Source organism: Kitasatospora sp. NPDC088861 (assembly GCF_044750105.1).
Lineage (GTDB): Bacteria > Actinomycetota > Actinomycetes > Streptomycetales > Streptomycetaceae > Kitasatospora.
Window position 1 is genome coordinate 227,522 of record NZ_JBIVJF010000004.1, and the last position, 56,211, is coordinate 283,732.

The 56,211-nt window shown below is 73.8% G+C and carries 50 protein-coding genes (2 of these 50 only partly in view); 19 read left to right on the forward strand and 31 right to left on the reverse strand.

Features of this window, described 5'->3' with window-relative positions; translation table 11 throughout:
* The 5 genes from ACIP37_RS10220 to ACIP37_RS10240 form a co-directional block, all read right to left on the reverse strand.
* A protein-coding gene (locus tag ACIP37_RS10220) for an ABC transporter substrate-binding protein (RefSeq protein ID WP_400804992.1) crosses the window boundary here: on the reverse strand, nt 1–157 show its 5' portion. The gene continues 749 nt to the left of window position 1, outside the view; 157 of the gene's 906 nt are visible here — the first part of the coding sequence; it begins with the start codon at nt 155–157; its stop codon lies beyond the left edge, outside the window.
* A 63-nt stretch (nt 158–220) separates the two neighbouring features.
* The gene (locus ACIP37_RS10225; protein ID WP_400804990.1) at nt 221–979 is read right to left on the reverse strand and encodes an ABC transporter ATP-binding protein; all 759 of its coding nucleotides are present in this window, start codon (nt 977–979) and stop codon (nt 221–223) included.
* Nucleotides 976–1,842: an ABC transporter permease gene (locus tag ACIP37_RS10230; RefSeq protein ID WP_363579298.1), complete on the reverse strand. Its 867-nt coding sequence runs from the start codon at nt 1,840–1,842 to the stop codon at nt 976–978. Before ACIP37_RS10230 ends, ACIP37_RS10225 begins: the two co-directional genes overlap by 4 nt.
* Entirely contained in the window at nt 1,839–2,867 is a 1,029-nt protein-coding gene (locus tag ACIP37_RS10235) for an NrtA/SsuA/CpmA family ABC transporter substrate-binding protein (protein WP_363579300.1), read from the reverse strand. The genes ACIP37_RS10230 and ACIP37_RS10235 overlap by 4 nt, the downstream gene beginning before the upstream one ends.
* 112 nt (nt 2,868–2,979) lie before the next feature.
* Nucleotides 2,980–4,002, reverse strand: a complete 1,023-nt coding sequence (locus ACIP37_RS10240) for an ABC transporter substrate-binding protein (RefSeq protein ID WP_400804988.1) — start codon at nt 4,000–4,002, stop codon at nt 2,980–2,982.
* 477 nt (nt 4,003–4,479) lie between these two features.
* On the opposite strand from ACIP37_RS10240, the gene ACIP37_RS10245 reads away from it, so the two are divergent.
* Nucleotides 4,480–5,262: an IclR family transcriptional regulator gene (locus ACIP37_RS10245; protein ID WP_363579304.1), complete on the forward strand. Its 783-nt coding sequence runs from the start codon at nt 4,480–4,482 to the stop codon at nt 5,260–5,262.
* Nucleotides 5,263–5,343: 81 nt separating this feature from the next.
* Here ACIP37_RS10245 and ACIP37_RS10250 read toward each other — a convergent pair whose 3' ends face one another.
* The 5 genes from ACIP37_RS10250 to ACIP37_RS10270 form a co-directional block, all read right to left on the reverse strand.
* The gene (locus ACIP37_RS10250) at nt 5,344–6,174 is read right to left on the reverse strand and encodes a winged helix-turn-helix domain-containing protein (RefSeq protein ID WP_400804987.1); all 831 of its coding nucleotides are present in this window, start codon (nt 6,172–6,174) and stop codon (nt 5,344–5,346) included.
* 887 nt (nt 6,175–7,061) lie between these two features.
* Complete coding sequence (locus ACIP37_RS10255; RefSeq protein WP_350875683.1) at nt 7,062–7,610, reverse strand: ATP/GTP-binding protein; 549 nt, start codon at nt 7,608–7,610, stop codon at nt 7,062–7,064.
* A gap of 139 nt (nt 7,611–7,749) precedes the next feature.
* Complete coding sequence (locus ACIP37_RS10260) at nt 7,750–8,325, reverse strand: DUF742 domain-containing protein (RefSeq protein WP_400804985.1); 576 nt, start codon at nt 8,323–8,325, stop codon at nt 7,750–7,752.
* Nucleotides 8,326–8,333: 8 nt separating this feature from the next.
* Nucleotides 8,334–8,753, reverse strand: coding sequence for a roadblock/LC7 domain-containing protein (locus tag ACIP37_RS10265; RefSeq protein WP_063349983.1), 420 nt, complete (start codon nt 8,751–8,753; stop codon nt 8,334–8,336).
* Complete coding sequence (locus ACIP37_RS10270) at nt 8,750–11,629, reverse strand: nitrate- and nitrite sensing domain-containing protein (RefSeq protein WP_400804984.1); 2,880 nt, start codon at nt 11,627–11,629, stop codon at nt 8,750–8,752. Before ACIP37_RS10270 ends, ACIP37_RS10265 begins: the two co-directional genes overlap by 4 nt.
* Before the next feature lie 548 nt (nt 11,630–12,177).
* On the opposite strand from ACIP37_RS10270, the gene ACIP37_RS10275 reads away from it, so the two are divergent.
* Together ACIP37_RS10275 and ACIP37_RS10280 are read left to right on the forward strand one after the other, a co-directional pair.
* Nucleotides 12,178–14,079: an AMP-dependent synthetase/ligase gene (locus tag ACIP37_RS10275; protein ID WP_400804982.1), complete on the forward strand. Its 1,902-nt coding sequence runs from the start codon at nt 12,178–12,180 to the stop codon at nt 14,077–14,079.
* Between the two features lie 258 nt (nt 14,080–14,337).
* Nucleotides 14,338–15,564 carry a polysaccharide deacetylase family protein gene (locus ACIP37_RS10280; RefSeq protein WP_400805284.1) on the forward strand — a complete coding sequence of 409 codons (1,227 nt, stop codon included), beginning with the start codon at nt 14,338–14,340 and terminating at the stop codon, nt 15,562–15,564.
* Between the two features lie 82 nt (nt 15,565–15,646).
* Here the strand turns inward: ACIP37_RS10280 and ACIP37_RS10285 are convergent, their stop codons facing one another.
* Nucleotides 15,647–16,021, reverse strand: a complete 375-nt coding sequence (locus tag ACIP37_RS10285; protein WP_400804980.1) for a hypothetical protein — start codon at nt 16,019–16,021, stop codon at nt 15,647–15,649.
* A gap of 312 nt (nt 16,022–16,333) precedes the next feature.
* Between ACIP37_RS10285 and ACIP37_RS10290 the strand changes: the two genes are divergently transcribed.
* Nucleotides 16,334–17,224 carry a nitroreductase/quinone reductase family protein gene (locus ACIP37_RS10290; RefSeq protein ID WP_400804978.1) on the forward strand — a complete coding sequence of 297 codons (891 nt, stop codon included), beginning with the start codon at nt 16,334–16,336 and terminating at the stop codon, nt 17,222–17,224.
* Nucleotides 17,225–17,332: 108 nt separating this feature from the next.
* Here ACIP37_RS10290 and ACIP37_RS10295 read toward each other — a convergent pair whose 3' ends face one another.
* The 3 genes from ACIP37_RS10295 to ACIP37_RS10305 all read right to left on the reverse strand — a co-directional run bounded on the left by ACIP37_RS10295 (nt 17,333) and on the right by ACIP37_RS10305 (nt 20,404).
* A complete protein-coding gene (locus ACIP37_RS10295; protein WP_400804976.1) occupies nt 17,333–18,130 on the reverse strand; it encodes an SGNH/GDSL hydrolase family protein in 798 nt (265 codons plus the stop codon).
* A 485-nt stretch (nt 18,131–18,615) separates the two neighbouring features.
* The gene (locus ACIP37_RS10300; RefSeq protein WP_400804974.1) at nt 18,616–19,314 is read right to left on the reverse strand and encodes a hypothetical protein; all 699 of its coding nucleotides are present in this window, start codon (nt 19,312–19,314) and stop codon (nt 18,616–18,618) included.
* Nucleotides 19,315–19,519: 205 nt separating this feature from the next.
* Nucleotides 19,520–20,404: a hypothetical protein gene (locus tag ACIP37_RS10305; RefSeq protein WP_400804972.1), complete on the reverse strand. Its 885-nt coding sequence runs from the start codon at nt 20,402–20,404 to the stop codon at nt 19,520–19,522.
* 485 nt (nt 20,405–20,889) lie between these two features.
* Between ACIP37_RS10305 and ACIP37_RS10310 the strand changes: the two genes are divergently transcribed.
* Nucleotides 20,890–22,059, forward strand: a complete 1,170-nt coding sequence (locus ACIP37_RS10310) for an exonuclease SbcCD subunit D (RefSeq protein ID WP_400804970.1) — start codon at nt 20,890–20,892, stop codon at nt 22,057–22,059.
* Entirely contained in the window at nt 22,056–25,109 is a 3,054-nt protein-coding gene (locus ACIP37_RS10315; protein ID WP_400804968.1) for an AAA family ATPase, read from the forward strand. Before ACIP37_RS10310 ends, ACIP37_RS10315 begins: the two co-directional genes overlap by 4 nt.
* A 133-nt stretch (nt 25,110–25,242) precedes the next feature.
* On the opposite strand, the gene ACIP37_RS10320 is transcribed toward ACIP37_RS10315, so the two are convergent.
* Nucleotides 25,243–25,470 carry a hypothetical protein gene (locus ACIP37_RS10320; protein ID WP_363627559.1) on the reverse strand — a complete coding sequence of 76 codons (228 nt, stop codon included), beginning with the start codon at nt 25,468–25,470 and terminating at the stop codon, nt 25,243–25,245.
* A 153-nt stretch (nt 25,471–25,623) separates the two neighbouring features.
* Here ACIP37_RS10320 and ACIP37_RS10325 point away from each other — a divergent pair, with 153 nt between their 5' ends.
* Entirely contained in the window at nt 25,624–26,217 is a 594-nt protein-coding gene (locus tag ACIP37_RS10325; RefSeq protein ID WP_400804965.1) for a DUF1990 family protein, read from the forward strand.
* 72 nt (nt 26,218–26,289) lie between these two features.
* Here the strand turns inward: ACIP37_RS10325 and ACIP37_RS10330 are convergent, their stop codons facing one another.
* Both ACIP37_RS10330 and ACIP37_RS10335 read right to left on the reverse strand, forming a co-directional pair.
* The gene (locus tag ACIP37_RS10330; protein ID WP_350875241.1) at nt 26,290–26,736 is read right to left on the reverse strand and encodes a YjbQ family protein; all 447 of its coding nucleotides are present in this window, start codon (nt 26,734–26,736) and stop codon (nt 26,290–26,292) included.
* Between the two features lie 241 nt (nt 26,737–26,977).
* Nucleotides 26,978–27,244 (reverse strand): hypothetical protein, encoded by a 267-nt coding sequence (locus ACIP37_RS10335; protein WP_063349971.1) that lies wholly within the window; start codon nt 27,242–27,244, stop codon nt 26,978–26,980.
* A gap of 799 nt (nt 27,245–28,043) precedes the next feature.
* Between ACIP37_RS10335 and ACIP37_RS10340 the strand changes: the two genes are divergently transcribed.
* Nucleotides 28,044–30,254 carry a CDP-glycerol glycerophosphotransferase family protein gene (locus ACIP37_RS10340; protein WP_400804961.1) on the forward strand — a complete coding sequence of 737 codons (2,211 nt, stop codon included), beginning with the start codon at nt 28,044–28,046 and terminating at the stop codon, nt 30,252–30,254.
* Between the two features lie 88 nt (nt 30,255–30,342).
* Here ACIP37_RS10340 and ACIP37_RS10345 read toward each other — a convergent pair whose 3' ends face one another.
* Nucleotides 30,343–30,555, reverse strand: a complete 213-nt coding sequence (locus tag ACIP37_RS10345) for an EF-hand domain-containing protein (protein WP_363579329.1) — start codon at nt 30,553–30,555, stop codon at nt 30,343–30,345.
* A 174-nt stretch (nt 30,556–30,729) separates the two neighbouring features.
* Here ACIP37_RS10345 and ACIP37_RS10350 point away from each other — a divergent pair, with 174 nt between their 5' ends.
* The gene (locus tag ACIP37_RS10350) at nt 30,730–31,398 is read left to right on the forward strand and encodes a lysophospholipid acyltransferase family protein (RefSeq protein ID WP_363579331.1); all 669 of its coding nucleotides are present in this window, start codon (nt 30,730–30,732) and stop codon (nt 31,396–31,398) included.
* Between the two features lie 92 nt (nt 31,399–31,490).
* Here ACIP37_RS10350 and ACIP37_RS10355 read toward each other — a convergent pair whose 3' ends face one another.
* Complete coding sequence (locus tag ACIP37_RS10355; protein WP_400804956.1) at nt 31,491–33,332, reverse strand: ABC transporter ATP-binding protein; 1,842 nt, start codon at nt 33,330–33,332, stop codon at nt 31,491–31,493.
* 160 nt (nt 33,333–33,492) lie between these two features.
* Nucleotides 33,493–34,266: an SDR family oxidoreductase gene (locus ACIP37_RS10360; RefSeq protein ID WP_363579335.1), complete on the reverse strand. Its 774-nt coding sequence runs from the start codon at nt 34,264–34,266 to the stop codon at nt 33,493–33,495.
* Nucleotides 34,267–34,421: 155 nt separating this feature from the next.
* On the opposite strand from ACIP37_RS10360, the gene ACIP37_RS10365 reads away from it, so the two are divergent.
* The 4 genes from ACIP37_RS10365 (at nt 34,422) to ACIP37_RS10380 (ending at nt 37,587) form a co-directional block, all read left to right on the forward strand.
* Nucleotides 34,422–34,631 carry a hypothetical protein gene (locus ACIP37_RS10365; RefSeq protein WP_400804953.1) on the forward strand — a complete coding sequence of 70 codons (210 nt, stop codon included), beginning with the start codon at nt 34,422–34,424 and terminating at the stop codon, nt 34,629–34,631.
* Between the two features lie 273 nt (nt 34,632–34,904).
* Nucleotides 34,905–35,648: a hypothetical protein gene (locus ACIP37_RS10370; protein WP_400804950.1), complete on the forward strand. Its 744-nt coding sequence runs from the start codon at nt 34,905–34,907 to the stop codon at nt 35,646–35,648.
* Nucleotides 35,645–36,577 (forward strand): DUF6895 family protein, encoded by a 933-nt coding sequence (locus ACIP37_RS10375; protein ID WP_400804947.1) that lies wholly within the window; start codon nt 35,645–35,647, stop codon nt 36,575–36,577. Before ACIP37_RS10370 ends, ACIP37_RS10375 begins: the two co-directional genes overlap by 4 nt.
* Nucleotides 36,574–37,587 carry a serine hydrolase domain-containing protein gene (locus ACIP37_RS10380; RefSeq protein WP_363579343.1) on the forward strand — a complete coding sequence of 338 codons (1,014 nt, stop codon included), beginning with the start codon at nt 36,574–36,576 and terminating at the stop codon, nt 37,585–37,587. Before ACIP37_RS10375 ends, ACIP37_RS10380 begins: the two co-directional genes overlap by 4 nt.
* Nucleotides 37,588–37,651: 64 nt before the next feature.
* Here the strand turns inward: ACIP37_RS10380 and ACIP37_RS10385 are convergent, their stop codons facing one another.
* Nucleotides 37,652–38,248, reverse strand: coding sequence for a LysE family translocator (locus ACIP37_RS10385; protein ID WP_363579657.1), 597 nt, complete (start codon nt 38,246–38,248; stop codon nt 37,652–37,654).
* A gap of 204 nt (nt 38,249–38,452) precedes the next feature.
* On the opposite strand from ACIP37_RS10385, the gene ACIP37_RS10390 reads away from it, so the two are divergent.
* Nucleotides 38,453–39,877, forward strand: coding sequence for a PLP-dependent aminotransferase family protein (locus ACIP37_RS10390; RefSeq protein WP_363579345.1), 1,425 nt, complete (start codon nt 38,453–38,455; stop codon nt 39,875–39,877).
* A 121-nt stretch (nt 39,878–39,998) separates the two neighbouring features.
* On the opposite strand, the gene ACIP37_RS10395 is transcribed toward ACIP37_RS10390, so the two are convergent.
* Genes ACIP37_RS10395 through ACIP37_RS10405 form a run of 3 tightly spaced genes read right to left on the reverse strand, consistent with a single transcriptional unit; the run spans nt 39,999 to nt 43,464 of the window.
* Nucleotides 39,999–40,904: an SDR family oxidoreductase gene (locus ACIP37_RS10395; protein WP_400804944.1), complete on the reverse strand. Its 906-nt coding sequence runs from the start codon at nt 40,902–40,904 to the stop codon at nt 39,999–40,001.
* Nucleotides 40,901–41,905 (reverse strand): alpha/beta fold hydrolase, encoded by a 1,005-nt coding sequence (locus ACIP37_RS10400; RefSeq protein WP_400804942.1) that lies wholly within the window; start codon nt 41,903–41,905, stop codon nt 40,901–40,903. The genes ACIP37_RS10395 and ACIP37_RS10400 overlap by 4 nt, the downstream gene beginning before the upstream one ends.
* Nucleotides 41,902–43,464, reverse strand: coding sequence for a flavin-containing monooxygenase (locus tag ACIP37_RS10405; RefSeq protein ID WP_400804939.1), 1,563 nt, complete (start codon nt 43,462–43,464; stop codon nt 41,902–41,904). Before ACIP37_RS10405 ends, ACIP37_RS10400 begins: the two co-directional genes overlap by 4 nt.
* 357 nt (nt 43,465–43,821) lie before the next feature.
* Between ACIP37_RS10405 and ACIP37_RS10410 the strand changes: the two genes are divergently transcribed.
* The 3 genes from ACIP37_RS10410 to ACIP37_RS10420 are packed head-to-tail and all read left to right on the forward strand — an operon-like array spanning nt 43,822 to nt 46,170.
* On the forward strand, nt 43,822–44,610 hold the full coding sequence (locus tag ACIP37_RS10410; protein ID WP_363579352.1) for a MerR family transcriptional regulator: 789 nt from the start codon (nt 43,822–43,824) through the stop codon (nt 44,608–44,610).
* 59 nt (nt 44,611–44,669) lie between these two features.
* Complete coding sequence (locus ACIP37_RS10415) at nt 44,670–45,683, forward strand: ABC transporter substrate-binding protein (RefSeq protein WP_400804935.1); 1,014 nt, start codon at nt 44,670–44,672, stop codon at nt 45,681–45,683.
* Nucleotides 45,684–45,696: 13 nt separating this feature from the next.
* Nucleotides 45,697–46,170, forward strand: a complete 474-nt coding sequence (locus ACIP37_RS10420) for an MFS transporter (protein WP_400804932.1) — start codon at nt 45,697–45,699, stop codon at nt 46,168–46,170.
* Between the two features lie 94 nt (nt 46,171–46,264).
* Here ACIP37_RS10420 and ACIP37_RS10425 read toward each other — a convergent pair whose 3' ends face one another.
* The 5 genes from ACIP37_RS10425 to ACIP37_RS10445 all read right to left on the reverse strand — a co-directional run bounded on the left by ACIP37_RS10425 (nt 46,265) and on the right by ACIP37_RS10445 (nt 53,295).
* Nucleotides 46,265–47,902, reverse strand: a complete 1,638-nt coding sequence (locus ACIP37_RS10425) for a M4 family metallopeptidase (RefSeq protein ID WP_363579358.1) — start codon at nt 47,900–47,902, stop codon at nt 46,265–46,267.
* A gap of 829 nt (nt 47,903–48,731) precedes the next feature.
* Entirely contained in the window at nt 48,732–49,034 is a 303-nt protein-coding gene (locus ACIP37_RS10430; protein ID WP_363616659.1) for a glutaredoxin domain-containing protein, read from the reverse strand.
* Complete coding sequence (locus ACIP37_RS10435) at nt 49,031–51,124, reverse strand: protein kinase (RefSeq protein WP_400804928.1); 2,094 nt, start codon at nt 51,122–51,124, stop codon at nt 49,031–49,033. Before ACIP37_RS10435 ends, ACIP37_RS10430 begins: the two co-directional genes overlap by 4 nt.
* A 115-nt stretch (nt 51,125–51,239) precedes the next feature.
* A complete protein-coding gene (locus ACIP37_RS10440) occupies nt 51,240–52,118 on the reverse strand; it encodes an alpha/beta fold hydrolase (protein ID WP_400804925.1) in 879 nt (292 codons plus the stop codon).
* 418 nt (nt 52,119–52,536) lie between these two features.
* Entirely contained in the window at nt 52,537–53,295 is a 759-nt protein-coding gene (locus tag ACIP37_RS10445; RefSeq protein WP_363579366.1) for a dienelactone hydrolase family protein, read from the reverse strand.
* Between the two features lie 105 nt (nt 53,296–53,400).
* Between ACIP37_RS10445 and ACIP37_RS10450 the strand changes: the two genes are divergently transcribed.
* Nucleotides 53,401–53,775 carry a DUF6191 domain-containing protein gene (locus tag ACIP37_RS10450; protein WP_400804922.1) on the forward strand — a complete coding sequence of 125 codons (375 nt, stop codon included), beginning with the start codon at nt 53,401–53,403 and terminating at the stop codon, nt 53,773–53,775.
* On the opposite strand, the gene ACIP37_RS10455 is transcribed toward ACIP37_RS10450, so the two are convergent.
* Both ACIP37_RS10455 and ACIP37_RS10460 read right to left on the reverse strand, forming a co-directional pair.
* Entirely contained in the window at nt 53,736–54,137 is a 402-nt protein-coding gene (locus ACIP37_RS10455) for a VOC family protein (RefSeq protein WP_363579370.1), read from the reverse strand. The genes ACIP37_RS10450 and ACIP37_RS10455 overlap by 40 nt on opposite strands.
* 102 nt (nt 54,138–54,239) lie before the next feature.
* The gene (locus ACIP37_RS10460; RefSeq protein WP_363579372.1) at nt 54,240–55,040 is read right to left on the reverse strand and encodes a (2Fe-2S)-binding protein; all 801 of its coding nucleotides are present in this window, start codon (nt 55,038–55,040) and stop codon (nt 54,240–54,242) included.
* A 274-nt stretch (nt 55,041–55,314) separates the two neighbouring features.
* Here ACIP37_RS10460 and ACIP37_RS10465 point away from each other — a divergent pair, with 274 nt between their 5' ends.
* Nucleotides 55,315–56,211, forward strand: partial view of a FecCD family ABC transporter permease gene (locus tag ACIP37_RS10465; protein WP_400805282.1) — the 5' portion only. The gene runs 69 nt beyond the window's last position; the window shows 897 of its 966 coding nt (coding positions 1–897); it begins with the start codon at nt 55,315–55,317; its stop codon lies beyond the right edge, outside the window.

Below are 56,211 nucleotides of genomic sequence, written 5' to 3' on the forward strand. Positions count from 1 at the left end.
TGCCGTCGGCGAGCAGCGCACCGGTGCGGGTGCCGTCGGCGTAGTGGTGGAAGGCGCCGGTCTCGCCGAGCGGGGCCAGTTCCTCGTCCAGGTAGGGCAGTCGGGCGAGGTAGTAGAGCGAGGGGTTGCTGGCGTGGACGCCGAGGGTCACGGTCATCTGTTCAACTCCGGTGGTGCGGGCTGGCGTTATCGAGGACGGTTCGGTGGGGCCGATTACGGGTCAGTGGACGCCGAGGTCGGCCAGCAGTCGGCGGCGCAGGTCGGCGAAGGCCGGGTCTGCGGGGTCGCGGGGGTGGTCGACGGCGACCGGCTCGTCGCGCACGAGCAGGCCGTCGCGCAGGACGGCGACGCGGTCGGCGAGCCGGACGGCCTCCTCCACGTCGTGGGTGACCAGCAGCACGGCGGGGCGGTGGCGGCGGACGAGGTCACCGACCAGGTCCTGCATGCGCAGTCGGGTGAGCGCGTCCAGTGCGGCGAACGGCTCGTCGAGCAGCAGCAGTTGGGGTTCGCGGACGAGGGCCCTGGCGAGGGCGACGCGCTGCGCCTCGCCGCCCGAGAGGGTGGCCGGCCAGGCGTCGGCGTGCTTGTCGAGGCCGACCTCGGCGAGCGCCTTGAGTCCGGTCTCCCGGGTGGCGGCGCCGCGCGGCAGGCCGACCGTGACGTTGGCCAACACCCGCTTGGACGGCACGAGTCGGGGCTCCTGGAAGACCACCGTTCGCACCGGCGGGACGAGTACGGTGCCCTCGTCGGCCCGGTCGAGCGCGCCGAGGATGCGCAGCAGGGTGGTCTTGCCGGTGCCGCTGGCGCCCAGCAGCGCGACGAACTCGCCCCGGGCGATGGAGAGATCGACGCCGTCGAGGACGGCCCGGGTGCCGAACACCCGTCGCAGGCCCCGCAGGTGGACGGCCGGAGCCGCGGTCGCGGGCGCGGAGGTCGCAGGCGCGGAGGTGGCGGAGGTCGTGGAGGTAGCGGTGCTCATCGGGCTGCCCCCTGGACGGCCTGGCGCCACGGCATCAGGAGGCGTTCCAGGACCCGGACGACCGCGTCGGCGGTGAGGCCGAGCAACCCGTAGATCAGGATGCAGACGGCGAGGATGTCGGTGCGCGAGTAGTTCTGCGCCTGGGCCATCAAGTATCCGATCCCCTCGGTGGAGTTGATCTCCTCGGCGGCGATCAGGGCGATCACGCTGAGCGTCATCGACAGCCGCAGGCCGGACAGCAGGGCGGGCAGCGCGCCGGGCAGGACGACGGTGCGCACGATGGCCCAGCGGCCGAGCCCGAAGCTGCGCATCGCCTCGACCAGCTTGCGGTCGGTGTTGCGGACGCCGCCGGAAGCGGACACGTACATCGGGAAGCTGGTGGCGACGCCGATCAGGGCGACCTTCGCGGTCTCGGTGATGCCGAACCACACCATGAACAGCGGGACCAGCGCCAGGAACGGGACGGTGCGCAGCACCTGGATCGCGGAGTCGAGCAGTTCCTCGCCGAGCCGGGTGAAGCCGGTGACCACGCCGAGCACCAGACCGGTGGTCGCGCCGAAGAACAGGCCGAGGCCGGCCCGGGTGAGGGAGACCCCGAGGGCATCGGCGAGCTGGCCGTTGCCCCACAACTCGCCGACGGCTTCGGCGACCTGGGCGGGTGAGGCGAGGACGTCCTGGGTGAGGGCGCCGGTGGCGGAGGCGAGCGCCCAGCCGCCGAGCAGGGCGAGCGGGCCCAGGGTGCGCAGGATCACGGCGAGGGCGCGCGGGCGGGGTCGCTGCCGCCTGGTGTGCGGGGTGACGAGTCCGGCGTCGAGGGCGGTTCGGGTCTCGTCGGTGGCGCGTTCGGGGGCGGCGGTGGTCACTTGGCACCGTCCCCGAGCTTGTTGATGTCGATCAGGTACGGCTTGACGTCCACGAGTTGCTTGGTGACCTTCTGGTCGGCGAAGAACCGGGCGACGGTGCCGAAGCGGGCGGTGTCGGCGTCGGAGATGGCCTCCGCGGCGGCGCCCTGCCCGCTGACGTTCACCGCGATGTCCTTCTCGGCGGGGGTGACGGCGGTCGGGCCGGAGTCGGTGAAGACGTTGAGGTAGGCGGCCGGGTCCGCCTTCTCCTTGAGGCCGTTCTCGCGCAGGTAGGTGTAGAAGGTCTTGACCACCTCGGGGTGCTTGTCGGCGAAGCCGTTGCGGACGGCCCAGACGGCGTAGTTGTCGGAGCCGACCTCCTTGCCGTTGGCCAGGAAGTGCGCCCCGGCGTTGGCGATGGTGGGCGTGGAGAAGGTGTTCCAGGTCGCCCAGGCGTCCACCTGGCCGGAGTTGAAGACGCCTGCCGTCTGGTCGGCGCGCAGGTAGACCCGTTCGACCTTGTCGGCCGGGACGCCGTTCTTCTCCAGCGCCTTGAGCAGCAGGTACTCACTGGTGCCGCCCTGGGAGACGGCGACCTTGCGGCCGACCAGGTCCTGGACGGACTTGATGGGCGAGTCGTTCTTCACCAGGATCCCTTCGCCGACGCCGTCGGGCGCGGTCTGGGCGAACAGCTTGAAGCCGGGCTTCTGGGCGAGCGCGGCGACGGCCGAGGTGATCGAGCCCTGGGCGACGTCCAGTTGGTCGGCGGACAGGGCCTGTGCGGCCGGGGCGAACGGGCCCGCGCTGCCGGTCCAGGCGACCTTCGCGTGGACGGCGGCCAGAGCCTTGTCCAGCGAGCCGTCCTTCTTGCCGCGGGCGAGGAACCCGTTGTTTCCGGGGTCGGGCAGGCGGAGCACCACGTCGGCCTTGCCGCCGGCCCCGCCGTCGGCGGAGGCCTTGGCCCCGTCGGCGGACGAGCCGCAGGCGGCCAGTGCGGTGGAGGCGAGCAGCGCGGTGGCGGCGAGGGCGAAGCGGGGGGTCTTCACGGGGTCTCCAAACGAAGGACAGCTGACAAGTGACAACTTTTGAAATCTGTTATCTGAAATCTGTCTGCTGAAATCTGTTAGTTGTGATCTGTCAGCCGGCGGTCGACGGCGCTCAGCCGCCCACCGCGGCGCGGCGCCGTTCACGCAGCAGCTCGCGGGCGGCGCGCAGTGGTTCCGGGTCGGCCCAGCCGGGGATGTCGACCGGGGCGGCGAGGAATCCCCGCTCCCCGAGGAATCGTTCCTGCTGCGCCAGCAGCTCCAGGCGCTCCGCCGAGAGGTCCAGGTGCAGGGTGCGGTGGCTACCCGGCGCGTACGCCCCGGCCACGCCCTCGGCGCCCGCGCCGGTCTCGGCCCGCAGGATCCGCACCACCTCCGCCGGGTGCTCGGCCGCCCAGTCGGCGGCCTCCAGCAGAACGGCGAGGAAACGGGCGACCAGCTCCGGCTGCTCGTCCAGCAGTTGCTGGTGGACGGTGACCGGCCGGGGCGTCCCGTTGTTGACCCGGGCCCGGCGGTCCGGCACCGCGTCCAGCTCCACAGCCACCTCCGCCCCGACCCGGCGGGCCGCCTCGACGGCGAGCGCCCCCTTCACGTACACGGCGTCCACCACCCCGTCCCGCAGCGCGGCCAGCTCGCCGGCCCACTGCCCGCCGCCGGGTAGGCCCGGGACGTCGACCAGCTCGGCGTCGTCCAGCGTGAGCCCGGCGAGGCCGAGGGCGCCACGGAAGCCGGCCAGGGCCATCGCCCGCCAGAAGTCGATGCCGATGTCATGATGTGGGACCGCCAGCCGCAACCCGCGCAGGTCGCCGGGGCCGGTGATGCCGCTGCCGGCCCGGACCAGGACCACCTGGCGCTCCTCGATCCAGGTGAGGCCGACCAGCCGGGTCCGCTCGCCGTGCGAACGGGCCCACAGCGCCGGGACGTTGCCGCCCTCGCGGAACAGTCCGGTGAGCGCGTGGGTGTAGTGGTGGTCTGCGGCCACCTCCGGCGGGGCGTCCTGGAGCGAGCGGACGGCGATACCGTCGGCTGCGAACTCCCGGGCGAGCCAACCCTGGTCGGCGGCGATCCCGGTGGCGGTGGGCACCGGGCAGCGGGTGAACCAGAGGGTGTCGGGGGCACTGGGGGAAGGGCTGGGCACGGGGTGTGGTCCTCTGCGGAGGGGGCGGGTTCGGCGGGCGCCGGAAGGCTACGGGTCTGGGCACGCCGCGCGGGTCACGGGGCCCACGGCGTCGGGGAGTTGCACGAGATGGCGAGGCGGGCGGGTCGGGCGAGGCCGTGAGTCGCGCGAGGCGGGGAACGCCGGACGGTGCGGCGCGAGGGGAGCGTCAGCGACAACACGCGCAGGAGGCGGGGCACCGGTGGATCGTCACGGCGTCGCTCCTTCCTGCGGGTCGGGGTTGCGGGTGGTGCGCCGGGCGGCCGGCGTCCGGCGCGATGTGAGGAGCGTTCCACGACGATCGAGCCGGAGGCAAGGTTTTGCCACATGGTGGGATCACTTGTTCATCAACGCCATTCCATTGCAACGTCGTCGACACAATCCCGCAGCACTCGCTGCCCTACGCTGAGACTCCTCCCGGTGATCCAGCCGGATTCCCGAACCGAAACGCGAGGTGCCATGGCCGAGGCCGCCACCGCCGTCCAGGGCCCGCCGGCCGGTGCGCAGGCCGTCCAGCGTGCGCTGGGGCTGCTGCACTGCTTCCACGACAACGGCCCCGACCTGAGCGCCTCCGACCTGGCCCGCCGGATGGACCTCTCGGTCTCCACCGCGCACCGGCTGGCCCGGACGCTGGTGAGCGCCGGCTTCCTGGAGCAGGACGAGCAGACCGCGCGCTACCGGCTCGGCCCGGCGGTCGCCGAACTCGGCCAACTCACCTTCCACCAGCGCGGACTACACCTGGCCGCACCCGAGTTGGACAGGCTGTCCCGACGCACCGGTGCGACCGCGGACCTCGCGATCCGCAGCGGTCCGCACGCGGTCATCCTGGTGGGGGCCTCCGTCCGCCCGGACACCGGCCTCGGGCTGCGCCGGCCACTGCACTCCACGGCGCTCGGCAAGGTGCTGCTGGCCTGGCCGCGCCCGGGTGAGCCGGCGGTGTCGGCGCTCGGCCCGCTGCCGTCGTTCACCGACCGGACGATCACCGAACCGGCGCTGCTCGACGAGGAGTTGGCGAAGGTCCGGAGCTCCGGGTACGCACTCAACGACGGCGAGTCGGCTGCCGGAGTGCGGACGGTGGCCGTGCCCGTCCTGGACGGCACCGGGCAGGCCCGGTTCGCGCTGGCCGTCCGCTCGACCCCGGCGCACCTGACCGACGACCGCCTGGACTGGTTCCTGGGCCACGCCCGCACCTGCGCCGACGCACTCGCCGTCCTGCTGCTGCCGCCCGACCAGCGCGCCTGACGTCACGTCACAATGCCGCAGCGGGCTGCCCGTTCCACGAGGTCACGGGCAACCCGCCGCGGCAGGAGGTTCAGTGGCCGATCAGCCGGCCGGGGTGTACTTGTAGCCGACCCGACGGACCGTCACGATCGTGTCGCGGTAGACCGGTCCGAGCTTGCGGCGCAACCGGGCGACGTGCACGTCGACCGTGCGGCCATCGCCGACGTGGCCGTAACCCCAGACCGCCGAGACCAGGTGGTCCCGGGTGTGCACCCGCTGCGGGTGCTCGGTGAGGTGGGCGAGCAGCTCGAACTCCAGGTAGGTGAGGTCGAGCAGCCGCCCGTCGACGTAGGCGTTGCGCCGCTCCGCATCGACGGCGATGCCGCGCCCGGCCGGTCGGACCGGACGGACACCGCCCTGTGCGGGCACACTCACGGGCGCACCGGCGTGCGCACCGACGTGCTGCGCAGCCGAGGGCCCGCCGAGGGACGCGCCGGGAACCGCCGCCACCGGGCTGTCGGCCGGCACGAGCACCAGGTACCCGACCATCGGGTTCCCGGTACCGGCGCCGAACTGTGTGCCGTACTGGGCGAGCAGACCCTGCGGCAGTGCGCCCTGCGGCAGGGCGGCGACGACGGTCGCGCCCTCGGGCAGCGCGGCGAGCAGGGCAGCCGGCGCGGCCGGGAGGACCGCACCCGGCTGGGGTGCGACGCCCGCGCCCGCCGGACGGGACGGGGCCGCATGGGAGGACCGGACCGCTCCCCCGGGCCATCGCTCGGCGGCCGGCGAGCCGTGCGACAGCGGGGAGGCGGAGGAGCCCGGCGCGCCGGAGAGGCCGGACCCGGCCGGGAGGACGCCGGGGACGGAACGGACCGCGCGCAGGTGCGGGGTCGGGGAAGGCAGGGGCAGGGTGGCCGTGGATGAAGAAGACATGGTGTGCCGCTCATTTCGCGCGTGACGGACGGGGTGGAGTCGTCTGCGCGTCGACCGGGCGTACTGCCGGGCTGATCCGAAATCAGCCTGCGGAGGGCCGGGACGCGCTGGGCGAGCCCGGACACGTCTGATCGAACAGGTGCGGCTGCCGGGACGGCCAGAACGGCTCAAGGTCGAGGTGACCCTGGTGGCTGTCCCCGGCGCGGTTCGCGCGCCCGTTCCACCGCCTGGCCGGTCCACCGTCGCACAGCGCGGAGGCCGCCCCGGTCGAGCGGGGACGGCCGGCGATGCCGGGGGCGGGGCTGGTGCAGGCGATGTTCACTGGTGGTCTCTCCGCGAGGCGGGTCCGGATCGGCGGTCGCGGGCACGCCGGATGGGGCGGGTCCGCTACGGCCTGGTCGACGGGATTGGCGGTGCGTCAGACGGCGGCCGGGTGGGCCGGGATCGTCGGGGACGTACCGGGAAGGGGCCGGCCGGTCACCGACAACAGGCGCTGCAGATCAGCGCCTGGTCGATGTAGCGGCGGACGGTGAGCACCGGCGTGACGGGGGCGGGATCGGTCGTGGCACGTTGCTGGCCGACGGTCATCCTGCTGCCCTCCCCCTTGCTCTGCACAATGGCGCGTCGTCGTCGATGCGCGCCTTCGTGAACGGAACGTTTCCGGCCCTCCCGACGGCATGGCCGGGCGGCTTTCGTGCCCAGAGCCTTCCACGCCGGGCCGGTCTAGGCAACCTTCGGCACACCGAACGTCCGGGATGCGGACAACCGAATGAGACGTCGGGTGGCTCGGAGGCTCTGTGAAGCCTCTGTGCGGGTGCAGTGCCGAACCGGGGGCGCGGTGTCGTCAGACCGGGTCGCGGCGGCGCCAGGACCGGGGTGCGGCGGCGTCAGGTCCGGGCCGGGGCGCGGTGGCGACGGGCGGCGGCGTGCTCGACGAGCGCGACCAGGAGTTCCTTCCCGTCCTCCCGCAGGCGTGCGTCACACAGCAGCACGGGAATGTCCGGGTCGAGGTCGAGCGCGTCGCGGACCTCGTCCGGGGAGAACCGCTCGGTGCCGTCGAAGCAGTTCACCGCGACCACGAACGGGATGCCGCGCTGCTCGAAGAAGTCGACCGAGGGGAAGCAGTCGGCCAGCCGCCGGGTGTCCGCGAGCACCAGTGCGCCGAGCGCGCCGCGGGCCAACTCGTCCCAGACGAACCAGAACCGGTCCTGCCCGGGCGTGCCGAACAGGTACAGCGCGAGTCCGGGCCGCAGGTCGATCCGGCCGAAGTCCATCGCCACGGTGGTGGTGCGCTTCGCCTCCACGCCCGAGGTGTCGTCCACCGGGCGGCCCAGCTCGCTGAGCTCCTCCTCGGTGCGCAGCGGTCGGATCTCGCTCACCGAGCCGACCAGCGTGGTCTTGCCCGCGCCGAAGCCGCCCGCGACGAGGATCTTCACCGCGACGGCCGGGCCGCCGCGCCAGCGCGGGTCGTTGGCGCGACCGCCGGAGCTGTGGCCGACGGGGGTGCCGGGAGTGCCGGGAGTGCCGGGAGTGCCGCCACCAGAGGTACCGCCGGCGGCGGCGCGGCCGTCGTGGTCAGAGCGCACGGAGTCCATTGATCACGTCTCGCAGCAGGCGCTCGTCCGGCAGCTCGGCGAGCGGAACGGGTCGGGTGACGCTGATCAGCTCGGCGTCGTAGAGGTCGCCGAGCAGCACCCGGACGACGCTGACCGGCAGGTCGGTGTAGGAGCCGAGTTCGGCGACGGACAGCGGCTCGCGGCGGCACCAGGCCAGGAGGGTCTGGTGCTCCGGGTCGAGGACGTGCGCCGGCACGGCCCCCGCGTTCGGCCCGGGCTCGGCGGCGGTGATCAGCGAGATCAGGTCGAACAGGCCGTCCTCGACCGGCCGGGTGCGGCCGCGGGTCATCGAGTAGAGCCGCACGACCGGGCCGGCCTCGTCGTCGAACCAGCGGTCGTCGGCAGGGGCACGCGGGTGGAGCAGGTCGGACTCGGCCCCGTCCTGGCCCATCTGCTCCGCCACCTCCCCTGCCGTACCTGCCGTCCCGGCCGACGCGGCCGACGCGGCCGACGCGGCCGACGCGGCCGACGCGGCCGAGCCGCCCGAGCCGCCCGGCTCGGGCCACCCCGCCGCCTCAGCCTTCGGATCCGCCATCGGACCACTCATCTCCCCGGCGGCGCGGCTTCGGTGCGCGGCTCGGCGGCCAGGTGCTCGCCGACCCGCTTGACCAGCAGCGCCATCTCGTAGGCGATCTGGCCGATGTCGGCCTCGGCCTCGCTCAGCACGGCCAGGCAGCTGCCGTCACCGGCCGCCGTGATGAACAGGAACGCCTCGTCCAGTTCCACCATCGTCTGGCGGACCCCGCCGACCTTGAAGTGCCCGCCGGCGCCCTTGGCCAGGCTGTGGAACCCGGCCGCGACGGCCGCCAGGTGCTCGGCGTCCTCGCGGTCGAGGTCGCGGGAGGCGCCGGTGGCCAGGCCGTCGCTGGAGAGGATCACGGCGTGCCGCAGGGCCGCGACGCGCCCCACCAGGTCGTCCAGGAGCCAGTTGAGGTCCCCGGACGGCTGCGTCGAAGTGGTCATGAATCAGTTCCTTCCGATGGAGCGGGTGGTGCAGGTGGTGCTGTTGGTACAGGTGCTGCCGATGGTGCAGGTGTTGCCCATGGTTCAGGTATTGCCCTTGATGCAGGTGGCACGGGTCGTGCCGTGGGTGCGGGCGCCGGGTTCCGCCGGACGGGCGGGCCGGGCGGCACCCGACGGGCGAGCGGCGCCCGGGCACCGTCCGACGGCGCGGACAGCGCCGCCGGGGCGGGTGCCGGACTGATCGCCCGCCGGGCGGGGTCCGGCGGCTGCCAGACGGGTACGGCGACGGGCCGGGCACTCGCCGGGGCCGACCCGGACGTGGCGGCGCCGCGCCCCCGGGTGAAGCCGCGCTGGAACGAGGCGAAGGTGGCCCGCGCCTCCTCGGGCGAGCGCTCACGCGCCCGCTCGGCCTCCTGGGCCTCCCGGGCCCGGCGGGCGGCGAGCACGGCCTCGTCCTCGGGCCCGTGGTCGGTCCGGTCCCGGAGGCGCTCCTTCAGCTGCTCCTTGAGCTGCGGCGCGAGGTTCGCCTGCCGGACCCGCCGGGGCAGCCCGCCCTCGGTCCGCGGGCCTGCGACCAACGGCGGGTCCGCGGGCCCGTCGAGGACGGGAGCGGCCGTGGTCGGCTCGTCCCGACGGTGGCGCCCCGTCGCCGCACCGTCCTCGGTGTCCCTGGGCGGCGCGGGCACCAGCACCGGCCCGCCCTTGGTCCGCGAGGCCCGTCGCGGCAGCCCGCCCGGCGTCCGGGCAGGCTCGGACGTGGACGGCCGGGGACCGCCGCTGCCCCGGTGCCGCTCGTCCTCCCCCGCAACGGAACCGGCCCCGGACCCGGCACCGGCAGCGGCCCGAGCCGAGCCCTCCGCCGTACCGCCACCGCCACCGCCACCGCCACCACCGAGCGCGGGCACGGCGATCAGGTCGCGCTGTCCGCGCCGGACCGGGGCGGAGCGCTGTCCGGTGGGCGGCGGCTCGGGCAGGCCGTCCGGCGCCTCGGCGAGCAGTTCGCGCGGGATCAGCACGACCGCCGTCGTCCCGCCGTACGGGGACGGGCGCAGGTGGACCCGGATGCCGTGCCGCCGGGCCAGCCGGCTGACCACGAACAGGCCCAGCCGGTCGGTGTCGGCGAGGTCGAACTCCTGCTCCACAGCGAGGCGTTCGTTGATGTCGGCGAGGAGTTGATCGCTCAGCCCGAGCCCGCGGTCGTCGATCTCCAGCGCGAATCCGTGTGCCACCACCTCACCCTGGACGGTGACTTGGGTGGTCGGCGGGGAGAACACCGCGGCGTTCTCGACGAGTTCGGCGATCAGGTGGGTGACGTCCGCGACGGCGCTGCCCAGCAGGCCGGTGCCGGGGAACGGCCGGACGATCACCCGGGCGTAGTCCTCGACCTCGCCGACCGCCGCGCGGACCACGTCCACCATCCGGACCGGCTTGCGCCAGGCGCGCCCGGGCGAGCCGCCGGCGAGGATGATCAGGCCCTCGGCGTGCCGCCGCATGCGCGTGGTGAGGTGGTCGACCTTGAAGAGGTCGGCCAGCTCGGTCGGGTTCTCGGTGCGGCGCTCCATGGTGTCGAGCAGGGTGAGCTGGCGGTGCAGCAGCACCTGACTGCGCCGGGCCAGGTTGACGAACACCGCCGAGACGCCGCGCCGCAGTTCGGCCTGTTCGACCGCCGCCTCGACGGCGGCCCGCTGGACGGCGTTGAAGGCCTGGCCGACCTGGCCTATCTCGGCTGCCCCGAAGCGTAGTTCGGGCGCCTCGGCCGCGACGTCCACCGCCTCGCCCCGGCGCAGCCGCAGCATGACGGAGGGCAGCCGGGCGCCGGCCAGTTCGTTGGCCGCGTTGCGCAGTCCGATCAGTTCGCGGGCGAGGCCGCGCCCGATCCGGAAGGAGATCAGCACCGACAGGACGACCGCGACCAGGCCGATCGCGCCGGCGATGCCGCCCCGCCAGAGCAGCCCGATCGCGGCGGACCGTTCGCGCTCGCCGATCCCGTTGGCGATCCGGGTGTTGATCGAGGTGAGGTCACCGAGCGCCCGGTCGGCGGTCTCCCGCCAGGAGTCGCCGTTGATCGCCTGGGCGACCCGCTCGGGGCCGCCGGCGCCGACGAAGTCCGCTTCGGCGCGGGCCAGCGCGGCCCAGGCCTCGCCACCGCGCAGGGCGATGTAGTCGGACTGGTCGGCGGGTTCGAGTTCGGCGATGTAGACGGTGAACAGGGCCTGCTGGTTGTGCAGGGCGTCCAGGGCGATCTGGTACTGCTCGGCGGTGGGCTTGGCGGCGCCGCCGCGCAGGCCCTCCATCGCCGCGTCCTCCTGCGCGAGGTATTCGCGGGCGCGCACCAGCTCGATCAGGATGGTTCCCTGGCGCGGGAGTTGGCCGGTCTGCCGGGCGACGTAGGCGGACCGGAAGCCGAACACCGGCTTGACCAGGTCGCTGTACTGCCCCAGCGCGAACTCCCAGTTGAGCGCGGAGCGGCCGACCTGCGCGCGCAGCGGTCCGATCTGGTCGGCGGCGGCGATGATCTGCAGGAAGCGGCCGCGCTGGGAGCTGGAGAGCTTGCCGCCCACGTGGTCCTTCTTCTGCCGCAGGACGTCGAGGCTACGATCGGTGGCGGCCTTGGCGTATTCGTAGGCGTCCGTGGCGACCTGCGAGTTCGGGACGGCCAGTCGCTGGACGGCCGCGCGGCGCTCGTTCTGCAGATCGTCGGCGTACTGGTCGACCGGGGTCCCGAACTCCTTGTACGTACGGCTGATCTCCAGCTGGCCCCAGACGTCTCCGGTGGTGGCGAAGGTCGCGTACACCCACAGCGCGGTGAGCGCGACGATGGGCACCAGGAGCAGCGCGATGATCTTCGCGCGGATCGAGCTGCTGCGCAGACGCATGGAGTCCTCGGTCGGGAAGTGCCAGGCGCGGACGGGGAGCGGTTCGGAGGAGCCGCGGGGCTCGGCCGGAAAAGGCTTGGGAAAGGGCTTCGGAAAGGACTTCGGGTGCGGGCTTCGGAAATCGGCTTCGGGGCTGGTCGGCGTGGACGGTGTGTCGTCGGATCGGGCCTGGCCGGGAGGCCCCCGGTCGCAGGTCTGCGAGAGCCTACTACGCCCTGACCACTCGTTCGAGGGTCGAACCAGTCCACTTCCCCGGCTTGCCCCGCACACGTCAGGATCGGGTCCCGGTCACTGCGGGCTCGCGTCCGGATCATCCGCCGCCGCCCGGTTTGCCCGATCACCGAACGCACGCGGTTCCTCCCCGGCGGCGACACCTTCCGCAGGGACCGGTGCCGATCTCGTCGCGTCACGGTCACAACCCTGGGCAGTGACAGGCCGATCCGATAGTTTCGCTCCACCTGCGCGGCCCGGCACCGCCGCCACGGCCTCCGGCGCCGACACCGGTTCCGGCGCGGGCAGTGCCGCCGCGAGACGCCAACGGGGGGAATGTGCGCGAGTTCACCACCCCCGCCGTGGCCGGGCCCGAGGCCACCGGAGGACTCGCCGACTCGCTGTACGACACCGCCGAACGCACACCGGACCTGGTGCAGCTGGCCCGCCGCGTCGGCCCGCCGGGCCCCGCTGACTCCGCCGGACCCGCCGAGCACCGCGACGAGCACCGGGACGGGCACCGGTTCGGGCACCGGGGCGAGTGGCGGGGCGTCACCGCGCGGGAGTTCCGCGACGAGGTGCTCGCCCTCGCCAAGGGCCTGCTCACCCGGGGCGTGCGCTACGGCGACCGGGTCGCCCTGATGTCCCGCACCCGCTACGAGTGGACGCTGTTCGACTACGCGCTCTGGTCGATCGGCGCGATCACCGTCCCGGTCTACCCCACCGCGGCGGCCGAGCAGGTGCGCTGGATCCTCGCCGAGACCCAGGCGGTGGCCTGCCTGGTCGAGGACGAGGACGCCGCGATGACGGTCGGCGCGGTCTGCGACGCGCTGCCCGACCTCACCGGCATCTGGCAGCTGGACCGCGACTGCGTCGCCGCGATCACCGAGGACGGCCGTGACGTGCCCGACTCGCTCGTCCACCGCCAGCGGCTCGGCGTCACGGCCGGGAACGTCGCCACCGTCGTCTACACCTCGGGCACCACCGGCCGCCCCAAGGGCTGCCTGATCACCCACGCCAACCTGGCCGCCGAGGCCGACGCGCTGCTCGGCGGCTGGCGGGAGGCCTTCCACGACACCGGCGGCGGACAGCCGTCCACCCTGCTGTTCCTGCCGCTGGCACACGTCTACGGGCGGGCCGTGCAGGTCGCGGCGATCCGCGGCGGCTTCCGGATCGGACACGTCCCCGAGGTCTCCACCGACGCCCTGCTGCCCGCGATGGAGTCCTTCCGGCCGACCTTCCTGCACGTCGTCCCGTACGTCTTCGAAAAGATCTTCCAGCAGGCCCGGCGGGCCGCCGAGGACGCCGGGCGCGGCGAACTCTTCGAACAGGCCCGGCAGGTGGCCGTCGACTGGGCCGCCGCCCGGGAGCAGAAGGCGTTCGGGCGCGGACCCGGGCCCAGCCCCAAGCTGCGGCTGCGCCACCTCGCCTACGAGCGGACCGTCTACCAGCGGCTGCGGGCCGTACTCGGCGGCCGGGTGCGCAGCGTGATGTGCGGCGGCTCCGCGCTGCGCCGCGAACTCGGCCTCTTCTTCACCGGCGCCGGCCTGCACCTGTACGAGGGCTACGGGCTGACCGAGACGTCCGCCGCGATCACCGCCAACCCGATCGGGCGGCAGAAGCTGGGCACGGTCGGGCACCCGCTGCCGGGCTCGTCGGTGGCCCTCGCCGACGACGGCGAGGTCTGGGTGCGCGGCGGCTCGGTCTTCGGCGGCTACCTCAACCACCCGCAGTGCACGGCGGAGTCCCTGATCGACGGCTGGTTCGGGACGGGCGACCTGGGCCGGCTGGACGAGGACGGCTACCTGACCATCACCGGCCGCAAGAAGGACCTGATCGTCACCAGCAGCGGCAAGAACCTGGCCCCGTCGGCGCTGGAGGAGCGGGTGGCCGCGCATCCGCTGGTCTCCCAGTGCCTGGTGGTGGGCGACGACCGCCCGTACGTGGCCGCGCTGATCACGCTCGACCCGGCGGCGCTGGCGCACTGGTTGAAGACGCACAGGCTGGAGCAGCTGGACCCGTGGGCGGTGCTCGCGGACGAGCAGCTGCACACCGAGGTCCAGCGCGCGGTGGCGGCGGCGAACACGGCGGTGTCGCGGGCCGAGTCGATCCGCGCGTTCCGGCTGCTGCCCCGCGAGTTCAGCCAGGACCAGGGGCTGCTGACACCCTCCCTGAAGCTGCGCCGGGCGGCGATCGCCGAGTACTACGCCGATGACATCGCGGAGTTGTACGTCCCCTGACGGATCGTCTTGTCCCTTTTGCGGCGGGTGCGGTGGGCTTCGGTTCACCGGCCGTTCCCTTGACGGGCCGATTGGTCCAGTCCATTGTTTCTCCTCGGTCCGAGTGCGGCGCACCATCCGCTCCCGCCCCTCCGGGAGCACCCAGGTCCCGCGAGCCCGGTTCCAGGGGCCCGACCCAAGGCCCCGGTTCCAGGGTTCCGATTCCGCCACGCCCTCCCCACGGGCGTGTCCCCCACATGCAGGAGTCCTCTCGTGTCGATGTCCACGCGCCCGTCCGCGCGCCTGTCCACGCGCCAGTTCACGCGCCTGTCCGCGCGCCAGTCCACGCGCCAGTTCACGCGCCTGTCCGCGCTGGCCGCCTCCGTCGCGCTGCTCACCGCCTTCGCCGCCCCGGCGGCCTCCGCCACCCCCGGGCCCGCCCCGGCCGGCGCCCCGAGCGGTCCGAGCACCCCGAGCGGCCCGACCGTCAACCTGGCCACCAACCCCGGCTTCGAACTGCCCGTCCCCGACCTCTCCGACTGGGGCGCCGTCCCCGGCTGGAAGTGCACCGGCGGCCCGGCCGAGGCCGCCGTCACCACCACCGGCGCGCACTCCGGCGCCTCCGCACTCACCGTCACGCCGGCCACCGCCGACTCCACCGGCGAGTGCGCGCAGACCGTGGCCGTCCAGCCCAACACCACCTACACCGCCTCGGCCTGGGTCCGCGGCGCCTTCGTCTACCTGGGCGCCACCGGCACCGGCAGGGATGTCGCCCCGGCCTGGACCGAGACCACCGGCGGCGGCTGGCAGCAGCTCACCACCCGGTTCACCACCGGCCCGAACGCGCACAGCGTCCGGCTCTACGTCCACGGCTGGTACCAGCAGGGCCCGTTCTCGGTCGACGACGTCCGGGTGGACGGCCCCGCGCCCGCCCCGGCCGTGGCCGCCGGATCCGCGCCCACCAGCGACAAGGTCGTCTTCTTCACTGTCGACGACGGCTGGCAGCGCACCCCCGAGGCGGAGAAGTTCATCGCCGACCACCGGCTACCGATCACCGCCTTCCCGCTGCCGATGCCGGCCGGCACCGACCCCGACTTCTTCCGACGCGTCACGGCCGTGCCCGGCTCCTCCATCCAGGACCACAGCGTCTCCCACTCCGACCTCAGCAAACTGCCACTGGAGCAGCAGCAGATCGAGATCTGCGACGCCCGCGACGCCATGACCCGCCAGTTCGGCACCACGCCGGTGGCCTTCCGCCCGCCGTACTTCGCCTGGAACGCCGACACCCTCCAGGCCGCCGCCAACTGCGGCATCCGCACCGTGCTCACCGCCGACGCGGACTTCAGCTGGGGCGCGTCCAACATCTGGCACCCGGGCCTGTTGCAGCCGGGCGACGTCGTCCTGATGCACTGGACCGACACCCTCGCCGCCGACCTCCAGCGCGCCCTCGCCGCCGCTGACGCGGCCGGGCTCAAGCCGGCCGGCCTGGTCGACTACCTGCACTGACGCGTCGCCGTCGGCGGGCTCCCCAGGGCGCCCGCCGACGGGGGCACCCACTCACCGGGCTCCCGTCCACCGGCGGCCGGGATCAGCCGAAGACGTGCGCCATCCAGCCGCGCAGGCGCTCGTCGAAGTCGGCGGCGCCGGTGAAGTCGTTGGCCGGGATCACTCCGCCCTCGGCGTCTTCCTGCTCCTCCCAGCCGGCGGCGAGGTACTCGACGTCGGCCCAGCCGCCCCGGAACAGCACCACGTGCAGCTCGCCGCCGGACAGCGGGTCCACGACCTGGACGCCGACGGAGTCCGGGTCCGTGACGCGGGCGCGGTCCGTCTCCAGCGGCTGCGGCCACGGGGCCAGGGCGTCGCGCCAGGTGAGCGCGCCGACCCTCAGGCCGGCGGCCCGCCAGCGTACGGCCCGGGCGGCGATCCGCTCGGCGGCGTGGTCGAGGTCGACGATGCGCTCCACGACGGCGTTCCCTCCCCTTTCGTCGACGATCCCGGTCAGGGAACTTTCGTCGGCGATCTTGCTCGTTGACAGGGCGTCCGCGGCGTGGCTCTAATGGGGGCGTGCAGCGTGGCGCCGGCCACAGAGTAGTGGGCCGGCCGGCCGCCGGGCGAGCACCTTTTATCCGAGGGACGATGCGCGATGAGCACTTTCTCCGCTGCCCTGATCTGACGTAGGCGGTCACTGCGGTGTCCGCGTGCGCGCCCATGCACCGCGTGTGGCCGTGACTCCCAATCCCTGTAGGAGACTTCACCCACACTCATGTCCACACCCATGTCCACGAACCATGTCCACCAGTTCAACCAGAGCGTCATCGAGGAGTTCCGCGCCAACGGCGGGCGGGTGGGCGGCCCGTTCGAGGGCGGCGACCTGCTGCTGCTCACCACGGCCGGGGCCGGCTCGGGCAAGCCGCACACCGTGCCGCTCGGATACGTCCGGGCCGAGGGGCTGCTCCTGGTCGTCGCCTCCGCCGCCGGGGCGCCGGACCACCCGCAGTGGTACCGCAACCTGCTCGCCCGACCGGTGGTCCGGGTCGAACTCGGCTCCGAGGCGTTCGACGTGATCGCCGTACCCGCCGAAGGCGCCCGACGGGAGCGGCTGTTCGCGGCTGTCGTCCGGCAGGCGCCCGGGTACGGCGACTACCAGGCGAACACCGACCGGGAACTACCGGTGGTCGTCCTGGAGCGGCCCGAGACACCCGCGCGCGAGGTGCGCAGCCTCGCCGACAAGCTGTTGGAGGCGCACACCTGGCTGCGCGCGCAGCTACGCCACGTCCGGGAGGAGGCGCACTCGCACATCGCGGGCCGACCGGCCGGCCTCGGGCTCCAACTGCGCCAGCACTGCCTCGCCTTCTGCGAGGGGCTGACGCACCACCACGCCGGCGAGGACGCCGCGATCTTCCCCGCGCTCGCGCGCAACCACCCGGAACTGGCCGGGGTGCTGGAACAGCTGGGCGAACAGCACCTGGTGATCGGGCGGATCAGGGAGGAGCTGGTGGCGCTGCTGGCCGGGATCGAGGTCACCGAACCGGACCGGCTCCGGGCCGAGTTGGACCGGATGTCGGCCGAGCTGGAGGCGCACCTCGACTACGAGGAAGCGGAACTGCTGCCGACGCTCGCCGGGATCCCGTTCCCGCCGCTGCGGCCCGGTCCGGCCCGGGACTGAGACGCACGAATGCCGTCGGCCCCTCTCCCCGCGCTCGGGGAGAGGGGCCGACGGCCCGTGTGCCGGTTCGGCGGCGCCCTGAAGCGACGGCCTACCGGCGCGAAGCCGTTACGACTGGGTGAAGACCGGGAGGTAGCCACCGGACTGGCCGGCGGCCTTCGGGTGGTAGCTCTCGTCGACCGGCAGGGTGGCGCTGTTCAGCCAGGTGGTCTGCGAGCCGCAGATCTCGTGCTCGGTGAAGATGCCGCGCACGTCGCCGAAGCTGAAGCCGGCGTTGGCGACCCGCTTGGCGATGACCTCGTCCAGCGTGTCGGCGGCACCGTTGATCGCGGCGCGCTTGGTGTCACTGATGCCGAGGATGCAGCTGCCGCCGATCTTGTAGAGGTGCGGGTAACCCAGCACCACCACGTGGGCGTTCGGCGCCTTGGCGTGGATCGTCGAGTACACCTTGTCCAGCTGGGCGGGCAGGGTGTTGCGGGCGTAGTTCTGGGCCGTGCTGACGGCGCTGAGGCAGGTGCTGTCCGACTCCAGCACGCAGGTCTTCATGGTGTCGGCGAAGCCGGCGTCATTGCCGCCGACCGACAGGCTGACCAGCGTGGTGCTGGAGCTCAGCGCGGAGAGCTGGTTGCTGAGGACGTCTCCGGTTCTGGCGCCGGAACACGCGACGAACGAGAAGGACGACGGCGAGTGCGCGTTCTTCCACAGGTACGGGTAGGCGTTGGTGCTTCGCTTGCAGTTGCCGCTGTCGCTCAGGTAGCTGCCGGCACCGACACCGGCGGAGTAGGAGTCCCCGAGAGCGACGTAGTTGACGCTCGCCGCATTCGCGGATGACGCGGTGAACAACGTGGTCAGAGTGAGCAGAGCCGCTATCGCGGCAACGGACATGGCGCGAGCTGGACGGAGCATGGCACCTCCTGGTGTGGTATGGGTCACAGAAGTGATACCAGGCAGTAGGTGAACCGGGAAGCGCTCATGCCAAGGACATTGACGGGCTGTCCGACAACGCAGAAGTGAACCACCGTCCACAGGGCGTGAGTTGGCGCTGGTCAGCGCCGGTGTACGCCGACCGGCGTCGGTCATCGCGCGTAGACGGTGGTCGGTGAAAAAGTCAGCGAGTGGTCAGTTGGTAGTCAGGGCACGGCCAGGACACCGTTACGGCCCGGCCACCGCCGGGCCACCCGCCGTACGACGCGTCGCGGGGTGCCGGGGCTCGCCATGGCACAGCGCGCCGAGAACCGGCGCGAACCGGCGCGACACGAACCGACCCCGCACGAACCGACCCCGGGCGCAAGGGCGTCAGCGCACGCGGACTCCGACGCACGCGACTCCGGCTCGAAACCCTGACCACGGATCAGACGGACGGCGCCGGCACCCGGCATCCCCTCCTCGGGCTACGCGAGGCCCGGGTGAGGCTCGCTCGGGCACACCGCATCCGGGTGGACGGCATCCGAGTAACCGGCGTCCGAGCACACCGCATCCGGATAGACGGCGCCGGGGAAGACCACGCAGCCCTCCACCGGCAGCTCCTCGATCGCCTCGTTCGCGGCGACCGGCACGCCGAGCCGGCGGGCGGCGGTGGCGACCGCCACCCGGGCCTGGCGCAGCCCGGGCGCGCCCCAGCCGAGCAGCTCGACGGCGAGTCCGGGCGCGACCAGCAGCCGCCGGTAGTGCCGGCCGGAGGCCGGGTCGGCCGCGCTCGGGCCGACCGCGCGCAGCGCCGCCGCCATCCGGACCCGCGCGCACTCGTGCCCGCCGTTGGCCGAGCCGACCCGGTCGTAGAGGTAACCGAGGTAGTACGGTCGGCCGATCACGGCCTGGGCCTCCTCGGCCGCCTCCCGAGCCAGCGCGGAGGCCGGATCCCCGGCGTCCTCCGGCTCCAGCGATCCGCCGGGGAGCGAGCAGATCCCGTCCCTGGGGTTGACCAGGGTCAGCACCCGCCCGTCGGGAGCGAACAGCCACCCCCAGGACTGCTTCACCGGCAGCCCCTCGGGCACCTGCTCGCCCGGCCGCCACGGCCACCCCGCCGTGGGACGCCGGCGCACCCTGCCGAGCAGCTCGGCGATCTCCGCGCTGTACTCGATCCGGCTCATGCGTCCCCCTCTCGCTGTCGGGCTCGCCGGACCGGCAGTGCGCGGGACGGACCTGCGGAGCACGGTACGGAGCGGAGCGGCCGGAGCGGCGGCGTGGGGCACCACGCGCTCCTGCTGTTGATCTTCTCCGAATCTTCCCCGAACAGGCGGTCGATGAACAGTCCCCAGCGCCGCATGGTGGATGACAGGGGTGGAAACCCCCTGATCACCCCAGCGGCCCACCCCCCTCCCCCGGCCCAGCCGAGCCGGGCTCCGGGAAGCCCGGCAGCGGGAAGCCCGGTCGCGGGACCACCCCGGGCGGGAACGGCAGCCCGCGCGCCGCGTCGTCGGCCAGCTCGTCGAACACCTCGTGCACCGTCATCGGCCGCAACCGCCCGCTGGCCAGCGCCCAACCGCGCACCCACGGCCCGTCCGAGGCCGGGGCCCCGGGCGCCGGGACGCCCGGATCGCCGTGCAGCAGCAACGCCCCCGCCCCACCACCGGCGACCCCCGCCGCCAGCGTGACGCAGAACGCCTCGGTGTCCCGCCCGGCGGGGTAGAGGCCGCCCGCCTCCACACAGACCTCCACCGCCGAGCTGAGCTGCTCGCCGTCCTCCGGGCCGTGGCAGCGCAGCGTCAGCAGGTGGCAACCCTCCCCCGCGCCCTCGGCCAGCGCGAGGTAGACCGACGTCACGTACCCCATCACCGCCGCCAGCCGCCGCTGCCCGTCCGGGTCGTCGCCGACCGCCTCCAGCAGGGCCACGCCCGCGACGGACATCCGCACCCGCGCCCGGTGGTCGTCCAGCAGGACCGGGAGCAGTTCGGCCAGCCGCTCCCCCGCGTAGACGAAGGGCTCCCCGGCCAGCTCCGGATCGCCCGCGTACGCGACCCGGGCGGCGGGCGTCCGGGGGTCGAGGCCGAGCGCCGTGCAGTAGTCCTCGTAGTCACCCGCCTCCAGGACCCGCAAGTGCACCTCCAGGCCCTGCGCGTGCAGGGCCCTCAGCTGCTCCTCCGAGCGCCGCAGGTACTCCTGGTGGGCGAGCCGGCCGAACAACCCGTACCGCGCGAGGCCGGCGAAGTCGGCCGCAGCCGCCGCCAGCGCGACCGCCACCGGCTGCGGCGGCGGAGCACCCCGGGCCCGCCCGCCGCGGCGCCCCCGCGCACCCGCCCCGCCCGCACGCCCTCCCGGCGGCCGGTCACCACCGGACGGCCGGGCCCCACCGGGAGCGCCCGGCCCACCGTCCGCCCCGGCCCGCCGCCCGGCGCGCAGCAGCACCCGCCGGCGGACCCGCGACCGCCCGAAGACATCCACGGCCCCTGAACACTCGGAACCCCCGGGGCCCCCACAACGCCCCGCACAACGCTCCGCAACCCCGGAGCCCTCACGACCCGACGACCACACCCGCATGGTTCCTCCCACCGACTAGCCCAGCACCGGACACCGCCGACGGCCCCGACCCCGGAACCGCCGACGTCGAGGAACATACACAGAGCCACTGACAATCCACCCCGAGTAATCGAACGCGCATGTCCCGAGACCCTCGGGTCTCCTGATCCGGACGGGACTGTCAGTACCGGACGTTAAGGTCGGGAACCATGCGACTGCTGCATACCTCCGACTGGCATCTGGGCCGCTCCTTCCACCGGGAGAGCCTGCACGACGCCCAGCGCGCGTTCCTGGACCACCTGGTGGACGTGGTCCGGGCCGAGCGCGTGGACGCCGTGCTCGTCTCCGGGGACGTGTACGACCGGGCGCTGCCGGGCCTGGACGCGGTCGCCCTGTTCGACGACGTGCTGCACCGGCTGGCCGGGCTGGGCGTGCCGACGGTGTTCATCAGCGGCAACCACGACTCGGCCCGCCGCCTCGGCGTCGGCGCCGGGCTGATCGGCCGGGCCGGCATCCACCTGCGCACCGACCCGGGCGAGTGCGCCGCCCCGGTGCTGCTGGCGGACGAGCACGGGCCGGTGGCGGTCTACGGGCTGCCGTACCTGGAGCCGACGCTGGTGCGCGAGCGGTTCGGGCTGGAGCGCGGCGGGCACGCGGCGGTGCTCGGCGCGGCGATGGACCAGGTCCGGGCCGATCTCGCGGCCCGCCCGGCCGGCACCCGCGCGGTGGTGCTGGCGCACGCCTTCGTCACCCGCGGGACGGCGAGCGACAGCGAGCGGGACATCGCGGTCGGCGGCGTCGCCTCGGTGCCCGCCTCCGTCTTCGACGGCGTGCACTACGCCGCGCTCGGCCACCTGCACGGCTGCCAGACCCTGGCCCCGCACCTGCGCTACAGCGGCTCGCCGCTCGCCTACTCCTTCTCCGAGGTGGACCAGCGCAAGACCATGTGGCTGGTCGACCTCGCGGCCGACGGCTCGGTCGCCGCCGAGCGCGTCGACTGCCCGCGCCCGCGCCCGCTCGCCACCCTGCGCGACAGCCTCGACGCGCTGCTCACCAAGGACGAGTACGCGCCGTACGAGCAGGCCTGGGTACAGGCGACGCTCACCGACGCGGCCCGCCCGAGCGAGCCGATGGAGAAGCTGCGCCGCCGCTTCCCGCACACCCTCCAGCTGCTCTTCGACCCCGAGGAGAGCGAGGCCGAGCCCTCCCGGTCGTACGCGGCCCGGGTCAGCGGCCGGGCCGACCTGGAGATCGCGGAGGGCTTCCTGCGGCACGTGCGCCCGGGTGCCGAGCCGGAACCGGACGAGCTGGGCTGGCTGCGCGCCGGGTTCGAGAGCGTCCGGGAGACCACCGACCGGAAGGCGGACCTGCCCCGATGAGGCTGCACCGGCTCACCGTCAGCGCGTTCGGCCCGTTCGCGGGCAGCGAGAGCGTCGACTTCGACGCGCTCGCCGCCGGCGGCCTGTTCCTGCTGCGCGGCGCCACCGGCGCGGGCAAGAGCAGCGTGCTGGACGCGGTCTGCTTCGCCCTCTACGGCGACGTCCCCGGCACCCGGCGGGCCAACCGGCTGCGCAGCGACCACGCCGAGGCGCGCAGGCTGACCGAGGTCCGGCTGGAGCTGACGCTCGGCGGGCGGCGGCTGCAGATCACCCGGCTGCCGGAGCAGCGGCGGCCGAAGAAGGTCGGCACCGGCACCACCGTCGAGCGGCCGCAGACCCTGCTGCGCGAGTGGGCCGCCGACGCGGGGGACGGCACGCCCGGCTGGCGGGCGGTGAGCAAGTCGCACCAGGAGGCCGGGGAGGAGATCCACCGGCTGATCGGCATGAACCGGGAGCAGTTCTGCCAGGTGGTGCTGCTGCCGCAGGGCGACTTCGCCCGCTTCCTCAAGGGCGACTCGGAGGAGCGCGGCAAGCTGCTGCGGCGCCTGTTCGACACCGAGCGGTTCCAGCACGTCGAGGGGTGGCTCGCGGAGCAGCGGCGCGTCCAGGAGGCCGCCGTCCAGGCCGGCCGGCGCCGCCTGCGGGATCTCGCCAGCAAGGCCGAGCAGGCGGCCGGCCCCGGCGCCGAGCCCGCAGAGGGCTGGGTGCCGGCCGAGGAGGACGCCGCAGACCTGACCGCCGGGGTGCTCGGCTGGGCGGCGATCCTGCGCAGCGGCGCAGCCGAACAGTTCACCGTCGCCGGGGAGGCGCTGGCGGGCGCCGAGGAGGCGCAACGCGCCGCCCAGGGCGAGCGAGCGGCCGCCGAGGAGCTGGCCGGGCGGCAGCACCGCCACCGGCAGGCGCTGCTCCAGGCCGACCGGCTGGCCGCGTTCGAGCCCGAGGCGGCCCGGGACGGCCGGCGGCTGGCGACGGCGCAGGCGGCCGTCGGGGTGGAGTCCGCGCTGCGGCTGCACGAGGGCGCGGCCGAGGCGCACCGGCGGGCCCGGGAGGCCGAGCGTCGGCACCGCGAGGTGCTGGCCGGCGACGGCGGCGCGGGCAGCGCGGCCGCCGGGGGCCCGGCGCTGGCCGAGGCGGGGGCCGCCGAGCTGGCCGAGGCCGAACGGGGCCTGCGGGCCGGGCTCGTCCGGCTGGAGGCCGCCGGGGCGGAGGAGCGGCGCTGCGCCGAACTCGCCCGCGAGCAGCGGAGCCTGGACGAGGAGCGCCGGCGGGCCGACGAGTTCGCCGAGGAGGCCGAGGACTGGCTGGCCGAGTATGACGAGCGGCTCGGAGGCCTCCAGGAGGAGCAGAACCGGGCCCGGTCGGCGGGCGCGCTGGTCGAGCAACTCGACGGCCGACGGGTCGAGTTGAGCACCCGCCTGGACGCCGCCCGGGAGCGCGACGGCCTGCGGGCCGAGATCGCCGCCGCCGAGCCGCGCGCTGCCGCCCTGCGCACCGCCGCGCTGGACGCCCGCGAGTACGGCCTCGGCCTGCGCGAGCGGCGGCTGGCGGGCATGGCCGCCGAGCTGGCCGAGCAACTGCGCGCGGGCGAGGCGTGCCGGGTCTGCGGCTCGCCCGAACACCCGGCACCCGCCGAGACCGCCGACGGCCGGGTCGGCGCCGACGACGAGGAGCGTGCCCGCCGGGCCCAAGCCGTCGCCGAACAGGCCTGGACGGCAGCGGACCAGGCCCTCACCGCGCTGCGGGTCCGCGAGGCGACCGCCACCGGCGCGGCCGGGCCGGAGGGTGCCGACGCGCTCGCGCAGGCCCTCGCCGAGCTGGACCGCGAGCACCGCGAGGCGCTGCACTCGGCGGAGGCGCTCGGCCGGGTCGAGCAGGAGATCGCCCGCTTGTCGGCCGACCAGGACCGCCGGCTCGCCGAGCTGCGCGAGGCCCGGGAGCGCGCCGCCGTCCGTACCGACCGGCTCCAGGCGCTCCAGCACGAACAGCACGAACTCGCCGCGCGGGTGGCCGCGGCCCGGGGCGAGGCGGCCTCCGTCGCCGCGCGGGCGGCCGCGCTGGAGCGGCTGGTCGAGCGGGTCGCCGCCGTGGCCGAGGCCTCGCGGGCCTGCGCGCAGACGCTGGCCCGGCTCAGGGACGCCGAGGGCGAGCTCGCCGAGGCCGCCGCCGCAGCGGGCTTCCCGAGCCCCGAGGAGGCCCTGGCCGTACTGCTCCCCCGCGCGGAGCGCGAGCGGCTGGCGGCCCGCCTGGAGCGGCACCGAACCGAGTCCGCCGCCGTCCGGCACGAACTCGCGCTGCCCGATCTGGCCGAGGCCGCGGCCCGTCCGCCGGTCGACCTGTCCGCCGCCGCGGCCGCGCTCGGCGCCGCCACCGACCGGCTGGGCCGGGCCCACGCCGCCCGTTCGGCGGCCGACGAACGGTGCGCGGCACTGGCCTCGATCGGTCGGCAACTGGCGGACCTCGCGGCCGAGTTGGCCCCGGCGCTGGCCCGGTACGGGCGGATCAACCGGCTCGCGGCGCTGGCCGCCGGCACCTCCACCGAGAACCGGCTCCGGATGCGCCTGGAGTCCTACGTCCTGGCGGCCCGTCTGGAGCAGGTCGCGGCGGCGGCCAGCGACCGGCTGGTCCGGATGTCCGGCGGCCGCTACACCCTGGTGCACAGCGACGACCGGGGCACCGGCAACAAGCGCTCGGGCCTGGCCCTGCGGGTGGTCGACGCCTGGACGGGCACCGAGCGGGACACCGCGACGCTCTCCGGGGGCGAGAGCTTCTTCGCCTCCCTCGCCCTGGCCCTGGGCCTGGCCGACGTGGTCACCGACGAGGCCGGCGGCATGCCGCTGGACACCCTGTTCATCGACGAGGGCTTCGGCACGCTCGACGAGCAGTCCCTGGAGGAGGTGATGGACGTCCTCGACGGCCTGCGCGAACGCGACCGGGCGGTCGGCATCGTCAGCCACGTCGCCGACCTGCGCACCCGCATCCCCGCCCAGCTCCTGGTCCGCAAGGGGCGACGCGGCTCGACCCTGGCCCTGGCCGGGCGGGAGGACGCCTAGGGACCGCTCAGGGGCACTGCCAGCGGTCTTGAGGCGGCCTTCCGGTGCCTTCTGGGCCCTGCATCGCCGCAGGTCAACGGCTTGCGGGCACTGTCAAGCCGGTGGCATTGCGGCTAGGGCACACTGCGTCGCATCAGCCCGAACAGGCCACCCGCTGGGCCTGTTGCCAGGTGCAGACCGGGCAGAGCGTGCTGCCCGGGTGGTCGGCGGGCAGTTCGGTCGGCTCCCCGCACAGGACGCAGTCGGCCCGCGGCCCGGTCGACGCCGGATCGCGCACCAGCGCCGCCTGCGCCGCCTGCACCCCGCCGTCGGGGGCGAACTCGCAGACCGCCGTGTCCTCGTTCCTCGCGCTGTCGCTCATGCCGCCTTCCTACTCCGCCCCCGGCCCCCGCCGCAAGGCGCCGCCGGCCCGAGCCCGACCCGAGCGCCGGACCGCCCCGCCCCACGCCCCGCCCCCCTCCGCCCCGGGCGACCCGCCGGCGGCGGGCCCGCGAGGCCCGGCTACGGTGACCGCATGGCCACCGACCTCCAGCGGCGCCTGCTCGCCGCCCGCGCCACCGCGCCCTCCTACCCCGAGGCCGGCGCCACCCGCGGCGGCCCGCTGCCGGACGGCTACGCGCACCTGCGGCGGCGGGTGCACCTGGGCCGCGGGCCGCAGGTGCTGGCCCGGGCCGGGCGGTACGTGCTCGGCTGGGGAAGCCAGCTGGGCACCGGCTTCGCCGTGTACCCGCACGCGCCGGCCGAGCCGGGGTCGACGGTGCTGCTGCGGCTGAGCCTGCCGGGCGGCCGGTGGCCCCGGCTGGTGATCCCGTGCCGGGTGGTGTGGACGGTCGAGGAGCCGGACCGGATCGGCTTCGCGTACGGCACGCTCCCCGGGCACCCGGAGTGCGGCGAAGAGGCGTTCCTGGTGTCCATGGACGCCGCCGGCGAGGTGTGGTTCGAGGTGTCGGCGTTCTCTCGGCTGACCGCCTGGTACGCGCGGCTGGGCCGGCCGGTCGCGCTGCTCTGCCAGTACCTGGCGATCGAGCGCTACCTGGCCGCGGTGGCCGCCGCCGCCGTGGCCGAGCCGGCCGGGCCCGCGGGCCCGGCCGGTCCCGCCGTCGAGTAGAGCGTCGAGTCAGCCGAAGGAGTGTCGGCCGAAGAATTCCTGGCCGAAGGAGTGTCGGCCGAGGGAGCCGGATCAGCCGAAGAAGGAGAGCCGCACGGTCCGGCGTGGATTGTCACCGTTGGTGTCGATCAGCACCACGGACTGCCAGATGCCGAGCGCCAGCTGGCCGCCGATCACCGGCAGGGTGGCGTGCGGGGCGACCAGGCCGGGCACCACGTGGTCCCGGCCGTGGCCGGGGCTGCCGTGCCGGTGGCGCCAGCGGTCGTCGGCGGGGAGCAGTTCGCGCAGGGTGGCGAGGAAGTCGTCGTCGCTGCCGGATCCGGTCTCCAGGACGGCGATTCCCGCGGTGGCGTGCGGGACGAAGACGTTGAGCAGGCCGTCGCGGCCGGCGGCCCGTTCGGTGAGGAACGCGGCACAGCGGTCGGTGATGTCGAGCGCGACCTCTCGGCTGCCGGTGGTGATCTCGAAGGTGGTGGTCTGGAAGAGGCCCTGGTGGGTGGAGTGGATGTTGTCCGCCATGGCGCCATCCTGACCCACCTCGGCGGGCCTCGCGCAGCACCTCGCCGACTCCGCCTGTGGGGGCGGCGAGGTGCACTAGGGTGAAAGGTTTAGACCACATCGGTCCAGCCGGGGCGGCCCCGGAGCCGGGTACGCCGAAGACCCGACGGTCCGTGTGGTCCGCCGGGTCGGGGTCCCGATCCGCATCGGGTGGCCCGGGAGGCCCCGGGCCGCGGAGCCGTGGGCCCCGAGCCGACGGGCGCTAGCCGCGCCCGCCGAAGAGGCTTCGCCGCAGCCGGCGCAGTGGCGTCAGCAGCGAGATCCGCGCGTGACGACGCTTGGCCGTCGGGGCGTCCGCGCCGCGCGGCGTCAGCTCCCTTATCAACCCGAGCGCCTCGGCGGTGTCCACCGCCGGGAGCGCGGGCGCGCCGAGCACGGCCAGGTGTCGGTCGATCCGACGGCCGGTCGTGCCGACACCGCACTGGATCGCCGGCACGCGGGGCCGAGTCCGCACTTGCATGTGTTCCATCAGTTTTCCCACCCCTACGAGGCGCCAGGGCCGTGAGGCGAAGACTATCCGCGATGGACGGCCTTCGCGCAACCGTCCTTGGTGTTGTGCCACCGTATCGTGCGGCGTCAACTGACGATGCACCAGGGGCCACCAGGCCGATCACGACTAGGCATCAATGATGGTGCACGACCGGCCATCTGTCAGCAGTACCCGGGGCACGGGCACGGCGCCCGGCCACGCGGCGCGCGCCGGGCGCACGCGACCCCGCACGCGTCCCTGCGGACGGTCCTGCCGGTGGTCCCGCGGGCGGCCCGCCGGTCCGCCCGAGAGCCATGAGGGATGCGGCGGTGGACACGACGCGGATGCCGCGGTGGATATAGGGGACAGCCGGGGCCATCGACAAAGCGACCGGTCGACACCTCCAGGCTTCATGAAGTGAACACATTCGAGGGATTGACTCCCGGCAATCCTCCAAGCAATATCTGTGAGAACACGTGCGCGCCCGCATCGCACCCGGGTGCGTGTTCGAGTGATGAAGAACTCCGGCTCCCGCGAGCCACTGCCCGGCCGCCTCGACGCTGCGGTGGCCAGGCTCGCGAGCTGCCCGGAAAGGCGGCCGGCCGTAGAGGGTCGGCCGGGCCGCCGCCAGGCTGCCGGTGCCGCCCCGTTCAGGGCCCGGCACCGGCGGTTCCGGGCTCAGGGGCGACCGTGGCCACGGCTCCACGGCAACCGGTCAGCCCGGCCGGTCACCTCGACCGATCACTCCGGCCGGACGTCCCCGCAGGTCGCACCCGGTGGATCGGTAGACTCGGCCAGCGTGCCCCTCCTCCTCAGCATCGTGCTCCCGGTCCACGGCGTGGAGCGGTTCCTGCCGCGCTGCCTCGACTCGATCCTCGGCGACACCCCCGCCACGGAGTCCCGTTTCGAGGTGATCGCGGTCGACGACCTCTCCCCCGACGGCTCCGGCGCGATCCTGGACGCCTACGCGGCCCGCGATCCCCGACTTCGGGTCCTGCACCTCACCGAGAACCAGGGCCTCGGCGGCGCCCGCACCGCCGCCTTGGCGCAGGTGCGCGGCGAGTACGTCTGGTTCGTGGACAGCGACGACTGGCTGCCCGAGCGGACGGTGGGCGCGATCCTGGACGAACTGGAGCGGGAGCAGGAGCGGCAGCGCGGGACCGGGACGCCCGCCGACGTCCTGCTCACCGGCTTCACCCACGTCTACCCGGACGGCGGGACCGAGCCGAACCCCTGGCGCCACGTGCTGGCCGACTCCCCGCTGGTCGAGGGGTGCACGCTGGCCGAGCACCCGGCGCTGTTCCAGACCGTGATGTCGGTCTGGAACAAGGTGTTCCGCCGCGCCTTCCTGGAGGGCCTCGGCGTCTCCTTCGGCCGCGGCTACTACGAGGACATCTCGGTCACCTACCCCGCGCTGCTGGCCGCCGAGCGGCTGCGCTACCTCGACCGCCCCTGCTACTTCTACCGGCGCGGCCGGGACGGCGCGATCACCGCCACCGCCTCCCCCAAGCACGCCGACGTGTTCGCCCAGTACGACGCGATCTTCGCCTTCCTGGACCGCCCGGACCGCCCCGGCCGGCCCGTCCCCGACGCGCTGCGCACCCTGGTCTTCGACCGGACCGTCCGGCAGGCGCTGAACGTCTACGACACCCCCGGGCTGGTCCCCGTCGACCGGCGCAAGGACTTCTTCCGCCAGATCGCCCGGCACTTCGCCCGGCACCGCCCGACCGGCTACCGCTACCCCGGCGGCGTGCGCGGCGTGCAGTACCGGCTGGCCGCGCGCGGCGCCCGGATCGCGTACGCGGAGCTGCGCCGCACCGGGCAGCTGCCGCGCGAACTCAAGCGCGGGGCACGGGCGGTGGCCCCGGCCGTGAAGAAGGGCGTGCGCAGCGGCGCCCGGTTCACCGCGTACAACGCCTTCCGCCGGCTGCCGCTGGACGAGCACCTGGCGGTCTACGCGGCGTACTGGCACCGGGGTTACGCGTGCAGCCCGGCGGCGATCTACGAGAAGGCCAGGGAGCTGGCGCCGCAGATCCGGGGCGTGTGGGTGGTGGAGAACCGCAAGCAGGCCGCGGCCATGCCGCCCGGCGTGCCGTACGTGATCGTCAACACCCCGGCCTACCTCAAGGCGATGGCGACCGCCAAGTACTTCGTCAACAACGTCAACTTCCCGCGCACGATGGCGAAGCGGGCGGGCACCGTGCACGTGCAGACCCAACACGGCACCCCGCTCAAGGCGATGGGCATGGACCTGCGCGAACGCCCCGAAGCCGCCGAGGGGATGGACTTCGACCGGCTCCAGGAGGCCGTCGACCGCTGGGACTTCCTGGTCTCCTCCAACCCGCACACCAGCGAGCACTTCACCCGCGCCTTCCCCGGCCGGTACGAGATGCTGGACACCGGCTACCCGCGCAACGACCGGCTGGCCAACACCACACCGGACGAAGTGCGGGCCGTGCGCGAGCGGTTCGGGCTGCGGCCGGACACCACGGCCGTGCTGTACGCCCCGACCCACCGCGGCGACCAGGGCGGCTACGTGCCGCTGCTGGACGTCCGGGAGCTGGCCCGGCGGCTGGGCCCGGACTTCACCCTGCTGGTGCGCACGCACTACTTCCACACCGGCGGCCCGGGCGACCTGGCGGCGGGCGAGGGTTCGGCCGCGATCGTCGACGTCTCGGCCCACCCGACCGTGGAGGACCTCTACCTCGCGGCGGACGCGCTGGTGACGGACTACTCGTCGATGATGTTCGACTACGCGGTGCTGGACCGGCCGGTCGTGATCTTCGCGCCGGACTGGGAGGAGTACCAGCGGGTGCGCGGCGTCTACTTCGACCTGTTCGAGCAGCCGCCGGGGGCCGTCACGGTGGACCCGGACGGGCTGGCGAAGGCGCTGCTGGCGGGCGATCCGGAGCCGGCCGCGCGGGCGCGCTTCCGGGCGCGGTTCTGCCCGTGGGACGACGGCGGGGCGGCGGAGCGGGTGGTGCGCCGGGTGTTCCCGGTGGAGTCCTGAGGCGTCGCGCGGCGCTCCCGGAGCCCTGAGGAGCCGGGTGGCACCGGGCCCGGCGCCGCCGGTACGGCGACCGGACCCGTCGGCACGCTCAGCGCTGGCGGGCGGCCAGGAACTCGTCGAAGGTCAGGAAGCCCTGGTGGTGGGTGTCCATGGCGTGGATCAGGGCCTCGGCCATCGACAGCGTCACGTCGTGGTCGCCCATCTCGTTCGCGACCAGCGCGTATTCGGCCGGAGTGATCTTGCCGTCGCCGTTCTTGTCGAAACGGTCGAACATGGCCTTGATCGCCTCGGTGGTCTCCATCGTGCCCTCCTGGTACTGCGGGGTTGTGCTCTGTTCGGACGGGCGTACCCTACCCGGCCGTGGTGCGCGCCACGGTCGCCGGGAGTGGACGGCCGCGGGGGTGGTTGTCGTAGTCTGCGGATCTGATTGCAGGCCCGGGCTCCTCCCGGGCGATCGTTCGTCCAGGGAGGGACCATGCTCGATCTCGCCACCAGGCTGGTGCTGAAACCCGTCTCACGCGGCATCTGGCGGCCGACCATCGAGGGCATCGAGAACGTGCCGCGCAAGGGCGGGGTCATCCTGGCCAGCAACCACCTGTCCTTCATCGACAGCGTGGTGATCCCGCTCACCGCCCCGCGCCGGGTCCACTTCCTCGCCAAGGCCGAGTACTTCACCGGAACGGGGCTCAAGGGCCGGCTCTCCAAGGACTTCTTCGAGGCGATCGGCGCGGTGCCGGTCGAGCGCGGCACCTACCGTTCTGCTCAGGCCTCGCTGGAGTCGGCGCTGGAGATCCTGGAGGACGGCAAGGCCTTCGGCATCTACCCCGAGGGCACCCGGTCGCTGGACGGCCGGCTCTACCGGGGCAAGACGGGCGTCGCCTGGCTGGCGCTGACCGCGGGCGTACCGGTGGTGCCGGTGGCGCTGGAGGGGCCTGAGCAGATCCTGCCGGTCGGCAAGCGGGTGCCGCGGATCAAGAAGGTGACCGTCCGGTTCGGCGAGCCGCTGCACTTCGACGAGCTGCACGGGCAGGCCCGCTCGCTGAAGGCCCGTCGACAGGTGACCGACGAGGTGATGGCGGCGATCCAGCGGCTCTCCGGCCAGGAGGTCGCGGAGAGCTACAACGAGGCGCCGAAGGCCGCGTAGGCCCCGGCCGCGCGCCGCGCCGCATCACACCCCGCCACACCTCGCTACGTCACACCCCGCCACATCACGCCTCGCCGCACCCGCTCGGGCGCTCACACGTGTCCGAGCGCGGCCGGCTCCGGTACGTCGACGGCCGGCTCTGGCGCCTCCCGGCGCAGCAGCGCCGCGTAGCGGCCGTCCAGCTCCACCAGTTCCTCATGGGTGCCGAGTTCGACCACCTCACCGTGGTCGAGGACGGCGATCTGGTCGGCGCCCCGGACGGTGGAGAGCCGGTGCGCGATGGTGATGGTGGTGCGGCCGGCGGCCAGGGTGTCCACGGCCTGCTGGACGGCCTGTTCGGTGCGGTTGTCGAGCGCGCTGGTGGCCTCGTCGAGGATCAGCACCGGCGGGTTGCGCAGGATCGTCCGGGCGAGCGCGAGGCGCTGCTTCTCGCCGCCGGAGAAGCGGTAGCCGCGCTCGCCGACCAGGGTGTCGTAGCCGTCCGGCAGGGCGGCGATGGTCTCGTGGACCTGCGCGGCCCGGGCGGCTTCGACCAGTTCGGCGTCGGTGGCCTCCGGCTTGGCGAAGCGCAGGTTCTCGGCGACCGAGGCGTGGAAGAGGTAGGTCTCCTGGGAGACCACGCCGACCGCGCGGGCCAGCGTGTCGAAGGACAGTTCGCGCACGTCCACGCCGTCGATGGTGACCCGGCCGCCGGTGACGTCGTACAGACGCGGGACGAGGTAGCTGAGCGTGGTCTTGCCGGAGCCCGTCTCACCGACCACGGCCAGCGAGCTCCCGGCCGGGACCTTGAGTTCGACCCCGGAGAGCGTCGGCCGCTCCTGCGCGGGGTCGTAGCGGAAGTCGACGTCCTCGAAGCGGACCTCGCCGCGGATGTCGGTCAGGTTCCGCGGCTTCGGCGGCTCGGCGATCTCCACCGGCAGGTCGAGGTACTCGAAGATGCGCTGGAAGAGCGCGAGCGAGGTCTGCACGTCCACGCCGGTGGAGAGCAGGCTGACGGTCGGGCGGAACAGGCCCTGCTGGAGGGTGACGAAGGCGACCAGGGTGCCGACCGAGACGATCGGCGCGCCGCCCGCCGCGGACAGCCCCGCCGCCCAGTAGATGACCGCGGGCATCGCGGCCATGACGATCTGGATGGTGTTCATCCGCCAGCGCCCGGCCATGCTGGACCGCACTTCGAGGTCGGCCAACTGGTCGGACTGCCCGGTGAACTCACGGGCGAGCGAGTCGGAACGGCCCATCGTGCGGCCGAGCAGGATGCCGCTGACCGACAGCGACTCCTGGACCGCCGAACTCATCGCGGCCAGCTGCTTCTGCCGCTCGGTGGTGATCTTCTTGCGCTCGTTGCCGACCCGCCGGCTGATCCAGACGAACAGCGGGAGCAGCAGCAGCGAGACGACGGTGAGCCGCCAGTCGAGCGCGACCATGGCGACCACGGAGGCGATCACCGCGGTGAAGTTGGAGACCAGGCTGGTCGCGGTGGACGTCACGGTGGACTGCATGCCGCCGATGTCGTTGGCGATCCGGGACTGCACCTCGCCGGTGCGGGTGCGGGTGAAGAACGCCAGCGACTGCCGTTGCAGGTGGCTGTAGACGGCGGTGCGCAGGTCGTGCATGACGCGCTGGCCGACGGTGGTGGAGATCAGCGTCTGCAGGACGTTGAAGATGCTGTTCACCACGGCCGCGAGAACCATGCCGAGCGCGAGCAGGCTGAGCAGCCCGGTGCGGCCCTGCGGGATCGCGGTGTCCAGGACCGCCTTGAGCAGGAACGGCGAGACCACCGACACCACGGCGGAGGCGGCCACCAGCAGCCCGACGACGGTGAGGCGGCCCGTGTACGGGCGGAAGAGGGCGAGGATGCGCCGCCACTGGGCCGGCGGGCGGGGCTCGCCCTGGGCGCGTTCGGGCGGGGTCCAGTTGATGGTGGTGGGTCTCAAGGGCAAACCTCCGTGGGTGGGGCGGTCGGACGGCCGCCAGCATAGCGAGAATAGCTCATAGTTAGACTAGCTAATAGTGAGGCTGGATCTATTCCCACGGCGCCGCGACCGCCCGGCCTACCGTCCGGCCGCCCCGAATGCTCCGGCCGCCCCGACCGCGTCAGTTCGTCCGGTAGCTGCGCGCCGCCTTCGAGGACAGGCCGCCCAGCCGACCGGAGGGCAACAGGCGGGCGAGGGCCACCACCGCCTTGTAGCGCTTGCCCGGCACGGACAACGAGCGGCCCCGGGCCAGGTCGCGCATCGCCTCCGCCACCACCCGCTCGGCCGAGAGCCAGGACCAGGCCGGGATGTTGCCGGTGCCCATGCCGGCCCGCTGGTGGAACTCGGTGCGGGTGAAGCCCGGGCAGAGCGCCATCATCCGCACTCCGGTGCCACCGAGGTCGCGCAGCACTCCCTGGGTGAAACTCACCACCCACGCCTTGCTCGCCCCGTACGTGCCGCGCGGCAGGAACGCCGCCACCGAGGCGACGTTCACGACCGCGCCGCGACCGCGCTCGCGCATCCCCGGCAGGGCCGCCGTGGTCAGCCGCAGGATCGCCTCGATGTGCACCTTCAGCATGTCCAGCTCGTCCTGGAGCGGGACGGTCCCGAACGCGCCCTTGTTGCCGAAACCGGCGTTGTTGACGAGCAGGTCCACCGGGCGGGCGGAGTCGGCGAGCCGGGCCTCGACGGCCGCGATGCCCTCGTCGGTGGCGAGGTCGGCGGTCAGCACCTCCACCTCGATTCCGTGCTCGGCGTGCAGGTCGGCGCTCGCACGCTCCAGGCGCCCGGTGTCCCGGGCCACCAGGACGAGCTGGTAGCCGCTGCGGGCGAGCCGGCGGGCGAACGCGGCTCCGATGCCGGCGGTCGCGCCGGTGATCAAGGCTGTGGTCATGCCCCCGACGGTACCGACTCACCGCAGCCGCGCCCACTCCGAACGGACTATCCCTGCCGGCCATCTGCGGATGCAGGTACCGGACCGCGCCCGTACCGTTCGGACGGGGGCATCGCCCGACCGGGCGGTGACGCTCAACTGAGGAGGCACTTCTGATGCTTACTCACTGCCGGACCCACAAGGCCACGACCGCGACGACCGCGACGACCGCGACGCGCGCCGAGACGGACACACTCGCGAGCCTGATGGTGGAGGACGAGGCCGTCGTGTCCGACGCGCCCACGTACTCGCCCGAAGCCCTCGGACTTCTGCTGCTGGCGCTGTTGCTGTCGCCGAAGCCGCCGAAGGAGAAGTCGACCCGCTAGCAGCCGGGCGACCCGATCACCGACCCGGTAGCCGGGCGGCCCGATCGCGGGGCCGGTCCACCGACGTGGACCGGCCCACCCCTTCCCCGGCTCCTCGGCGGGCCTGACGAGGGCTCGTGAGCCCGAGTTCGTGAACCGTCCGCGCGAACCCGCGCTCGTGAGCCCACGCTCGTGAGTCCGTCCGCGTGAACTCGCGCCCGTGAGCCCGTCCGCGCGAACCCACGCCCACGAGGCCGCCCGCCAGGGGCTCCCCGACCAGGAGGAACACCACCGATGCCCTTCGCCGAGACGCCACTGCGCGACGAGTACGCCGCAGCCGTCGAACGGGTGGCGCGCCGGACCCTCGACGCCCTCCGGGGCGACGGAGGCACAACCGCGCTCGCGGACCCGGACGGCGCCGTGCCGCGCCCGACACTGGCCGCGCTGCGGGTGCTCGGCGCGGACCTCTTCGCCCCGCAACTACTCTCCGGGGCCGCGCCCGACGGGCCCACCTCCGTACTGCTGGCCGAGGCGCGGCAGGCCTTTCCGGCACCGGACTCGGCAGCGGCCTCGGCCGACGCCGCGCTGGTGATCGCATGGCAGGACTGGGCGGCCGGGCAGGTGCTCGCCCGCACGCCGTACGGAACCGGTGCCCCGCCGCCCCTGCCGCCTCCGGGCCCGGAGGCCGTCGGCTGGCAGACCTGGTCGGTACGGATGGCCCAGCTGTCCGTCCTGGCACTGCCCGGGCTCGACGGCCCGGTGCACGACACCGCCCGCGCGCACACCCTGGCCCTTGCCCGCGGCACCGTCCGCTCCATGCTGCGCCGCGACCTCCCCACCGCCGCCCGGCTCGCCCGCTGGCTCGCCTGGGCCGGTGCCGAGGGCCGGCCGCTGCGGCTGGAGGTCGAGCCCGTCCTGGAACGCATCCGGCTGGCCGGCAACGGTAGCGCCCGCACCGGACTCGAGCTGGCCGTCGCCCGTCGACTGCTCGACCGCTCCTCCCGTCCGCCGACCGACCGACGGAGCCGGGTCCGATGACCGACACCCACGTCCTCGCCACCGCGCAGCGGCTCGCCTCCCGCGCGCTGGCCTGGCTGCACGCCTCCCACGCCGACGGCCTCGGCCGGATCCCGGACAACACCGTGGTCGACCTCTCCGACCCCGACGACGCCTACAAGCCGCTCGGCGAGATCGCGCTGGCCGCTTCGCTGATCCTGCGCGACGGCGTCACCGGGCCCACCGAGGCCCGCACCGCACGCGAGCTGCTCGACCACGCCTGGGCGCAACTGCGCGAGGGCGACCTGCTGTACGAGCGGCAGCTGCGCCACTTCACCATGACCGACCCGCTGGAGACCTACGCCCACTTCGCCCGGGTCGGCTACCGCCACCCGGCGCTGGAGGAACTGCTCGATTCGCTCAGCCGGTTGCGGGCCGCGCACGCCGAGGAGATCCACCCCAACCGGCGCCTGGGGGTCGCCAACGCCCGACGGGTCATCGGGCTCGCCCACCAGCCGGACTGGGCCGCACTCGCCGCCGGCACCTGGCTGGGCGCCACGCCCGAGCCGTGGGCCGTCAACTGGATGACCGGCTACGACATCACCCACACCGTCTTCCACCTCACGGACTGGGGCGCCCGCCCGGACGGCCTGCCGGAGCCGATGCGCGACCACGTGCGCGACTGGCTGCCGGCCTGGCTCGACATCTGGCTGGAGATCGGCCAGTGGGACCTCGCCGCCGAACTCCTCGTGGTCGACGCGTGCATCGGTGAGCCGGCCACCGGGCGGCAGGGCTGGGACGCGCTGGCCGCCGTCCAGCACGAGGACGGCCTGCTGCCGCGCGACGCCGACCCGGTCGACGAGGACCGCGCGCAGGCGTTCCAGGACCACCAGCACACCGCCGTCGTCGCGGTGGTGGCCGGTGGCATCACGCTCGCCCGGGCGCTCGGGGCCACCACGGCGGTCGCGTGAACGGGCTGGGTCCGGCGGTCGCGGAGGTGGTGCGCGCGGCCGGGCCGTACGCCAGCGCCGTCACGGTCGCCGTCGCGCGCGGGGACGCGGAGGAGGTGCGCTGCCACGGGCGGCTCGGGCACGGGCGGACGGCCGCGTGCTCGCCGGACACCGTCTTCGAACTCGGTTCGGTCAGCAAGACCTTCACCGCGCTGCTGCTGGCACAGATGGCCGCGCGCGGAGACGTCTCCCTGGACGACACGGTGGAACGCCGCCTGCCGGACTGCTGGCGCCCGGTGACCGTCCGCTCCCCCGAGCCGATCCGGCTGCTGCACCTGGCCACCCACACCTCGGGCCTGCCCCGGCTGCCGCCCGGACTGGCCGCGCGCGCCGTACCGACCTGGTTCACCAATCCGTACGTCGCGTTCGGGGACGAGCAGTTGAGGGCAGGGGTGGCCCGAACCACCGTACGGTGCAGGCCCGGCAGCCGGTACCGGTACTCCAACTACGGCGTCGCACTGCTCGGTCGGGTGCTCTCCGAGACGGGCGGGTCGCCCTATGGGGAACTGCTCGCCGAACGGGTCCTCCGACCGCTGGGCCTCGGTGCCACCACCTGTACGGCGGACCCGCCGGGGCGGGCGGTCGGGTACCGGCGCGGGCAGGAACTGCCACCCTGGCACATCCCCGGACTGCCGGGGGCCGGCGCGCTCCGGGCGAGCGGGGCCGACCTGTTGCGCTACCTGAGGGCGCATCTCGGCGGTGGCCACGGCGAGTTGGCGGCCGCGCTGCGCGAGGTCCAGCGACCGCGGCTGCGGCTGCCGCGCTCGACGGACGAGCTGTGCCTGGTGTGGAACCACCGCCGCCCGGGCGGGCGCGACCTGTACTTCCACGCCGGGGCGACCCGGGGGTTCACCGCCTTCGTCGGGTTCTCGCCCCAGGCGTCGGCCGCGGTGGCGGCCCTGGCCAACACCGGGCCGTCGCTGGACGGGCGTTTCCTACAGGCGGCGTACGAGGTGCTGCGGGCGGCTTAGGACCCTGGGGGGTGCGGCACTGCGGCGCTGCGGCATCGCGGCACTGCGGGCCGAGGCGACGGGCCTAGGCTGCCACGGCTTTGGCGCGGTCGGCGGCGATGTGGACGGCGAGGCCGCCGAGGACCGTCCCCATCGCGTAGCGCTGGATCCGCAGCCAGGCGGGACGGCGGTTGAGGAAGGACGCGATGCCTCCCGCGCTCACCGCGATCAGCCCGTTGACGGTGACCGCCACCACGATCTGGGCCAGCCCCAGCACCAGGCTCTGCACCGCGACGTGACCGCGCTCGGGCGCCACGAACTGGGGCAGCAGCGAGATGTACATGATGGCGATCTTGGGGTTGAGCAGACAGGTCAGAAAGCCCATCGCGAACAGCCGGCGCGGCGGATCCGGCGGCAGCTGCTGCGGGGCGAACACCGCCGTACCGCCCGGACGGACGGCCTTCCAGGCCAACCACAGCAGGTAGCCGGCGCCGGCCAGCTTGATCGCGGTGTAGAGGGCGGGCACCACCGAGAACACGGCGGCCACGCCCGCCGTCACCGCGGCCAGGTAGACCAGGAAGCCGGCCGCGACCCCGATCAGCGACAGCAGCCCGGCGCGGCGGCCCTGGGCGATCGACCGGGAGACCAGGTAGATCATGTTGGGCCCCGGTGTCAGCACCATCCCGAGCGCCACGGCGGCGATCCCGAGTACGGCGTGCCCGCCCACAGCGGACAGGGCGGATGCGGCGGGAGCGGTGGGGGTCAGTGCTTCCATGCGAGGAGGCTAGGCCCGGCGTCGATCTCAATGCAATGATGACTTTGCACTCGGTGCAATATCGGTGCGATGCTGTGCAATGCCGTCAACTCGTGTGGAGGGGTCCCCCCGATGGACGACTACCGCCTGATCGCCGACGAGATCGCCGGCGCCATCACCGACGGGCGGCTGCGACCGGGCCGGCAACTGCCCACCCAGCGCGCCTTCGCCCGCAGCCGGGGCATCGCCAACTCCACGGCCGGGCGCGTCTACCGGGAACTGACCCGGCGCGGACTGACCACCGGGGAGGTCGGGCGCGGCACCTTCGTCCGGGCCGGGCAGGGGGCCGGCGGCGGGGCAACCGGCGGGCAGGTGGCACTCGCCGAACCGGCCGGCGCGCCGGTGGACCTGGAACTCAACTACCCCGCCGTCCCCGAGCAGGCCGGACTGCTGGCCACCGGACTGGCGCCGCTGCTCCGGGCCGACGCGCTGGGTGCCGCGCTCGCACCGGTGGGCGCGGCCGGGACGGGCGCGGCCCGGCAGGCGTTCGCGGCACTGCTGTCGGACGAACGCCGGACGGGCGGGGATCGGATGGACGGCGACCGGTCGGGCGGGGACCTTTCGGGCGGGGATCAGGAGGTCAACCCGGAGATCGCCGGGGAGGAGTTGCTGTTCGCGGGCAACGGCCGGCAGGCCATCGCCGCGGCACTGTCCGCGCTGGTGCCGCCCGGCCACCGGCTGGGGGTGGAGGCGCTGACCTACCCGGTGGTCAAGGCCGTCGCCCAGCGGCTGGGCATCACACTCGTACCACTGGCCGTCGACGAGCACGGGCTGCTGCCCGACGCCGTGGCCACCGCCCACCGGGCCGCGCCGCTGCGCGCCGTCTACGTCCAACCGAGGCTGCAGAACCCGCTCGGCGGGAGCCTGCCGTACGAGCGGACGGCCGCCCTCGCCGAGGAACTGCGCCGCCTCGACCTGCCGGTCGTCGAGGACGCGATCTGGTCCTTCCTCCGCCCGGAGCTGACCGCCCTCGCCAGCCTCGCACCGGAACGCACCGTCCTCGTCGACAGCCTCTCCAAGCGGCTCGCGCCCGGGCTGACCACCGGGTTCGCGGTCGTCCCCGCCGCGCTGCGCGAGCGGATCGCGGGCGCACTGCGCTCGGGTGGCTGGACGCCCAGCGGGTTCGCCCTGGAGGCGGCCGTGCGCTGGATCGGGGAGGGCACCGTGGCCGAGGTCGCGGCAGCCAAGCGCGCCGACGCCGTCGCGCGTCAGCTGCTGGCGCGCGAGGTGCTGGCGGGGCAGCACGTCCGGGCCGACCCCTGCTCGTACTACCTGTGGTGGGAGCTGCCGACGGCCTGGCGGGCGGAGACGTTCGTCGCGGCGGCGGCGCGGGCGGGCATCGCCGTCACACCCGCGGCGGCGTTCGCCGCCGACCCCCGGCGTTCCCCGTCCGCCGTCCGAGTCGCCCTGGCCTCGCCGCCGCTGCCCGTGCTGACGCGAGCGCTGGAGACGCTGGCGCGGATCGCGCGGGGGACGGCGGAGGAGTGGATGGAGTGATGGGCAGCCAGACGGACGGACGGACGGACAACTGGCAGATAACAGATAACAGCTGTTGAAATCTGTTATCTGTTATCCGTCAGTTGAAATCTGTCAATTGTCAGTTGTCAGTCGACGGCCGTCAGTCGACGGCGCCGCTCCGGCCGCCCCGCACCGCCGTGTCCGCAGCTCCGCCGGCACCGACGGCGCGCAACCGGGAGGCGGCGGTGGCGGCGAGCTGGGGCGCGATCCGGGCGACGTCGCGGGAGCCGACCGCCGCGATCAGGCTCGGCAGCAGCCAGCGGACCGGCTGCATGCCGCGCAGCCAGGCCTGCGCGTAGACGTGGGCGGACCTCCGGGCGATGCCGGCGACGATCCGCTCCACTGCGGGCTCCAGCGGGTAGGTCTTGTTGGCCGGCCACGGCAGCCTGGTGCGCATCTGCTTGAGCACGGCGTCCTCGTCGGCGCCGCGCACCATGTCGGTGTCGGTCCAACTCAGGTATCCCACGCCGACCTTGACCCCCTGGTAGGCGACCTCGGCGCGGAGCGAGTGGGCGAAGGCCTCCACCCCGGACTTGCTGGCGCAGTACGCGCTCATCAGCGGCGCGGGAGTGAGCGCGGCGAGCGAGGCGATCTGCAGCAGGTAGCCCCGGCTCTCGGCGAGGGCGGGCAGGAAGGCCCTGGCCGTGGCGACGCTGCCGAGCAGGTTGACCTCGATCACCCGGCTGAACGCCCGGTGATCGCTGTCCACCACCGGCCCGCCGATGGCGATGCCGGCGTTGGCGACCACGGTGTCGATCCGGCCGTAGTGCTCCTTGATCCGACGGGCGGCGTCGCCGAGCGCGTCGAGGTCGGTGACGTCCACCTCCCAACTGGTCGCGGCCGCGCCGCACTGCGCCGCGACGGCCTTGAGCTCGTCCGGCTCCAGCCCCAGGAGGGCGACCTTGGCCCCGCGCCGGGCGAGCGTGTGGGCGAGCGAAGCCCCGACCCCGCGGGCGGCCCCGGTGACGACGACGACCTGCGCGGACAACGGCGGGATGGCGTTCATGCGGCGGCGGTCCTCTCGGAGACGGGCGCAGAGGCGGAGGAGGCGGAGGTGGAGGGGGAGGGAGCAGGAGCGGAGACGGAAGCGGGCGCGGCGGACAGGTACGCGGCGGCCAAGCGGTGGATCTCGGCCGCGACCTCCACCGGCCGCTCCAGCGGCGCCATGTGCCCGACCCCCGGAAGCAGCAACAGCCCCTGCGGGTCGGCGAGTTCGGCGACGATCCGGTGCGCGTGCACCGGCGGGGTCAACCGGTCCGCGGTGCCGACCACGACCGCGGTCGGTACGGCGAGCCGGGCGAGTCCGGCGTGGACGTCCAGACGGTCGAGGACGCCCGCCCAGTTGGCACGGACGGCGGTCGGGCAGGCGTGCACGATCCGGGCCGTCGCCTCCACCTGCCCGGCGGACGAACCCGGGCCCATGGTCGCGTACTTGAGCGCGACACGGCTGACCGGCGAGACCGGCCCGAGCGGCAGCCGGGAGCGCAGCAGCAGGCGGTTCAGGAAGCGACGCAGCCCCGGGGAACGCACCGCCTCGGGCAGCACGGTGAGTTCGGCCACCAGCTCCCCCGGCCCGGTGGAGACCAGGACGGCGGCGGCGGTTCGGTCGGCGATCTCGGGGCGGCCACCGGCGGCCATGATGGTCATCCCGCCCATGCTGTGCCCGGCGAGCACGGCCTTCTCCCCCGCCGGGACGGTCCGGGCGAGGACGGCGGAGAGGTCCTCGGCCAGTGCCCGGGTGGAGTAGCGGACCCGGCTCGGCGGGATCTCGCTGTGCCCGTGGCCGCGCTGGTCATAGGCCACCACTCGGTAACGGTCGGCGAGTTGGCGAATCACCGGAGCCCAGAAGGCGGTTGAGCAGGTCCAGCCGTGGGAGAGCACGACGGTCGGCGCCCCGGACTGGCCGTGGACCTCGACGTGCAGCCGGATCCCGTCCGCCGAACGGATGCTCAACTCCTCGACGGGCACGGGCGGGACGTACTCGGCGGGCAGCTCGGCGGCGCTCATGCGGACACCTCCTGCGCGGTACGGGCGGCGTCCTGGCCGGCGCGCATGATCAGTTCGTACTCGCCGAGGTCGACCTTGCGGGTGGCGCGGCGGAACGCGGTGGTGGAGCCGGGCCAGAGCACGGTGTTCTTGCCGTTCGGATCCAGGTACCAGCTGCGGCAGCCGCCGGTGGTCCAGACGGTGCGGTCCATCCGGTGCTGGAGTTCTAGGTTCCACTGCCGCTGGGCCCGGACGGTGGGCTGCATCGCGGTGGCACCGATCGACTTGAGCGTGGTCAACGCGTCGATCAGGTAGTTCAGTTGGGACTCGATCATCAGGATCATCGAGCTGTTGCCGAGGCCGGTGTTGGGGCCGATCACGAAGAACAGGTTCGGGAAGCCGTGCATGGCCGAGCCGCGCAGCGCCTCCATGCCGTCCTTCCACTCCTCCGCCAGGCTGGTGCCGTTGGCGCCGAACACCCGGGCCCCGATGGGCATGTCGGTGACGTGGAAGCCGGTGCCGAAGACGATGGCGTCGACCTCGTGCTCGCTGCCGTCGGCGGCGACCAGGGTGGAGCCGCGCAGTTCACGCAGGCCGGAGGCGACGACCTCGGTGTTGGCCGCGGCGAGCGCCGGGTAGTAGGTGTTGCTGAGCAGGATGCGCTTGCAGCCGATCCGGTAGTCCGGGGTCAGCTTGGCGCGCAGGGCCGGGTCGGGAACGCCCTGGGCGAGGTGGCGTTCGGCGAGTTGCTGGACCACGCGCAGCATTCCCGGGCGGCGCACGAAGGCGTCCACCTGGAGCTCTCGGAGGGCGAACAGGGTGCCGCGGCGGATCTTCCCGGTGACCGGCACGCGGTCGTGCAGCCACTTCTCCAGCTGGCTGATCTCGCGGTCCCGGCGCGGCAGGACCCAGGCGGGCGTGCGCTGGAAGACCGTCAACCTGCCGACCTTCGGCTGGATCGACGGGATGATCTGGGCGGCGGAGGCTCCGGTGCCGACGATCGCGACCCGCTTGCCGGTCAGGTCGTAGTCGTGGTCCCAGCGGGAGGAGTGGAACACCTTGCCGGGGAAGGCGCCGAGCCCCGGCAGGTCGGGGATCTGCGGGTCCGCCAGTGGTCCGGCGGCGGAGACCACCGCGTCCGCGGTCCACTGACCGGCCGAGGTGGTGATCCGCCAGCGGACCTGCTCGGCCTCCCAACGCGCCCCCAGCACTTCGGTGTTGAACCGAAGGTGCGGGCGGAGGCCGAAGACGGTGGCGACCTTCTCCAGGTAGGCGCGGATGTCCGGCTGGCCGGAGAAGCTGCGCGGCCACGCGGGGTTGGGCGCGAAGGAGAAGGAGTAGAGGTGCGAGGGCACGTCGCAGGCGCAGCCGGGGTAGCTGTTGTCGCGCCAGGTGCCGCCGACCGAGTCCGCGCGCTCCAGGACGACGAAGTCGGTGATCCCGGCGCGGCGCAGCCGGACCGCGGCGCCGAGACCGCCGAAGCCGGAGCCGATCACCGCCACCCGCACGTGCGGGACGGCCTCGTCCGCCGCGGGGGCACCGGACGTGCCGGAGCGGGGGCGCTTGCTGCTGGATGCCATGCGGCCTCCTCCTGAGGGTGGGGCGATGATCTTCGCGCTGCCGTACCGTGGCGCCCGCTCGTGCCGCGCGTCCTGGCGCGCCGACGACGCCGTGCTCGTGCTGTGCTCGACTGCTCTCGTACCGCCCTGGCGCTGCTCTGATGTTGCCCTGATGCGCCCGGGTGAAGCCGCGGTGTCGCTCTGGTGCTGCTCCGCATGGTGCTGTGCGCACTGCCTTGGGCTCCCCGACGACCGGCGTCGGAGCCCCGCTAATCGCGCCAGTAATTACTGGCATGATTGGCAGGGTAGCCCTTGCTGACACCGGATGGAAGAAGCGCGGCCACCCGGATTCCGGGAGCCTTCGGAGGTGCCGGACCTATGCTGATCGCCGTGGACAAGGTCAGAGCTGCTGCGGGTGACGGAAAACGCGAGTACCGGGTGGAGGAACTGGCCGAGGCGGCCGGCATCACCAGCCGGACGCTGCGCTTCTACCGCGAGCGCAAACTGCTCCAGCCGCCCCGCAAGGAGGGCCGGATCGCCTGGTACGGCGAGGAGCACCTGGCCCGGCTGCGGATGATCGGCGAACTGCTTGACCGCGGCCACACCCTGGGCGGCATCGCCGAACTGATCGGCGCCGGCGAGAGCGGGCGGGACGTCGCCGAGCTGATCGGGCTGGAGGCCGCGATCGTCGCCCCCTGGTCGGACGAGACCCCGGTGCGCCTGGACTGGGACGAACTCAGGACCGTCTTCAACGACCAGCTCACCGAGGAGAACACCGCCGAGTCGATCGCCCAGGGCTACATCACGATCGACGACGACGGGATCACCCACATCAGCCGCCGCCTGATGGACGCCACCACCGCACTCGTCGCCGAGGGCGTACCGCTTTCCGTGGTGCTGGACGCCAGCCGGCGGACCCAGGAGCACGTGGAAGCCATCGCCGAGATCTTCATCGACGTGGTCGGCGAGCACCTGCTCGGCGCCCTCGCCGCCGACGCCCCGCTGCCGCCCGGCGAGGCGGCCCGGCTCACCGAACGCATCCTGCGGGTGCGGCCGCTGGCCCGTACGGTCGTCGACGCGCAGTTCGCCCTCGCGATGGACCGGCGGGTGCCCGCCGAGTACGACGAACTGCTGCGCCAGCGACGGGAGAACGACACCGAGGCGTAACCCCTCCGACGGGAGGGCAGGGATTCCCGCGCCCTGCCCACCCGTTGGAGGAACCGCCGATGCCCAGACCCCTCAGTCGCCGCGCCGCACTCGGCCTCGCCGCCGGGCTCACCCCGGGCCTCGCGCTCGCCGCCTGCGGACCGAACTCCCCGGCACCGTCCGCCGGTTCGACCGGCGCGACCGGTGATCCCGGCGCGCCGGGCGGTTCCGGCGGGTCCAGCGGGGCCGGCCCCCGGACCGTCCGGCACGCTCGCGGCGAGAGCACCGTACCGGCCCGGGCCACCCGGGTGGTGGCGCTGGACACCGACGCGCTGGACTCGGTGGTCACCCTCGGGCTCACGCCGGTCGGCGCGACCACCGTCACCGAGGGCGCTCCCTTCCCGGCCTACCTGCCCGCCGAACGGCTGGCCACGACAAAGGCCGTCGGCGCCATCGGGCAGCCCAACCTGGAGGCGATCGCGGCGCTGCGGCCGGACCTCATCCTGAGCAACCAGGTGCGCGACGACAAGCGGTACGACGAACTGACGAAGATCGCGCCGACCGTGCTGTCCAAGACCACCGGGCCCACCTGGAAGGAGAACGTCCGGCTGCACGCCGAGGCGATGGGCCGGCAGGCCGAAGCCGAAGCGGCCGACGCGGCGTACCGGACGAAGGCGCGGGACCTCGTCACCGCACTCGGCGGCCCGGCCAAGGCCGCCGCCACCCGGGTCGAGATGGCTCGTTTCCTCGCGGGCGCACCGACCAGGCTGTACCTCAACGACACCTTCGTCGGCTCGCTGTTCAAGGACCTCGGGCTCGGCCGGCCCGCCAACCAGGACAAGCCCGGGTTCTCGGTCGAGATCAGCCCCGAGCAGGTGGACCAGGCGGCGGCCGACGTCATCTTCTACTCGGTCTACGGGGACGCGGCCAAGTCCGACCAGGGCAGGATCACCGATGGCGCGCTGTGGAAGAGCCTGGACGCCGTCCGCACCGGCCGGGTGTTCCGGGTCGACGACAGCCTGTGGATGCTCGGGATCGGCTACACCGGGGCCGGCCTGATCCTGGACCAGATCCGGAAGCACCTCGCGCCCTGAGCGACTGCTCACCGTGCCCTACGTCCTGCTGCTGGCCGGGATGGCGCTGCTGTTCGCCGCCTCCTGCGTCCTGCTCGTCTCCACCGGGAGCCTGTGGAGCCTGACCGTTGCCGTGGGCCTCCTCGGGGTGGCGGTCGCACCACAGATGATCACGATGTTCGGCCTGGCCGAGCGGACGGTGCCGGCCGTCCGGCTGGGCGAGGCGATGGCTGCGCTGGTCAGCGCGCTGATCCTGGCGCAATCGGCCGGCACCTTCCTGGGCGGCTGGGCGACCACGCACTTCGCGCCCGCCGCGCCGTTCGCGATCACCGCGGCCACGGCGGCGGCCTTGCTGCTCGCCGCGTGCACCGCGACCGAACAGCGCTACCGCCGCCGCACTCCGACCGCTCCGACTGCTCCGACCGACGGTGGGACTGACGGTGGGACTGACGGTTCCGGCGTCCAACCCCGCATCGCTGCGCCCGCGCGCCGCGCCCCGCGCACATGACGGCGGGGGCGACGGTGGTCCGCACACCGTCGCCCCCGCCGTGCGGCCCCGCCCGCCGGCACCCACGGTTCGGCAGGGCCCACTCAGGCGGTCGTCAGTTGACGTTGACCGCCGTCCAGGTGGCCGCGACCGCGTTGTACTCGGCGCTGCCGTTGCCGTACAGGTCCGCCGCCGCGCTGAGGGTGCCCGCCCGGGCGCCCGCGTAGTCGGTGGTGGAGGTGAAGTAGACGGTCAGCGCGCGGTACCAGATCTGCGCGGCCTTGTCCCGGCCGATGCCCGCGAGCGAGGAGCCGTCGGCCGTCGGGCTGTTGTAGTCGAACCCGTTGATGCTCTTCGCGCCGCTGCCCTCCGACAGCAGGTAGAAGAAGTGGTTGGCCACGCCCGACGAGTAGTGCACGTCGAGGTTGCCCACGCCGGCGGACCAGGAGTCGGCGGACTGGCCGTCCTTGCTGGGCTGGTCCATGTAGCGCAGCGGGGTGCCGTTGCCGTTCAGGTTGATCAGCTCGCCGATCCAGTAGTTCGGCGGGTTGGAGGGCAGGTTGGCGTACCACTCGACCATCGTGCCCATGATGTCGGAGGTGGCCTCGTTGAGGCCACCGGACTCACCTGAGTAGTTGAGGTTCGCCGTGGCGGCGGTGACGCCGTGGCTCATCTCGTGGCCGGCCACGTCGATCTCGGTGAGCGGGGCGGCGTCGCCGTTGCCGTCGCCGTAGGACATGCAGAAGCAGCTGTCGTCCCAGAAGGCGTTGACGTAGTTGGAGCCGTAGTGGACGCGGCTCGCGGCGCCGACACCGTCGTTGCGGATGCCGTTGCGGCCGAAGGTGCTCTTGTAGAAGTCCCACGTGGTGGCCGCGCCGAACTGGGCGTCCACGGCGGCGGATTCGCGGTTGGAGGCGGTGCCGTCGCCGAAGTTGTTGGAGGTGTTGGCGAACAGCGAGCCGTTGCCGGCGGTTCCGTTGCTCATGTCGCTGGTGGACTGGCCGCCGCGGCTGTCGTCCTTCAGAGAGTAGCTGGAGCCGCTCTGCGCGGTGGTGAGCGGCACCTGGCCGACGAAGACGCCCTTGCCGGTGCCGGCGGCGGTCTGGATCTTCTCGTGGGTGGACAGCACCTTGCCGGTGGCGGCGTCGGTGACGAGCACCTGGTTGCTCGGGGTGCCGTCGGCGCGCACGCCCTCGACGGTGGTCCGGTAGGCCAGGCGCGGGTTGCCGTCGGTCGCCCAGACGACCAGTTCGGCCTTGCCGGTCTGGTGCACGTCGGCCAGCGGGGACTCGTCGGCGTCGAGGGTGACCCCGACGGTGGCCTTGACCGCGCCGGTGGCCTGCGTGGCGGCCTGGTCGGCCGGGATCTGCGGGGTCAGGCTCGGCAGCGCGAGCTTGGCGGAGACCGCCTTGTCGACCGACTTGACCGAGCCGTTGGCCTTCTGGTGGACGACCAGGTCGCCGCCGAGCACCGGCAGGCCGGCGTAGGTGCGCTCGAAGCGCAGGTGCCGGGTGCCGTCCTTGTCCACCACGGCGTCCTTGGCGACGAGCCGCTCCTTCTCGCCGAGGGCGAGGGCCTTGGCGAGCGGGCCGGACTGGCCGCCGGCCAGCGCGAGCACGGCCGCGTGCTGGTGGTCGGCCTGGGCCTGGAGGCCGGCGACGGGGCTGGCCTGGGCGGCGGTGCTCACCTGGATCACACCGGTCAGCAGGGCGGTGGCCGACAGTACGGCGACAGCTGCGAGCTTTCGCTTCACGTGCGAGTCCTTCCGGGAAACCGCGTGTGGACGCGGTCGCGCCGCGTTCCGGGGGCCGGGGTCGGCACCTGTGGGGCGGAAATGGGCGCTGACGTGCTGAAACCCCGAGCGGTCGAGCGGCGAGCCACCAAGGGGTGGGGGTGGGGGCTACCGCCGGGGCTGTCCAGAAGCATGACAATCCAGCAGGTGAATTGACAGGTCTACTTCAGCGATTGGCCAGGTCCCGCCAGCTCGCCAGGGCCCTCAAGTGGTGGGCAAAACGGGGCAATTCACCGCGCCTTGCAGTGGGTTCCCACCCGAACCACGCCCGACCGCCTGCACCGATGTCCGATCGACCGTCGAACGCCGATTCGGCGCGCGGAGCCGAGCGGGCCGGAATCGACTTTTACATCCCTGTAGAACTTCCAATACGGAATCTTGACATCCGCTTGGCGAGGTCCCGCCACCTGCCACCCTTGCCCGCCGCCGGGTCATCTGCTAGCGCCACCGGGCCTCGTGTTCGCCCGACTCCTCAGCGCAGTCGGCGAGTTGGGCTCGACACCTGAGGGCGCACCGGAGCCGGTGAGACCCCGTGTCCCACAACAGCCCCTCCTCCACTGGCATCTGCGATGACGCCCGGTTCCCGCGGCGCCCCGCTCGCCCGCCCCCGGCTCCCGGGCGACCAGCCCGTACGGACACCCGGGCCGGGTCGGCACACGCGCTCAACCGCCGCCCGCGCCGGGCCCGTCCGGTCGCAGAAGCGGCAGCGGCAACGGCAGCGGCAACGGCAACGGCGGGATCGGGATCTGGACCGGGAGAGCGAAGGGGTACCACTCCTCGCCCGGACCGGTCAGCGAGGCCTTCCCGGGAGCACGTCCGGCGCGTACTCCCGCACTGCGGCGAGCAGTTGGCGGATCGACGGGTTCACCATCGGCCGCCCGGCCACGGTGACGGTCGGCACGGTCTCGTTGCCGTCCGCGACCGAGCGGACGAAGGCGGCGGCGTCCGGGTCCTTCCAGATGTTCACCATGGTGAACCGCCGGCTGTAGCGCAGGCGGGTGAAGAGCAGCGCCAGGCGCAGGTTCATGCAGAACGTGCACAGCGGCCGCCAGTAGAGGACCACACCGTCGTCGGCTCCGCCGGTCGCTGTCACTGGAACCGCCATTCCTGGGCCGTGTTGCCGGGGGTGCAGGTCACCATGGTGACCGCGTTTCCCGGGCCGTTGTCGGTCATGCAGCGCTGGTTCTGGTAGTCGGCCAGCGTGTAGGAGCCCTGGGCGGATCCGCTGCGCACCGTCCAGTTGGTCAGGAAGCTGAAGCCTCCGCTCAGGGTGACCTTGCCGTCCATGGTCTGGACGAGCAGCGGCCCGCCGCTGTTGCAGGCGTTGAAACTGATCCAGGAGCCGGGGTCGGTCGCCCGCACCCAGCCGTACTGGGACGCGCCGCCGACCACGATCGGGTTGTCGCCGCTCAGTTCGTCGCGGGCCATCCCGATCGGGCGGCCGTCCTTCACGTTGACGATGGTGGTCCAGGAGGTGCCGCCGCACGACGGCGGCCGGGTGGGGGTCTGCGGAGCCGGCGGGTTGCCGCCGCCCGAGGGCGAACCGCCGCCGGACGGGGAGCCGCCCCCGGCGGGGGAGCCACCGGCCGCGTTCTGGGCCGGGGGCTGCGGGTTGGGATTGGGATTGGGGTTGGCGGGCTGGTTGGCGGTGCCGCCCCCGCCGCCGGACTGGTTGGATTGGCCGCCCGAAGCGCCGCCGCCGCCCGCCGCGCCCGCGCCTCGGCCCGCCGCGCCTCCGTTGCCGCCCGGCGCGGGGGCCGGGACGGGCGCGCCCGGCTGGTTCGGGGTGCTCGGCTGCTGGTCGGCGGCCGGGGCCGCGACCGGGGTGTCGGAGGGTGTCGGCGTGGCGGGCGGCGTCACGGCCGGGGCCGCCGGGGTGCCCGCGCCCGGGGTCACCGGGGCCGTCACGACGACGGTCGGCTGGGCGGCGGGCGGCTCGGCCGCGTCCGACCGGCCGGGGCCGCGGTCCACCAGCAGGACGGTCGCCGTGCCCATCGAGATGACCACGGGGACGATCACCGGCACCAGCAGTGCGCGCCGCGACCGGCGCTTGCCCGGCTCGGTCACCGGCTGCGGCCCCACCTTGGCGACCTCGTCCTCGTCCGGCACGGGGCCACCCGACGCCGGGCGCTCGCCTGACGCGGGCTGGTCGGCGCCGTCCGCGACCGGCACCAGGGCACCGGCCTTCGCCGCACCGGCGCCCCCGGCCACCCCACCCCCGGCCCCTTCACCCGCAGCCGCTCCCCCGGCCGCCGCCCTGAGGTCGACCGTCCCGGTGTCGGCCGGGGCACCGGCCGCACCCGCCGCAGCGCCCGCGTCCTTCGCACCGATCGCCGCCCGGGCCGCGGCCGCCATCTCGGCGGCGTCGGCGAACCGGTCCTCCGGCTTCTTCTCCAGTGCCTTCGCGACCAGCTCGCGGACCGCCGCCGGGAAGGCCCCCGGCAGCTCCGGCGCCGGCTGGCGAACGTGCTTGAGCGCGACCTCCAACACGCTCTCGCCGACGAACGGCGGCTTCCCGGTGAGCAGTTCGAAGCAGACCACGCCGATCGAGTAGAGGTCGGAGGCCGGCCCGGTGCCCGTACCCTCGGCCTGTTCGGGGGCCATGTAGAGGGCGGTGCCGACGATCGCGTGCGAGGCGGTGATCTTGGTACTGGCGATCGCCCGGGCGATGCCGAAGTCGGTGATGGTCACCCGGCCGTCCGTGCGCACCATCAGGTTGGACGGCTTGATGTCCCGGTGCACGATCTCCCGGCGGTGGGCGGCGTGCAGGCCGTCCAGCGCGGCGGCGACCAGACCGAGGGCGCGCTCGGGAGGCATCGGGCCCTCCTCGGCGAGCACCCGGTCCAACGGCCTGCCGTCGACCAGCTCCATGACGATGTAGGCGCAGCGGTCCCCGGCGTCACCGCCCTCGCCGCCCTCCCGGCCCTCGGCACCGCCGCCGCTCTCACCGTAGTCGTGGACGTCCACGACGGCCGGGTGGTCGATCGCGGCGACCAGCTGGGCCTCCCGGCGGAAGCGCTGGATGAAAGTGTCGTCCTCGAACAGCGCCGAGTGCAGGATCTTGACGGCCACCGGCCGCGCCAGCACCGTGTCGTCGGCCCGCCAGACCGTACCCATCCCCCCGCCGCCGATCCGCTCGACCAGCGTGTACCGCCCGCCGAGCACGGCGCCCGGACCCCTCATACTCCCGCCCCCATGTGTCATGACCCTCCCCAGCGGGCCGTTCGGCCCCCAGTGTGCCAGAGGGGGTCGAACGGTCAGCAGGCGCTGTCCGGCCAGCGGTTGAGGGCCGCCGCCGTCAGCTGTCCCGGCCCTGCCGGGCGTGCTCGACCACCTCCAGGACGGCGGCGGCGACGGCCTGCGGGTGGTCGGCGTGGACGTGGTGGCCGGCGCCGCGCACCACGATGTGCGACCCCTTGGCCGCGCCGGCGACGACGTGTGACTGGAGGACGGTCCAGCGGGCGCGCATCGCCCCCGGCAGGCCGTCGGTCGCGCTCAGCACCGTCACCGGCACGTCGGGCAGCCGCGCGGCCGCGCGCCGCCGCCGGAGCTCGGAGACCGCGAGGACCGTCAGCCGGTTCTCGTCGAGGACGGTCCGCCGCTGGTGGCGATGCGCCTCGACGGCCGCCTCGGCCCTCGCGACGGCTCCCCCGGCACGGCGTGCGGCGGGCGTCATGGCTGCCCGGAGCAGCCCCAGCCGCAACAGGACGGCCTCGGCCGCGCGGATGGCCGGTGGCTGGAACTCCTCGTGCGCCGGATCCACCAGGACCAGGCCGGCCACCAGTTCCGGGTGCCGCCAGGCGAGGAGTTGGGCCAGCTGGCCGCCCCAGCTGTGCCCGACCAGGATGGCCGGGCCGGCGCCGAGGTGCTCCACCAGGGCAGCCAGGTCCCCGGTCGGGGACTCCAGCGAAGGACCGGAGACGCGAGCGGGGTCACTGGCACCGAGCCCGGCCCGGTCGTACGCCACGACCCGGCTGTGCGCAGCCAGTTCGGACAGCACCGGCGCCCAGGTCAGCGACGAGGTGCCGCAGCCCGCGAGCAGGACCACCGGCGGGCCGCCGCGCCCCGCCTCCACCCAGCGCAATGCCCGCCCGTCACGGTCGAGTTCGCCCTGCCGGACCCCGCCGGGGACGCTCTCGGCCAGCGCCTGCGCGATGGCGTCCTGCACATCCCGCATGGCCCGCGTGCCCCGTACTACCTGTACGCCCCCCATGCCCCGTGCGCCCTGCGTGTCCCGCGTGCCCCACGGTTCCTGCGCGTTCTGCCTGTTCTCCGTCTTCTGCACGTTCGGTTCCCCCCTGGATCCGTCCGCCCGGTCCCGGCCTGTGGTACCGGGTGACGCGGGTTCGTTGCTCACCACTGCCACGAGTCCCGGGTGCCTCCCCGACGCCCGGCGGGTCGGCCCCCGGCCGGGCCCGGACTCGCTGTCAGGCACCAGACCATGACGGCCCGGCTCCACGCAAACCCGAACACCTCGCGTCCGTTGTGTGACCGGAGGACGAAGAGGAGGTGCTGTGGCGTGAGGCCGTCACCGGCCCGCGCCCGCACGGCCCAGGCCGGGGCGGCGTCGCTGGCCGCCCCGGCCCTCCGGCGGCTCAGGCCGACAGGGTCCGCTTGAACAGGTCCAGCAGCGCCTCCCAGTGGCGCGCGTCGGCGACGGCGTCGTAGCGGGTGGTGTCGGCCTGGGTGTAGCCGTGCGGGGCGCCCTGGTAGACCTCCTCCCGGTGGCGGACACCGGCGGCGGCGAGGGCCCCGGCGAGCCGTTCGATCTGCTCGGCGGGCATGGACGGATCCTCGTCGGCGTGGCCGAAGTACACCTCGGCGGTGATCCGGGAGGCGCCCAGGTGCGGACTGTCCGGCGCCTCGGTGGCGAGGCTGCCGCCGTGGAAACCGGCCATGGCCGCGATCCGGTCGGGGTGGCTGGCGGCCGTCCGCAGGGCGAGCACCGCGCCGCGGCAGTAGCCGGTGAGGCCGACCGGGCCGTCCTCGACGAGCGGGGAATCGGCGAGCCAGCGCAGGTAGGCGTCCGCGTCGCGGGCGGTCACCTCGGGGGTGAGGGTGGCGAGCAGCGGGCCGATCTGCTTGAAGATCGCCGGGTCCTTCTCCAGGTCGATCAGCGGCGGCAGTTCGACGACCGGCGCGCGGCCGTTCCGGTAGTAGGCGTTGGGGACCAGCACGGCGTACCCGGCCCGGGCGAGCCGGTCGGCCATGTCCTTCAGCTGGGGTCGGAGCCCGAAGGCATCCATATAGAGGATGACGCCGGGGTGGGCCCGCCCGTCGTCGGGACGGGCGAGGTAGGCATCGGCGGTGCCGTCCGCCGTCGGGATGTCCACGGTGGTTCCGCGCACGGTCATGGTGAGGGGTCTCCTTCGGTTCGCGCGGCAGGGTAGCGGGTGGACGCCGCCACCGGCGCGGCGCCCTCGGGGAACACGGGTGCGGCCGACCGGCGTTGGGCGTACATGGGTGTGATCGTAGACGTGGCGTGCGTGGCGGCGGCGGTGATCGGGCTGATGCTCCTGATCGCGTGGCAGATCCGGGGCGAGTCGTCGGGGCGTTGGCGGCGCGGCGGCGGGAGCACCGGGGTTGGCCTGGGCGGCGGGCTGGAGGAGTTGCAGGCGCTGTTCAGCCCGGGCAAGCGGGTGCAGATCGAACAACGGCGGGAACAGCTGACGCTGCGGGACGACGCCCAGGTCGGAGCGCCGCCGCACTTCGGCGTGGACCTGGACCGGGGCGTGGCGGTGCTGCGCGGCAGGGACGGGGCGGGCGGCGAGACCGAACGGGGTCGGACAGGCGGTCAGGCTCCCCAGCCACGGGAGCAGAGCACCAGCCGGTAGCCGTCCGGGTCGGATATCGTCACGCCGAACTCCTCCCAGTAGGGGTTGTGGGCCCGGACCGGGGTGCCGCCGGCGGCCTCCAGCCGGGCGACCAGGGCGTCGTCCACCGGCGCACCGAGGTAGACGACGAACAGGTCGTCGACCGTCGGGGTGGGCTCCAGCGGGTTCTCCGGGTCGTGGGTGAGTTCGAAGTGCCAGGCTCCGCCGGGCGGACCGACCATCAGCAGGTCGTGCTCGCCGGACACCCGCTCGGTGGTGCGCCACAGCACGTCGAGGCCGAGGCCGCCGACGTAGAAGCGCTCGGCCGCCGCGAGGTCGCGCGAGGGCCGGGCGATGCGAACCCGCGTCGTCGAATCGATCATGGCCGCGACCCTAGCCGATACCACTGACAACGAACCGTCCCCGAGGGTTCCCCCACACAATCCCGTCCGCGGATCCCCGACGGCGATCCGCGGACGGACCCCTCAGAACCGGCGCAGCCGTTCCTCGTCGCCGGTGCGCGGGCAGGTCAGGCAGGCGGCGGCCTCGGGCTTGACGGCGTAGTAGAGGCAGCAGCCGAGCCGGGTACGGGTGTGGTGGCCGCGCCCGTCGGGGGTGTGCAGGCGGCGGAAGTCGGCGGCGCCGGGCAGCGGGAGGGTGCCGCCGGGCAGCACCGCCCCGGCGGCGACGACGGCGGCGTCCTCCTCGCCGAGCATCCGGCCGAGGTACCAGACGGCGGAGGCGAGGTCGTCCGTCACCATGCCCCAGAGCGCGCGGTCGCGGCGCCGGCTGGGGGCGGCGAAGGCAGCGAGCACCGGCTCCACGTGGGCGACCACGGCGGCCCGCAGTTCGGCGCGGAGTTCGTCGTCGCCGGGGAGGGTGACGTGGCCGCGCGGGCGCAGCGCGAGGTCCCCGGTGGGGGCGTGCAGCCAGAGGTCGGCGGGGTCGACGAGGGGTACTTTCCGGGCGAGGTGCCAGGGGCCCGCGATGAGCAGGCACGCGGACCAGACGTAGTGGTGCAGCAGTCTGGAGGCGGTGACGTGCGGGCGGGGGGCGCGGCCGTGTTCGGCGGCGATGCGCTCCTCCTCGCCGGCCAGAACGGCGGCCAGGGCCCGTTCGTCGGCGGCGAGTTCGGCCCCCGAGTACCAGCCGTCGGCGGCACGGGGGTCGGGTTCGTCGGCGCCGAGCAGGCGCAGCTCCAGCACCGGGCAGAGTTCGCGCAGGCGCCGGTAGTCGCCGGGCAGGGTGGACGTCGGCGCGACGGGCAGGGGTGTTCCGGGGATCATCGGCGCTCCGTGGATCGACTCCGCATGATCGAATAAGGTGAGGCTCACCTTACAATGCCCCAGGGAGTGCACCACCCGGGGCCGGGCTGGGCGGCGCGACACCCGCGACACCTGGGCGGGGTGACGCCGCGGCGAACGGCCCGACATCGGACCAGGCGACCCGAGATTGACGAACTTAGGCAAACCTAACCTAAGATGTCGACTCGTGTTGAGAACCGACCCGCCGGCCACCACGGCCCCGGCGACGCCTCGATCGTCTGCGGTCCAGCGGCCCCTGCTGCTGGTCGCCGGTGTGGGCGCGCTCGTGCTGTGTGCCGCGCTGAGCCTCGCGCTCGGCTCCCGATCCATCCCGCTGTCCACCGTGGCCGACGCGCTCACCGGGGCCGCCCACGGCGGCGACGCCGATGTGGTGACGGGCCTTCGCCTGCCGCGAACGGTGATCGGACTGGCCGTCGGGGCCGCGCTCGGCGTCGCCGGGGCTGTCGCCCAGGGCGTCACCCGCAACCCGCTCGCCTCCCCGGTCACCCTCGGCGTCAACGCCGGCGCGAGTCTCGCCGTGGTCGCCGCGATCTACGCGCTGGACCTCACCCGGCCCGTCGAGTACGTCTGGTTCGCCTTCGCCGGGGCGGCCGTCGCCGCGGTCGCCGCGTACGCGATGTCCCGGCGCGGCGGCGACCTCGACCCGGTCCGGCTCGCGCTCGGCGGCACCGTGCTCACCGTGGTGCTCACCTCCTGGACCTCCGCGCTGATGCTGGCCAGTCACCGCACCCTGGACGAGGCTCGGTTCTGGTTGGCCGGCTCGATCGGCGGGCGGCAGCTGGACACCCTCACCCCCGTGCTGCCGTTCCTGGTGCTCGGCATGCTGGGCGCGTTCGCGATCTCGCCCGCCCTCAACGCGCTGGCCCTCGGCGACGAGACCGCCCAGTCGCTCGGCGTGCCGGTGGCCCGGATCCGACTGGCCGGAGGGCTGGCCGTCGTCCTGCTCGCGGGCAGTGCGGTGGCCGTCGCCGGGCCGGTGGCGTTCATCGGACTGGCCGCGCCGCACCTGGTCCGCCCGCTGCTCGGCAACGACCACCGCTGGCTGCTGCCGGGCTGCCTGATCGCCGGTCCGCTGCTGCTGCTCGCCGCCGACGTGCTCGGACGGCTCGTGGTGCGCCCCTCCGAGATCGAG

Coding starts and splice junctions, on each gene's coding strand:
- ACIP37_RS10225 (WP_400804990.1), bottom strand. CDS start 979: ATGAGCACCGCTACCTCCACGACCTCCGCCACCTCCGCGCCTGCGACC.
- ACIP37_RS10245 (WP_363579304.1), top strand. CDS start 4,480: ATGGCCGAGGCCGCCACCGCCGTCCAGGGCCCGCCGGCCGGTGCGCAG.
- ACIP37_RS10250 (WP_400804987.1), bottom strand. CDS start 6,174: ATGTCTTCTTCATCCACGGCCACCCTGCCCCTGCCTTCCCCGACCCCG.
- ACIP37_RS10260 (WP_400804985.1), bottom strand. CDS start 8,325: ATGGCGGATCCGAAGGCTGAGGCGGCGGGGTGGCCCGAGCCGGGCGGC.
- ACIP37_RS10265 (WP_063349983.1), bottom strand. CDS start 8,753: ATGACCACTTCGACGCAGCCGTCCGGGGACCTCAACTGGCTCCTGGAC.
- ACIP37_RS10270 (WP_400804984.1), bottom strand. CDS start 11,629: ATGCGTCTGCGCAGCAGCTCGATCCGCGCGAAGATCATCGCGCTGCTC.
- ACIP37_RS10280 (WP_400805284.1), top strand. CDS start 14,338: ATGTCCACGCGCCCGTCCGCGCGCCTGTCCACGCGCCAGTTCACGCGC.
- ACIP37_RS10290 (WP_400804978.1), top strand. CDS start 16,334: ATGTCCACGAACCATGTCCACCAGTTCAACCAGAGCGTCATCGAGGAG.
- ACIP37_RS10295 (WP_400804976.1), bottom strand. CDS start 18,130: ATGCTCCGTCCAGCTCGCGCCATGTCCGTTGCCGCGATAGCGGCTCTG.
- ACIP37_RS10300 (WP_400804974.1), bottom strand. CDS start 19,314: ATGAGCCGGATCGAGTACAGCGCGGAGATCGCCGAGCTGCTCGGCAGG.
- ACIP37_RS10310 (WP_400804970.1), top strand. CDS start 20,890: ATGCGACTGCTGCATACCTCCGACTGGCATCTGGGCCGCTCCTTCCAC.
- ACIP37_RS10315 (WP_400804968.1), top strand. CDS start 22,056: ATGAGGCTGCACCGGCTCACCGTCAGCGCGTTCGGCCCGTTCGCGGGC.
- ACIP37_RS10320 (WP_363627559.1), bottom strand. CDS start 25,470: ATGAGCGACAGCGCGAGGAACGAGGACACGGCGGTCTGCGAGTTCGCC.
- ACIP37_RS10325 (WP_400804965.1), top strand. CDS start 25,624: ATGGCCACCGACCTCCAGCGGCGCCTGCTCGCCGCCCGCGCCACCGCG.
- ACIP37_RS10330 (WP_350875241.1), bottom strand. CDS start 26,736: ATGGCGGACAACATCCACTCCACCCACCAGGGCCTCTTCCAGACCACC.
- ACIP37_RS10335 (WP_063349971.1), bottom strand. CDS start 27,244: ATGGAACACATGCAAGTGCGGACTCGGCCCCGCGTGCCGGCGATCCAG.
- ACIP37_RS10345 (WP_363579329.1), bottom strand. CDS start 30,555: ATGGAGACCACCGAGGCGATCAAGGCCATGTTCGACCGTTTCGACAAG.
- ACIP37_RS10350 (WP_363579331.1), top strand. CDS start 30,730: ATGCTCGATCTCGCCACCAGGCTGGTGCTGAAACCCGTCTCACGCGGC.
- ACIP37_RS10360 (WP_363579335.1), bottom strand. CDS start 34,266: ATGACCACAGCCTTGATCACCGGCGCGACCGCCGGCATCGGAGCCGCG.
- ACIP37_RS10365 (WP_400804953.1), top strand. CDS start 34,422: ATGCTTACTCACTGCCGGACCCACAAGGCCACGACCGCGACGACCGCG.
- ACIP37_RS10370 (WP_400804950.1), top strand. CDS start 34,905: ATGCCCTTCGCCGAGACGCCACTGCGCGACGAGTACGCCGCAGCCGTC.
- ACIP37_RS10375 (WP_400804947.1), top strand. CDS start 35,645: ATGACCGACACCCACGTCCTCGCCACCGCGCAGCGGCTCGCCTCCCGC.
- ACIP37_RS10385 (WP_363579657.1), bottom strand. CDS start 38,248: ATGGTGCTGACACCGGGGCCCAACATGATCTACCTGGTCTCCCGGTCG.
- ACIP37_RS10390 (WP_363579345.1), top strand. CDS start 38,453: ATGGACGACTACCGCCTGATCGCCGACGAGATCGCCGGCGCCATCACC.
- ACIP37_RS10395 (WP_400804944.1), bottom strand. CDS start 40,904: ATGAACGCCATCCCGCCGTTGTCCGCGCAGGTCGTCGTCGTCACCGGG.
- ACIP37_RS10400 (WP_400804942.1), bottom strand. CDS start 41,905: ATGAGCGCCGCCGAGCTGCCCGCCGAGTACGTCCCGCCCGTGCCCGTC.
- ACIP37_RS10405 (WP_400804939.1), bottom strand. CDS start 43,464: ATGGCATCCAGCAGCAAGCGCCCCCGCTCCGGCACGTCCGGTGCCCCC.
- ACIP37_RS10410 (WP_363579352.1), top strand. CDS start 43,822: ATGCTGATCGCCGTGGACAAGGTCAGAGCTGCTGCGGGTGACGGAAAA.
- ACIP37_RS10415 (WP_400804935.1), top strand. CDS start 44,670: ATGCCCAGACCCCTCAGTCGCCGCGCCGCACTCGGCCTCGCCGCCGGG.
- ACIP37_RS10435 (WP_400804928.1), bottom strand. CDS start 51,124: ATGAGGGGTCCGGGCGCCGTGCTCGGCGGGCGGTACACGCTGGTCGAG.
- ACIP37_RS10440 (WP_400804925.1), bottom strand. CDS start 52,118: ATGCGGGATGTGCAGGACGCCATCGCGCAGGCGCTGGCCGAGAGCGTC.
- ACIP37_RS10445 (WP_363579366.1), bottom strand. CDS start 53,295: ATGACCGTGCGCGGAACCACCGTGGACATCCCGACGGCGGACGGCACC.
- ACIP37_RS10450 (WP_400804922.1), top strand. CDS start 53,401: ATGGGTGTGATCGTAGACGTGGCGTGCGTGGCGGCGGCGGTGATCGGG.
- ACIP37_RS10455 (WP_363579370.1), bottom strand. CDS start 54,137: ATGATCGATTCGACGACGCGGGTTCGCATCGCCCGGCCCTCGCGCGAC.
- ACIP37_RS10460 (WP_363579372.1), bottom strand. CDS start 55,040: ATGATCCCCGGAACACCCCTGCCCGTCGCGCCGACGTCCACCCTGCCC.